Origin of the sequence: Tsukamurella soli (assembly GCF_039541155.1) — a bacterium.
GTDB lineage: Bacteria > Actinomycetota > Actinomycetes > Mycobacteriales > Mycobacteriaceae > Tsukamurella > Tsukamurella soli.
The window spans coordinates 1-55,863 of record NZ_BAABFR010000017.1; the positions used below are offsets into that span (position 1 = coordinate 1).

Sequence of the window (55,863 nt, forward strand, 5' to 3'; positions counted from 1 at the left end):
CTGCGCCTGCATCGCCAGCATGCCCCGCGCCACGTCGGCCGCGGACCGCCAGTCGCGCACGCCGGGCACCAGCCCCTGCGCCCGGAGCCGGAGCGCGCGGATGCGCCGGACCTCGGGGTTCGCCAACCTCGCCATGCCGCCCGATTGTGCCAGGGCCCTACGACAGCTCGGCGGGCGTCAACCGGCCAGCGCCTCCGCCTCCCGGACGAGGCGGCCCCGCAGCGCGTCGAGCACGGCCGTCGACCGCTGCGCCCGGCAGATCGCGACGGCGCCCTCGGACGCCGCCAGCAGGTCGGCGGCGAACTCGGCGGCCGCGTCGGCGGGGGCACCCCCCACCGTCAACGCCCGCGTCAGCGCGCCCATCCAGTCGCCGAACAGCCGCCCCGCGGTCGCCTGCAGGGCCGGGCCGGCGGACGTGGCGACGGCGAGCAGTGAACACCCCGCCGCGAAGTCGGCGCCGATCAGCGTCCGGTGCCACGCCTCGAGGAAGCGCTCGGCCACCTGCCGGGGCGGGATACCGTGCATCGCCTCGAGCATTGCGATCACGCGTGCCGTCTGGAGTTCCAGAGCCGCCTCGACCAGCTCGTCCTTGCCGCCGGGGAAGTGGTGGTAGATCGACCCGCGGGGCGCGCCCGACTCGGTGAGCACCGCGCTGAACGAGGCACCCTGGTAGCCGGAGCGCGCGAGCACGACGACGGCCGCCTCGACCATCTTCGTGCGTGCGTCGCCACGGGCTTCCGGCATGCCGCTCAGTGTGCCTGCGGCCGGGCGATCTCGGCGCGCGCGGCGGCCACCAACTCGTCGTTCGTGTTCGCGTGCCCCGCCAGGCCCCAGCCGCCGGGCACGGCCTCGGTGAGCAGGACCCACACCCGTCCGCCCCAGCCCGCGGCCGCGGCCGCGGTGACCAGCGCCGTCAGCTGCTCGACGGTCGCGAGCTGCTTGTCGCGATCCAGCGCGCCGGCGTTGGTGAGCACCTGGACTCGGATGTTCGCCGACTCGCCGGAGACGGTGCTGACGGCGTCCGCCGGCAGCTCGTGCACGAAGGCGGCGGTGTTGTCGCGGAACATCGGGATGTCGGGGACCTGCTCGATCCGCATCAACGTCGCCGCGGCGGCCTGCGCGAGGGCGCGGGTATCGGCGAACGTGCTGGTAGGGGCGTAGATGTCGATCATGGGCATGGGGTGTCTCCTGACGATCGCGCGGTTATGACGATCATCATATGATGGTCGTCATAGCGGTGTCGAGCCGAGGCGATCGGGACGCGGCGTAGCGTGATCGCCGTGCTCACCACCTGGTTCACCCGGACGTTCGGAGTCGATGCGCCGATCCTCGGCGCGCCCATGGCGAACCGCGCCGGCGGGGCCCTCGCCGCGGCCGTGACCGCGGGCGGCGGGGTCGGCCTGATCGGCGTCGGGCACGCGCAGACGCCGGAGTTCGACGCCCGCCCGGCCGCCGTCGCCCGCGCGACCGGGCCGTTCGGCGCCGGCCTGATGTGCTGGGCGCTGGATAAGAACCGCGCGACCTTCGACGCCGTCGTCGCCGAGCGACCCGACGTGATGCTGCTGTCGTTCGGCGACCCCGCCGCGTACGTGCTCGAGGCGAAGGCCGCGGGAGCCGTGGTCGGCTCGCAGGTCAACACCCTCGACGACCTGCGCATCGTCGAGGCGGCAGGCGTCGACTTCGTGATCGCGCAGGGCTCGGAGGCCGGTGGGCACACCGGGCACATCGCGACGCTGTCGATCGCCCAGCAGGTGCTCGACGCCACGCAACTCCCGGTGCTGGTCGCCGGCGGCATCGCGACCGGGCGCGGGGTGGCGGCGGCGCTCGCCGCGGGTGCGGCCGGTGTGATGGTGGGGACCGCGCTGCTCGCCAGCGGCGAGGCCGACGCCCCCGACTGGGTCCGTGAGCGGATTCTCGGCGCGCGCGCCGAGGACACGCTGTACACGGACCTGTTCGACCGCGCGCAGGGCTTCGACTGGCCGGCTCGCTGGGGCGGCCGGCTGATCCGCAACGAGTTCGCCGACACCTATGCCGATGCCACGAACAAGAAGCTACGCGCCGTCTACGACAAGACCGACCCCACGCACGCCTCCGTGTACGCCGGCGAGGCGGTCGAGCTGATCACCGAACTCCGCCCCGCCGCGACCGTCGTCGCCACGCTGGCTGCCGACGCCGAACGGCAGCTGCGCTCCGTCGCGGGCCTGCTGGGCGGCTGACGGCGGGAATAACCGCGTCGCCCGGGTGTTCGACTAGGAGTGTCTGAAGGCAGGGTGCCCGGCACGCGAGGAGGCCATGGTGACCGTCGACGTCGAGATCTGGACCGACATCAACTGCCCGTTCTGCTACCTGGGTAAGGCCCGGTTCGAGCAGGCGCTGGAGGGGTTCGCCCACCGCGGTGACGTCCGGGTGGTGCATCGCTCGTTCGAGCTGGACCCGACGGTGCCCGCCGACGCCTCGGGGCCCGTGGTCGAGAAGATCGCCGCCAAGTACGGCATCTCGGCGGCGCAGGCCGAGGCGAACGAGCGTGGGTTGGGCGCGCAGGCGGAGGCCGCGGGGCTGAAGTACCAGACCTCCGGCCGCGACTACGGCAACAGCTTCGACATGCACCGCATCCTGCACCTCGCGCTCGACAAGGGACTGCAGGAGCCGGTGCTGGACGCGCTGTACGCGGCGAACTTCGCCGACCCCGCGCCGCTGTTCGGAAGCCGCGACCGGCTGGTCGCCGTCGCCGTCGGCGCGGGACTCGACGAGGCCGACGTGCGGCGAGTGCTCGACTCCGACGCGTACGCCGACGCCGTACGCGCCGACGAGGAGCAGGCCGCGGAACTCGGCGTCTCGGGCGTCCCGTTCTTCGTCTTCGATCGGCGCTACGCGGTGTCCGGCGCGCAGCCGGCTGCGGTGTTCTCCGACGCGCTCGACCGGGCATGGGGCGACAAGGCGCCGTCGCTGCAGGTAGTGGCCGACAGTGACGTCTGTGGCCCGGACGGCTGCGCGGTGCCGCAGGCCTGACGTCGGTGCGCTGATGAGAGTCAAGACGCGTCGTGCCCGAGAGCGGAGGCGCGCCGTCGGCTAGCGTCGGACGGGTGACCGTCGACGCCGCACTCGCGCCCAGCACCCTGCCCTACCAGTTTCCCGATTTCGCGGCGTTCGCCGGCCTCGACTGGGCTGCTGCGTTCGACGAGGCGTTCGCGCGGCATCGCGCCGAGGTCGAGGAGATCGCTGCGTCGGACGAGCCCGCGACGTTCGCCAACACCGTCGAGGCGCTCGAACGGGCGGGTCGCGAGTTGGCCCGCGTGACGGCGGTGTTCGCCAGCCTGACGTCCACCGACACCACCGACGAGCTGGAGAAGGCGCAGACCCGGATCTGGCCGCGGTACTCCGCGCACGAGGACGCGATCCACCTCGACGCCCGACTGTTCGCGCGCATCGATGCGGTGTATGCCGCTCGCGAGAATGTCGACCCGGAGGCGCGGCGGTTGGTGGAGCGATACCACCTGCGCTTCACCCGCTCGGGCGCTGGACTCGACGCCGCCGGCCAGGCCCGGCTCACCGAGCTCAACACCGAGCTGTCCACGCTGGTCACCCGGTTCCAGCAGTACGCCCTTGCCGAGACCAACGGATCCGCGGTGTGGTTCGACGATGCCGCGGATCTCGCCGGACTGGGCGACGACGCCCTCGCCGCCGCCCGCGCGGCGGCCGAGGCGGACGGTCGCACCGGATACAAGCTCGCGCTCGGTTACCCGACCGATCAGCCGCTGATCGCTCGGCTCGCGGTTCGCGAGTCCCGTCGTCGCCTGCTCGAGGCGGCTCTGGCGCGCGGCTCCCGCGGCGGCGACACCGACACCCGCGCGTTGATCGCCCGGATCGCCGCTCTGCGTGCGGAGCGGGCCGCGCTGTTCGGGTACCCGAACCACGCCGCCTACGCCATCGCCGACCAGACCGCAGGCACCGCCGAGGCGGCATCCGCCATGCTCACCCGGCTCGCCGCGCCGGCCGTCGCCAACGCGCGCGCCGAGCTCGCGGAGCTCGAGGAGATCGCGGGGCACCCGATCGAGACGTGGGATTGGGCGTACTACGCCCGGATCGCCGCCGCGCGCGCTGAGGCAGGCGGCGACGGTGTCGTTCTGGACCCGAGCGAGTACCTCGAGCTCGACGCCGTCGTCACCCGCGGGGCGTTCCATGCCGCGCACCTGCTGTACGGGCTCGCGTTCGCCGAGCGAACCGACCTTCCACTGCACCACCCCGACGCCCGCGCGTGGGAGGTCCGCGGCGAGGACGGGACGACGATCGGGCTGTTCGTCGGCGACTACTTCGCCCGCCCCAGCAAGCGCGGCGGGGCGTGGATGACCAGCTTCGTCGACCAGTCGGAGCTACTCGGCACCCTGCCGGTGGTGATCAACGTCTGCAACTTCGTCAAGCCGGTGGGCGACAAGCCGTCGCTGCTGAGTGTCGACGAGGCCACCACGGTGTTCCACGAGTTCGGGCACGCCCTGCACGGGCTGCTGTCGCGCGTGCGGTACCCGTTCTTCTCTGGCACCGCGGTGCCACGGGACTTCGTCGAGTTCCCCTCGCAGTTCAACGAGATGTGGCTGACCTGGCCGGATGTGCTCGACAACTTCGCCCGCCACCATGAGACCGGAGCACAGCTGCCGCTGGAGCTGCGCGCGCGACTCACCAGCCACGACACCCGCGGCGAGGGCTTCGCCACTGTCGAATACCTCGCCGCGGCGGTGATCGATCTGGCCTGGCACACCATCGCGCCCGGCACGACCGTCGACGATGTCGACGCGTTCGAGCGCGCTGCCCTCGACGCCGCGGGTCTGTACCTGCCGCAGCTGCCGTCCCGCTACCGCGGCCCCTACTTCTCGCACATCTTCTCGGGCGGCTACGGCGCCGGTTACTACAGCTACATCTGGTCCGAGGTGCTCGACGCCGACGCGGCCTCGTGGTTCGCGGCAAACGGGGGCGCCACCCGCGCGAACGGGGAGCGCCTGCGCGCCACCGTCCTGTCGCGGGGCGGCAGCGTCGACGCACAGGAGGCGTATCGCGCTTTCCGCGGCGCCGACCCGGACATCGCGCCGCTGCTTGCGAGGCGCGGGTTGGGGTAGCGCCGCTGCTTGCGAGGCGCGGGTTGGGGTAGCGCCGCTGCTTGCGAGGCGCGGGTTGGGGTAGCGCCGCTGCTTGCGAGGCGCGGGTTGGGGTAGCGCCGCTGCTTGCGAGGCGCGGGCTCGTATGGTCCGCCGGACGCCGTCCAGCGGCCCGACCCGCGGACCGACGGAACGGTGCACATGTTGGGTCAGCGAAGACAGCGAGACGCCCGGATCATGCTGTCGTGACTATCACCGCCGGCGCCGGCGTCCCGCCCTGCTCCGTCTACGGCGATGGATGTGCCGGCAGGAAGCTCGATGCGTGGTGCGTGCCCTCGGCGCGGATCACGTGCACCACGGCGTTGATCAGCGCCAGGTGGGTGAACGCCTGTGGGAAGTTGCCCAGGTGCGCGCCGGTCTTCGGGTCGATCTCCTCCGCGTACAGCTTGAGCGGGCTCGAGAACGAGAGCAGGCGCTCGCACAGCGCCCGCGCTCGCGGCACCTCGCCGATCTCCACCAGCGCCGACACCAGCCAGAACGAGCAGATCGTGAACGATCCCTCCTCGCCCGCCAGCCCGTCGTCGGTCTCCTCCACGCGGTACCGCAGCACCAGGCCGTCCTCAGTGAGCTCGTCCGCGATGGCGAGGACGGTGGCCCGCACCCGCGGGTCGTCCGACGGTAGGAACCGCAGCAGCGGCACCAGCAGCAGCGACGCGTCCAGCGCGTCGCTCCCGTACCGCTGCGTGAACACGCCGCGGTCGTCGACGCCGTGCTCGAGGATGTCGGCCTTGATCGTGTCGGCCTCGGCCGACCACTTCTCGGCGTAGTCCGCCTCGCCGTGCATGATGGCGAGCTTGGCGCCGCGGTCCAGGGCGACCCAGCACATCACCTTCGACGACGTGAAGTGCTGTGGGTCGCCGCGCACCTCCCAGATGCCGCGATCGGGCTGGCGCCAGTGCTTGAGCGTCTCCTCGACCTGCTCCTTGAGCACCGGCCACAGCGTCTCCGGGATCCGCTCGCTGGATTTGGTGTTCAAGTAGAACGAGTCCAGGATCGTGCCCCAGATGTCGTGCTGGCGCTGGTTGTACGCCCCGTTACCGATCCGGACCGGCCGGGCACCGTCGTACCCGGTGAGGTGCGTCAGCTCCTCCTCGATCAACGTGCGCTCGCCGCCCACCCCGTACATCACCTGCAGCGGGTGCCGTTCGCCGTTGTTGGCGCCGGACACGTCGGCGATGAACGAGAAGAAGTCCTCGGCCTCGCGGTCGAGGCCCAGGGTGTACAGGCCCCACAGGGCGAACGTCGAGTCGCGGACCCAGGCGTACCGGTAATCCCAGTTGCGGATGCCCTTCGGGGTCTCGGGGAGCGAGGTGGTCGAGGCGGCGAGCAGCGCGCCGGTCGGCGAATAGGTCAGCCCTTTCAGGGTGAGCGCCGAACGCTGCAGGTACGAGCGCCACGGGTGGTCGGGGAAGTGGCCGACGTTGATCCACTGCCGCCACGACTCCGCGGTGGCCCACATCTTCTTCGAGGCCTCGGCGAAGGTCTGGGGAACGGGGTGCTTACTCCACGACAGGGCGACATACACCTCGTCGCCCTCCCGCATCCGGGTGTGTGCGCGAGCCTCGCGCCCCTCCAAGCCGAGGCGCATGTCGGTGGTCAGCTTGAGCTCCGGGAAATCGTCCGTGTCCCCCGTGCGGGGCCGCGCGACCGCCTCGCTGTAGCCCTCGGCGGAGTACTCCCAGCGTGCGCCGGCGCGGTTGTAGTCGAACGCGGGCTCGCAGTTCACCTGCAGTTCGACGGTGCCGGACACGCACCGCGCGGTGCGCAGCAGGATGTGCTCGGCGTCCCAATCGGTGGGGGTACGACGGTGCGTGCGCGAGCGGGTGTCGGTGTCGTGCCAGGGGCCCATGACCAGTGCGTCCCGCACGATCAGCCAGCCGGTCGACGTCTGCCAGGTGGTCTCCAGCATCAGGCTGCCGGGCAGGTATCGACGATCCGACGGCACCCGCACGCCGTACGGGGCGAGCCGGAACGAACCGGCGCCCCGGTCGAGGATCGCGCCGAACACACTGGGGGAGTCGGGGCGGGGGATACACATCCACTCGACCGTGCCGTCCCTGGCGATCAGGCACGTGTTCTCGCAGTCGGACAGGAACGCGTAGTCATGGATCGGCGGGAACGCGCTGTCGGTGTGCCCGTCGGCGCCGCGCGGAGCGGCCGGCAGCGGCTCGTGCTCGGCGACCGTCGTCGGGCCGGGTGCGGGCGGCGTCGAGGAGGGTGCTGCGGTGGGCGTCGCGCCGTTGGTGGTCACCGTCTCGGAAGCCGAGGTGTCGGCGTTCTTGGCTGGCATGGATCCCATGATGCGCCACCGCCGATCAACGCGGGAACCCAAGCGCGTTACTCTCGACGTCGATGCACGCGATAGCCCATTGGTGGGACACCGTCGAGTTGTGGCTGTCGAGCCTCCCGTACGTTCCGCAGGTGCTGATCATGCTGATTGCGCTCTTGCTGATCGCAATCTTGATCGTGCGGGTGCTCACCGCCTTGATCGATCGGTTGGCCGATGCACTGCACGGGCCGACGCGGGTGAGCGAACCGGATGTCCAGGAAGAAACCACAGGTGATAGCCCTGGAGAGGGGATATGAAGGCTAGTGCCATCGACTCACGGCGGGCGCCGACTCAAGCTTCCGCGTTCCAAGGTCACCTGGATGCTCATCGCCCTGCTGGTGCTGCTGGTCGTAGCCTGGGCGGTGGCCCACTGACGGGACCTTAAGATTCTCGCCGTGCCCGATTCGTCGGGCCGCACCAGTCCAGCGACGAACGGCGAGACACCATGCCCTCAAGACCCGGACGACGCGCGGTCGCGAGTCTCCTCGCGGCGGCGGCGTTGTTCCTCACGGCCGCGTGTGGCGGCTCCACCGACACCCCCGGCGGGATCGACATCTCGAGCGGTTCACACCACCTGAATCTGGTGGCGTTCTCCGCCGGTAAGCCGGCGTTCGACGTCGAGATCCCGCTGTTCCGCAAGACGCATCCCGATATCGGCTTCTCTCAGTCGTACGGCGCCTCGGGCGACCAGTCGCGCAAGGTCGTGCGACACGTCCCGGTGGACGTCGTCAACTTCTCGGTGCAACCGGACGTGACCCGCGACGTGTCGGCTGGCCTGATCGACAAGAACTGGGAGAGCGCGCGGCCCAACAAGAGTGTGCCGTTCACGTCTCTGGTCGTGATCGTGGTGCGGCAGGGCAATCCGAAGGGCATCCACGACTGGGCCGACCTGCTCAAGCCGGGCGTCGACGTGATCACGCCGAATCCCGCGAGCTCGGGTTCCGCCAAGTGGAACCTGATGGCCCCGTACGCGGCGGCGTCCGACGGTGGCAGGAACCCGAAGGCGGGGCAGGCGTTCCTCAAGGAGCTGATCGGTAAGCACATCCACATCAGCCCCAGCTCGGGTCGGGATGCGACCACGGCGTTCGAGGCAGGGCAGGGCGACGTCCTGCTCAGCTACGAGAGTGAGGCCGTGATGCTGCAGAAGCAGAACAAGAAGGCCGGGCTGGCGCCCGTCGAGTACCTCATCCCGCCGCAGTCGATCCGGATCGACCTCCCCGTCACCGTCGTCAACAGCAGTAGGGACCTCGCCGCCGCGAACACGTTCGTCGACTTCCTGTACACGGCCCAGGCGCAGCGGGCGCTGCCCGCAGGCGGCTTCCGCCCGGTCGACCCCGCGATCATCGCGCAGACACGGGACGAGTTCGCCGCGCAGCCCCAGTTCCTGTGGACGGTGGAGCAGCTCGGGGCCGAGCTGGGCAAGGGCACGGCGGGCAAGACGGTGTCCGGCAAGAGGCTCACCAAGGACCTCACCGGTTGGCCGGCCGTCGACAACGCGCTGTTCAGCGCCAACGGTGTCGTCACGAAGTTGTACCAGGCTGGAGGTCAGTGATGAGTACCGCCACGCAGGCTCGCCCCGAGCCGGGCGCGAGCCCCGCGCGATCGACGGGTCCGCGCCGCGGGCGCCTCCCGGTCGACCCGCTGCGGATCGGCGTCGCGTGGATCTGGATCTCGGTGATCGTGCTGCTGCCGATCGCCGCGATCGTCGGCAAGTCGTTCGACGACGGGCTCGGCGGCTTCTGGTCCGCGCTGACCACCAAGGGCGCGCTGGAGGCGCTCGGGATCACGGTGTGGGTGTCGCTCGTGGTCGCTCTGATCAACGTCGTGCTGGGGACCCTGATCGCGTGGGTGCTGGTTCGTGACGACTTCCCGGGCAAGGGACTCGTCAACGCGATCATCGACCTGCCGTTCGCGCTGCCGACCATCGTCGCGTCGATCGTGCTGCTGTCGCTCTACGGCCCGGACAGCCCCGTCGGCCTGAAGCTGAACGCCACGCAGCCGGCGCTCGTGATCGCGCTCGCGTTCGTGACGCTGCCGTTCGTGGTCCGCCAGGTGCAGCCCGTCCTGCTCGAGCTCGACCACGAGGTGGAGGAGGCCGCGGCCTCGCTCGGCGCGAGCAACGCCGTGATCCTGCGGCGCGTGATCCTGCCGACCCTGGCGCCGGCGATCCTGTCGGGTGCGGGCCTGGCGTTCACCCGCGCGATCGGCGAGTTCGGCTCGGTCGTTCTGGTCGGCGGCAACATCCCCGGTAAGACGCAGGTGGCGTCGCAGTACATCCAGCAGCAGATCGAGGCCGACGACAACACGTCCGCGTCCGTGGTGTCGGTGGCGCTGCTGCTGATCGCCTTCGTGATGCTGTTCGTGATGCGGTACTTCGGCTCGCGGGCCGCCAAGCGGGAGGAGAACGCCGCATGAAGCTGAGCAGGAAGACGGTTCTGACCCTGCGCTCGGTAGCGCTGCTGTACCTGTTCGTGCTGCTGGTCCTGCCCATCGCCATCATCCTGTACCGCTCGTTCCAGCACGGCCTCGTACAGTTCTGGGAGTGGATCACCACGCCCGCGGCGATCGCGGCGCTCGAGCTGTCGCTGCTGATCCTGGTCATCGTCGTCCCGCTGAACGTGATCTTCGGGATCGTTGTGGCCATCGCGCTCGCACGGGGTCGCTTCCGCGGTAAGGGGCTGCTGCAGGCGGCGGTGGACCTACCGTTCGCGGTCTCTCCGGTCGTGGTCGGCGTGGCCCTGATCATGCTGTGGGGTGTCGGTGGCTGGTTCGGGGGCGTCGACTCCCTCGGCTTCCGCGTCATCTTCGGCCTCCCGGGAATGGTGCTGGCGACGATATTCGTGACCCTTCCGTTCGTGGTCCGCGAGGTCGAGCCCGTCCTGCACGAGATCGGGACCGAGCAGGAGGAGGCCGCTGCAACGCTGGGGGCGAACGGCTGGCAGACGTTCTGGCGGATCACCCTCCCGGCCATCCGCTGGGGCCTGACCTACGGGGTGGTGCTGACGATCGCCCGCGCGCTCGGCGAATACGGCGCCGTGACCATGGTGTCGTCCGGATTCCCCGGGACCTCACAGACCCTGACCCTGCTCGTGTCGTCGCGGTTCACCGACGACTACAACACCTTCGGCGCGTACGCGGCAGCGACGCTGCTGATGTTCCTGGCGATCATCGCCCTGGCAGTCATGACCATTCTGGAAGCCGGCAGAAAGAAGCGGAACGATGACGAGTGAAGCGCAGACCAACGAGGCCGCTCCGGTGAGCGCGCCCGCCCGGTCCGCCGACCCGGCCGACGGTCCCGTGACCATCCGCGTCGTCGGCGCCAACAAGCGGTACGGGGACTTCGCGGCCCTCGACAACGTGTCACTGGACATCCCCGACGGTTCGCTGACCGCCCTGCTCGGCCCCTCCGGCTCGGGAAAGTCGACGCTGCTGCGGTCGATCGCCGGCCTCGACCATCTCGACAGCGGCGAGGTGTTCATCAACGGCGACAACGTCAGCCGGGCCACGCCGCAGCAGCGGGACATCGGCTTCGTGTTCCAGCACTACGCGGCGTTCAAGCACATGACCGTTCGAGAGAACGTCGCGTTCGGTCTCAAGATCCGCAAGCGCCCCGCAGCAGAGGTCACGTCGAAGGTCGACGAGTTGCTGGAGGTCGTGGGCCTGGCCGGATTCCAGACCCGCTACCCGGCGCAGCTGTCGGGCGGCCAGCGGCAGCGCATGGCCCTGGCGCGCGCGCTGGCGGTCGACCCCCAGGTGCTGCTGCTCGACGAGCCGTTCGGCGCCCTGGACGCGAAGGTCCGCGAGGAGCTCCGGTCGTGGTTGCGTCGGCTGCACGAGGAGGTCCACGTGACGACGGTGATCGTCACGCACGACCAGGAGGAGGCCCTCGACATCGCCGATCGGATCGCCGTGCTCAACAAGGGCCGGATCGAGCAGGTCGGTACGCCCGAGGACGTGTACGACCGCCCGGCGACACCGTTCGTGATGTCGTTCCTGGGTTCCGTGGCCAAGCTCAACGGGGTGCTCGTGCGCCCGCACGACATCCGCGTCGGCCTCACCCCGGACATGGCGCTCGCCGGGGGGCCCACGGCCGACGAGGCCGGCGTCACGCGGGCCGAGGTGCAGCGCGTCGTGTATCTGGGGTTCGAGGTCCGCGTGGAGCTGAAGAACGCGGCGACCGGCGAGACGTTCCACGCCCAGATCACCCGCGGCGACGCCGCCGCACTCGGGCTGCAGGAGGGCGACGACGTGTACGTGCGTGCCACTCACGTGCCGGAGATCGCCGTTCCCTGACCCGGGCCTGGACGCGACGCCGCCGCCGCGGAAGATGGAACGGTGGTGAACGTGAGCATGTGGGCCGGAATCGGCCAGGGTTGGCGACAGCTCTGTGAGCTGCTGTTGGCGTTCGGCCTGTCGACGGTCATCGGGCTCGAGCGCCAGTACCGCGGTAAGAGTGCGGGTCTGCGCACGCAGGCCATCGTCGGCACCACGTCCGCACTGATCCTGCTCGTCAGCAAGTACGGCTTCGGCGACGTACTCGCCCCGGGGACGGTGGTGTTGGACCCGTCGCGTGTCGCGGCGCAGATCGTGTCAGGGATCGGCTTCCTCGGCGCCGGCCTGATCATCACCCGGCGGGGCACCATCCGCGGTCTCACGACCGCCGCGGCGGTGTGGGAGACCGCGGCCATCGGCATGGCCGCCGGCGCCGGCCTGGAACTGCTCGCCGTCGCCGTCGCCGTCCTGCATTTCGTGGCGGTGCTGTGTTTCACCCCGCTGGGCCGGATCGTGTCCGAACGGGGTGTCGCGGAGCGGGGCTTCACCGTGACGTACGAGGACGGCCGGGGTGTTCTCCGTGACCTCCTCGAGGCGTGCTCCCGCCGGGTGTGGACGGTGGCCGCGCTCGCGGTGGTCGACGGCAGGGGTGGGCGCGACGGTGACGAGCCCCGCTTGGTGACGGTGACGATGACCCTGTTCGGCCGCGGGGTGGCCGACGCGGCCGCCGAGCTGGCGAGTATCGCCGGCGTGGTCCGCGTCGACCGGGGCGCCGACGAGGAGGAGTAGTCCGATCTCGGCCGACGGTAGCGTTCACATCGTGACGTCGGATAACGGAATCGGGAACGAATCGGCGGAGAGCGTCGACCGCGGGTCGGGGAGCTACCGCCCGGCGTTGCCGCCTGCGCAGACCTGATGCTGTTCCGCCCGCGCCGCCCTTGGGCGGATGCCTGCCGTCCGCTCCACGTTCTGCGACGCCGAGTTCACGCCCGACCAGTCGATCGCCGTTCTCGACCGGCACGCGGCTCACACCGTCTCCCCGACGTGGCCGGCGCCGTGGTCACCACGGGACCGGGCGTTCGGGCCGGATCCCCTCGTGCGCGGCAGCTAGACCAGGTGCGACAGCGCGTCGCCGACCAGCCCGGCGGCCAGGGTGTTGCCCGACTGCGGATCGATCAGCAGGAACGAGCCCATCTCGCGGTTCACGTCGTAGTCGTCCGCCACGATGGGCTCCGCGGTGGTCACTGCAATGGTCCCGATCTGGTTGAGCTCGAGGGTCGAGCCCTCGGTCACCGTCAGTTCCTGCTCGTCGAAGACGCTCTCCACCGAGCCCACGATGGCCTGGGTGGTCCGCGTGCCGTGCTTGAGCAGCAGCCGCGAGCCGGTGCGCAGCTGCTTGTCGGCCAGCCAGCAGACGGTGGCCGTGAACTGCTGGCGCGGCTCGGGGGCGCCGTCTACGGCCACGATGACGTCGCCACGGGACGCGTCCACCTCGTCGGCGAGGATCAGCGTGACGCTGCGCCCGGTGTGGGCCGACTCGAGCTCTCCGTCGGCGGTGTCGATCCGGGCGATGGTGGTGCTCGTCCCGGACGGCAGAACCAGTACCTCGTCGCCGACGGTGACGGTGCCCGCCGCGACCTGCCCGGCATAGCCGCGATAGTCGGGGTGCTCGGCGGTGCGCGGCCGGATCACGTACTGCACCGGGAAGCGGAAGCCGATCGGCGCGGTGTCGGGGTCGGTGGGTACCGCCTCGAGGTGCTCGAGCAGCGACGGGCCGTCGTAGTACGGCGTGTTCGCCGAGCGCGAGGCCACGTTGTCGCCGTGCAGCGCGGAGACGGGGATCGCGTGCACGCATCCCTCGGGCCAGCCGAGCGAGTTCATCAGGGAGTGGAACTCGGCCGAGATCTCGGCGAACACCGAGGCCGGGTCGCCGACCAGGTCGATCTTGTTCACGGCGAGCACCACATGCGGTACGCCCAGCAGGCGGATCACCGCGGCGTGCCGGCGGGTCTGCTCGATGACCCCCTTGCGGGCGTCGGTGAGCAACACGACGATCTGCGCCGTCGACGCGCCGGACACCGTGTTGCGGGTGTACTGCACGTGCCCGGGGGTATCGGCCAGCACGAACGACCGGTTGGGAGTCGCGAAGTAGCGGTAGGCCACGTCGATGGTGATGCCCTGCTCGCGCTCGGCGCGCAGGCCGTCCACCAGCAGCGACAGGTCGGGCGTGTCGAGGCCCTTGTCGACCGACGCGCGGGTCACGGCGTCGATCTGGTCGGCGAGCACCGACTTGGTGTCGTATAGCAGCCGTCCCACCAGCGTGGACTTGCCGTCGTCGACGGAGCCCGCGGTCGCGAGGCGCAGCAGATCGGGGGCGCGCATCAGAAGTACCCTTCCTTCTTCCGGTCTTCCATGGCGGCCTCGGAGACGCGGTCGTCGCCGCGGGTCGCGCCACGCTCGGTCAGCCGCGACGCGGCGACCTCGGCGAGGATGGCCTCGTTGTCGGCCGCCTCGGACAGGACCGCTCCGGTGGTCGAGCCGTCACCGACGGTGCGGTAGCGCACCGACAGCCGCAGCAACTCCTCGCTCTCGGTGGGACCGCCCCACACGCCGGGCGTCATCCACATGCCGTCGCGCTGGTACACGTCGCGCTGGTGGGCGTAGTAGATGGAGGCCAACGGGATGTCCTCGCGGGCGATGTAGCGCCAGATGTCCAGCTCGGTGAAGTTGCTCAGCGGGAACACGCGCACGTGCTCGCCCGGCGCGTGCCGGCCGTTGTACAGGTTCCACAGTTCTGGCCGCTGCCGCTTCGGATCCCACTGGCCGAACGCGTTGCGCAGGCTGAAGATGCGCTCCTTGGCGCGGGCGCGCTCCTCATCGCGGCGGCCGCCCCCGAACACGGCGTCGAACCTGTTCTCGGTGATGGCGTCCAGCAGTGGCACCGTCTGCAGGGGGTTGCGGATGCCGTCGGCGCGCTCGGTGAGGCGGCCGTCGGCCAGGTATTCCTCGACGGAGGCCACGTGCAGCCGCAGGTTGTGGCGCTCCACGATCTCGTCGCGGAAGGCCAGCACCTCCGGCAGGTTGTGCCCGGTGTCCACGTGCAGCAGCGCGAACGGCAGCGGCGCAGGCCAGAACGCCTTCAGTGCGAGGTGCAGCAGCACCGTCGAGTCCTTGCCACCCGAGAACAGGATCACGGGACGCTCGAACTCGCCGGCCACCTCCCGGAAGATGTGGATCGCCTCGGACTCCAGCGCGTCGAGCGTCGTGAAGGCGGCGTTCCCGGGCGTTCGGGTCGGAGTCTCTGTCATGAGGTGTGAAGTCCGCATTCTGTCTTGGCGCGCCCGGCCCAGCGGCCACTGCGCGGATCGGAGCCCGGCGCGGGCTTGGCGGTGCACGGGGCGCAGCCGATCGAGGGGTAGCCCTCGTCGACCAGCGGGTTCACCAGGATCCCGTGCTCATCGATGTAGTCCTGCATCTGCTCGTCGGACCAGGCCACGATCGGGTTGATCTTGACCAGGCCGAAACCCTCGTCGAACGAGATCGCGGGCGCCTTCGCGCGGGTGGGCGCCTCGACGCGGCGGATGCCGGTGACCCATGCAGGGTATCCGGCCAGCGTGGCGCGCAGCGGAACCACCTTGCGCAGGTTGCAGCACTCGCCCGGGTCGCGGGCGAACAGGTCCTTGCCCATCGCCGAGTCCTGCTCGGCGACCGTCCGTTCGGGCGTGACGTTGAGGATGTCCACCTCGTACACGGCCTCGACGGCGTCGCGCATGCCGATGGTCTCGGGGAAGTGGTAGCCGGTGTCGAGGAACAGCACCTTCGGCCGGGACTGCACCTGCTTGGCGAGGTGCACGAGCACGCCGTCCTGCATGTTCGACGCGACCAGGTAGTCGTCACCGAACGTCGCGGCCGTCCAGCGCAGCAGCGTGAGCGCATCGGCGTCGCCGAGCTCGGCGGCGCCCCGCTGTGCGATCGCCCGCAGTTCCTCAGCCGACGCGTTGCGGGATGCGGTGGGTGCGCTCATCTCAGGTCCTCTTCCGCGGCGCGGACCGCCCACTGCGCGAAGCGCTCGTCGCCCTCGCGCTGCGCCGCGAACTTGCGCACCACTCGCTCGATGTAGTCCCCGAGCTCGGTCGACAGAACCTTGTGCTGGCGCAGCTTGCGACCGAACCCGCTGTCGAGCCCGAGGCTTCCACCAAGGTGAACCTGGAAGCCCTCGACTTGATTCCCCTCGTGGTCGTCCACGAGCTGGCCCTTGAAGCCGATGTCGGCGATCTGCGAGCGGGCGCAGCTGTTGGGGCAGCCGTTGATGTTGATCGTGATCTGCAGATCCAACTCGCCGTTGAGATCGGCCAGCCGCTGCTCGATCTCGGGCACCAGCACCTGCGACCGCTTGCGGGTCTCGACGAAGCTGAGCTTGCAGAACTCGATGCCGGAGCACGCCATCAGGTTGCGTCGCCAGATGGACGGACGCGCCTGCAGCCCGAGCGGCTCGAGCTCCGCGATCAGCGATTCGACGGTGTCCTCGGGCACGCCCACCACGATCAGCTTCTGGTACGGCGTGAACCGCACCCCGCGCGCTCGGGCGCGCTCGGCACCGTCGGCCACCGAGGTGAGGATGGTGCCGGACACGCGTCCGGCGATCGGGCTGAAGCCCACCGAGAACGTGCCGTCCTTGAGCTTCTGGACGCCCACGTGGTCGCGCTGGCTGGTGAGCGGCTCGGGCGCCGGGCCGTCGATCAGCGTGCGACCGAGGTACTCGTCCTCGAGAACCTGCCGGAACTTCTCGATGCCCCAGTCCTTGACCAGGAACTTCAGCCGGGCCTTCGCCCGCAGCCGCCGGTAGCCGTAGTCGCGGAAGATCGAGACCACGCCCTCCCACACGTCGGGCACCTCGTCGAGCGGGATCCACGCGCCCACCCGCTGCGCGAGCATCGGGTTGGTGGACAGGCCGCCGCCGACCCACAGGTCGAGTCCGGGGCCGTGCTCGGGGTGCACGACGCCGATGAAGGCGATGTCGTTGATCTCGTGGGCCACGTCCTGCAGGCCCGAGATGGCGGTCTTGAACTTGCGCGGCAGGTTCGAGTACCGCTTGTCGCCGATGTAGCGGCGCACGATCTCGTCGATCGCGGGGGTGGGGTCGAGGACCTCGTCGGGGGCGAGACCGGCCAGCGGGGAGCCGAGCACCACGCGCGGGCAGTCGCCGCACGCCTCGGTGGTCTTCAGGCCGACCGACTCGATGCGGTTCCAGATCTCCGGGACGTCCTCGACGCGGATCCAGTGGAACTGCACGTTCTCGCGGTCGGACAGGTCGGCGGTGTCGCGGCCGAACTCCGTCGAGATCCCACCCAGTACGCGCACCTGCTCGGTGGTGAGCGCGCCGGCGTCGCACCGGATGCGCATCATGAAGTGGTCGTCCTCGAGCAGGTCGATGTTCTCGTCACCCGTGAAGGTGCCGTCGTACCCCGCTCGCCGCTGCGTGTACAGGCCCCACCAGCGGAACCGGCCGCGCAGATCCGCCTTGTCGATCGAGTCGAATCCCTGCTTGCTGTAGATGTTCTCGATCCGAGCGCGGACGTTGAGCGGGTTGTCGTCCTTCTTGCTCTGCTCGTTGGGGTTCAGCGGCTCGCGGTAGCCGAGCTTCCACTGGCCCTCGGACTTGCGCTTGACGGGCCGTGCGCGGCGAGCGGGCGTGCGTTCCGCAGCCGATGCGGCGACATCGGGGGCGGCGTCGGCTGTCGACGTCATACGGGTGTGCTCCTGGAATCGAGATGAGGGAAAGCGTGGCGCGGGGCGAAGGTGCGCGGGCACGCTGGATCGGCGGGACCCCTAACAGCCGCAGCTGCAGACCCGCAGAAAATCGATGTGCCGACGCGAAGCCAGCAGGGCACCCTGTCCGTTCATCGCTTGACATTCTGCCACCTGCGGTACCGGATACAGGAATCGGGCTGCGAGACTATTGCCGTGACCTCGGTGGATGCTGATACGGACGACGCGGCGGCGGTACGCGCCGCGGGACCCGCGACGGCGCCGTTCGGGCTGTACATACATGTCCCGTTCTGTGCGACACGCTGCGGCTACTGCGACTTCAATACGTACACAGCCGGTGAGTTGGGTGAGTCGTCGTCGCCGCATGCGTGGGCCCAGGCCCTCGACGGTGAGCTGGCCGCCGCGGCCGAGGTGGTGGGCGGCGTCGATGTGTCCACCGTGTTCGTCGGCGGCGGAACGCCGTCGCTGCTCGGTGGCGAGGGGCTGGGCGGGGTGCTCGGCACCGTGCGCAGGCATTTCCGGCTCGCCGACGGCGCCGAGGTGACCACCGAGTCGAACCCCGAGTCCACGTCGCCGGAGTTCTTCGAGACCCTGCTGGCTGCGGGGTTCACCCGGATCTCGCTGGGGATGCAGTCGGCCGCGCCGCACGTGCTGCGGGTGCTGGACCGTACCCACACGCCGGGCCGCGCGGTCGCGGCGGCGCTCGAGGCCCGCGCCGCCGGGTTCGCGCACGTCAATCTCGATCTGATCTACGGCACGCCGGGGGAGTCCGACGGTGACCTGCGTGCCTCGGTGGACGCGGTGCTGGCCGCGGGGGTGGACCACGTCTCGGCGTACGCCCTGATCGTCGAGGACGGGACTGCCCTGGCCCGCCGGATCCGGCGCGGCGAGGTCCCGCCCGTCGACGACGACGTCCTCGCCGACCGGTACGTTCTGGTCGACGAGGCTCTGCGCGACGCCGGATTCGACTGGTACGAGGTGTCCAACTGGGCCCGGGGTGAGGACGCCCGGTGCCGACACAACGAGTTGTACTGGGACGGCGCCGACTGGTGGGGCGCGGGCCCGGGCGCGCACAGCCACCTGCGCGGCACGCGGTTCTGGAACATCAAGCACCCGGCCCGGTATGCGGCCGCGGTGGCCGCGGGGGAGCTGCCGGTCGCGGGACACGAGGTGTTGGGCGACGCGGACAGGCACCTCGAGGACGTGATGTTGCGGGTGCGCATGCGGTCCGGCCTACCCGCCGCGACGCTGCGCCCCGACGAGTTGGCGCGCGCCGCGGACGAGGTTGCGTCGGGGAACCTGGTGGCCGGTCGCGACGCCTACGTCCTCACCGACGCCGGGCGCCTGCTGGCCGACGGTGTGGTGCGCCGCATCCTCGCGTAGGGCGTGGTCAGGATCTCGGTGTATCCGGCCCGGCGGTTCAATGGCGAGGACGCCCGACCTGTCCGACCGAGAAGCTGGCCAGCGAGCATCCGGCCAAGCGCCGACCCCGGTGATCGCCGCGGCGGATCATCGCCAGAATCCGGGCCTCGATGACTGGCCAGCGGAATGTCACGTCCTCCCACGTCACACGGATGGGGTCGTATCCGGCGGCCCGAGCGATCTGGTCTCGCGTGCGATCGTTCTGATAGTCGGCCCCGTGGTGCTCGCGGCTGTCCGCCTCGATGATCAACGACCGACCGACCAGCATGTCCACCCGACCGACATCCGGGATGTACACCTGGATGTCGAGCCTGATGTTCCGATGTCGGAGCCGGACGCGTACCAGAGACTCGGTGCCCGACTCCGCGCGGCGATCCACCTGGTCGAGCAACCGCAGCACGCGCTCGGGGGCGCCGGTCAGGACGTCTCGGAGGTCGGCGAGCTCGAGTTCGGGATGTCGGTGCAGAACGGAGTCGCAGATCGCGACGAACTCCTCCCCGCTCACGCAGCGTGCCGCGCACGCCACCGCGACCAGCAGCGGGTCCACCGCCGCCCGTGGAGTCGGCAGTTCGCGGTACGCGGTGCAGTAGTCGCCGGTGCCGACCCGGTGCCGATGTTCCGCCGCGCGCAGGTGGGTCCGCTTGTCCCCGAACGGGATCCATATCCCGTGACGGGCGAGCGCGGAGATGCAGCCGACTGCGGCGCCCGCGCGGACCGCGGACACGACCTCCGGGTCGGCCGTCGGTGTCGCGAACCAACCCGGCCGGATGCGGGCCAGCTGTCTCTTCCGGATCGCCGACCGGATCTGGGCCTGCTCCCACCCGCAGCGCAGCAGCTCCCGCTTGGTCACCACGCCCCCGGACACGTCCCTCGGCGTGGTCGAATCCCCCCACATGGATCGATCATCGGGCACGCGGGCGCGGGCAGAACCCCCGAACGGTCTGCTGCCCCGGCTCGACCGGAACTGCGGCGCCGGCTCGGGGCGCGAACGTCTTGGGTGTGGTGGCAGAACCGCTGGGCTGCTCCGACACCGACAGCACCTCACCCAGCTTCGCTCCGGCGAGCCGTGCGTACTGGTCGGCGCGGGACCTGGCGTCCGCGAACGCCCTGTCGCGGGCGGAGGCCTGCAGCTTCGGGTCGTCTATCGGGTCGAAGCCGACAGAGGACACGCGCGTGGCGTCCCCGCCGGCCGTGGTCGCGTCTCCGAGCACCTTCGACGCCTTGGTCAGGTCCTGCACCCGCACCGTCAGCGACTCGGTGGCCTCGTAGCCCGAGATGGTCGAGGTGCCGCCGCCGATGCCGGGGCTCGCGTATTGCGGCGTCACCTGCAGGTCGGAGGTGGCGACATCGGTCTTGGTCACGCCTGCCGCAACCACCGCGTCGATCACCTTGCGCGCGGCGTCGCCCGCCTGTGTCAGCGCGGAGCTGACGTCGGCCGCCTGCGCCTGCACCGCCAGCCGGGCGGTGAGCGCCGACGGTGTGCCCGCCGCATCCCCGACCCCCACGGTGACCACCTGCCGGCCGCTGCCGCCACCGTCGGACGAGCAGCCGCAGGCCAGCAGGGGGACCGCCGTCAGCAGGGCCACCGTCGCGCGCAGTCGGCTTCGCGTCACCTCATGGTGCCAGCAGTCGGCTCGCTGATACCTCGGGTCCGGTCAGTATCGGCGGAGCGGGCGGATGGGGCGTGAACCCGGCCGGACCGCATGCCGGCCGTACGACTCCGCGCCGGAGGCGGGGCCGGGGTTCGGTCCCGGCGCGTCCGCGCGCGGCGGCAGGGTGAGGTTGGCGAGCGGGGACCGGCCCGCCGGCGGCCTGCCGCCCGGGGACGTGTCACCGAACGTGCCGTCGCCGGGTACCGCGGTGCCGAATTCGAAGACGCGGCAGTGCAGGACGGTGCGGTTCCGCAGTGCCGATCGCACGGCGCGGTGCAGGCCGTCCTCGAGGTACGTATCGCCGTTCCAGGTGACCGCGTGTGGGAACAGGTCGCCGAAGAATGTGGAGTCCTCGGACAGCAGACGGTCGAGAGCGAGCACAGTGGTTGTGGTGATCAGCTCGGCGAGGCGGACCTGGCGCGGCGGGATGCGCGACCACTCGCGCGGCGTCAGGCCGTGATCGGGGTACGGCTTACCCTCCAACACGCCCTTGAAGATCACTCGGCCACTCTATCCCGCGTAAGCTGGACTTTCGAGAACGGCCGCCGCGGCAGGGCGGATCCAGAGGGCGTTGGAGGTGACTGGCTCGATGTCGAGCACCGACGATCGTAGGTTCGAGGTGCTGCGCGCGATCGTCGCAGACTACGTGTCGACGCACGAGCCGGTGGGGTCGAAGGCGCTCGTCGACCGGCACCAGCTCGGGGTGTCGTCGGCCACCGTCCGCAACGACATGGCGGTTCTCGAGGCCGAGGGCTACATCGCCCAGCCCCACACCAGCTCGGGTCGTATCCCCACCGACAAGGGCTACCGACAGTTCGTCGACCGGATCGCCGCGGTCAAGCCGCTGTCGGCGGCGGAGCGCCGCGCGATCATGCAGTTCCTCGACTCGGGTGTCGACCTGGACGACGTCCTCCAGCGGTCGGTCAGGCTGCTCGCGCAGCTCACGCGTCAGGTAGCCGTCATCCAGTACCCCGTGCTCACGTCGGCCCGCGTCCGGCATCTCGAGGTCGTCGCACTGTCGCCCTCGCGGCTCCTACTGGTCCTGATCGTCGACACCGGCCGGGTCGAGCAGCGGATCGTCGAGCTGGGCGGGGCCCTGGGTGACGACGACGTGTCCCGCATCCGTGACGTGTTCGCCGCGGCCGTGCACGGCCAGCGGATCCCGGACGCCGCGGTGGCGGTCGCCGACCTCGGACCGCTCGCACCGACGGACCTGCGGGACGCCGTGATCCGCTGCGGCGCGGTGCTGGTCGAGACGCTGGTCGAACGCCGCGACGACCGCCTCGTGCTGGGCGGTACCGCCAATCTCACCCGCAACGCCGCCGACTTCGAGGGCCTGTCGGGCTCCCTGCGCAGCGTCCTCGAGACCCTGGAGGAGCAGGTGGTGGTGCTCAAGCTGCTCGCCGCCACCCAGGATCCGGGGACGGTGACGGTGGCCATCGGCGCGGAGACGCAGGACGTGAACCTGCGCGGCGCGTCGGTGGTGTCCACGGGCTACGGCTCGGCGGGCACCGTCTTCGGCGGCCTCGGCGTCCTGGGGCCGACGCGCATGGACTACCCGGGCACGATCTCGGCCGTCGCGGCGGTTGCGCGGTACGTGGGAGAGGTGCTCGGCGGGCGCTGATTCGTAACTGCGCGCTTTCACGCCATAATGGAGTTTCAGGCACGATCTCCCGGCACCCGGTCGGGCGGATGATCGTAAGCTCTAGTAAGGATAACCGCTCACAGTGGCCCGTGACTATTACCGGATCCTCGGGGTCGACTCCAAGGCGACCGACCAGGAGATCAAGCGCGCATACCGCAGGCTCGCCCGCGAGCTGCACCCCGACGTCAATCCCGACGACTCGGCACAAGAGAGGTTCCGGGACGTCTCGGATGCATACGAGGTGCTCAGCGACCCCGAGAAGCGCCGCGTCGTCGACATGGGCGGTGACCCACTGGACAGCTCGCCGAGCGGGTTCGGCGGGTTCGGTGGCGGCGCCGGATTCAGCGGTGGCCTCGGCGACGTGTTCGAGGCGTTCTTCGGTGCGGCGGCAGGCGGCGGCTCGGGGCGCGGTCCGCGTAGCCGGGTCCGGCCGGGCAACGACGCCCTGATCCGGATGCAGCTCGATCTCGAGGAGTGCGCGGCCGGGACCAGCCGCGAGATCACCGTCGACACGGCCGTGCTGTGTGACAAGTGCCACGGATCGGGTGCCAACGGCGACACGAAGCCGGAGACGTGCCCCACCTGCCGCGGTGTCGGTGAGGTGCAGTCGGTGCAGCGGTCGTTCCTGGGTCAGGTGATGACGTCGCGGCCGTGCCCCACCTGTGGCGGGGTCGGCGAGATCATCGCCGACCCGTGTACCAAGTGTGGCGGCGACGGCCGCGTCCAGAAGCGCCGCACCATGACCGTCAAGATCCCCGCCGGCGTCGGCGACGGGATGCGCGTGCGGCTCACCGGGCAGGGCGAGGTCGGTCCGGGCGGTGGCCCGGCCGGTGACCTGTACGTCGAGGTCGTCGAGGCGCCGCACGAGTTCCTGGTCCGCGACGGCTCGACGCTGCACGCCACCGTCGCCGTCCCGATGTTCGACGCCGCGCTGGGCGGCACTGTCTCCGTGCCCACGGTGCTCGACGGCGAGATCGAGGTCGAGATCCCTGCGGGTACCCAGCCGGGTGACACGAGGACGGTGCGCGGGCACGGTATGCCGCAGGTCAACGCCGGCGCGCGCGGCAACCTCGTCGTGCACTTCGACGTGCAGGTGCCGGCCAAGCTGGACAAGCGGCAGACGGAGAAGCTGCGGGCCTTCAAGGCGCTGTTCCCCGACGCGGTCCCCGTGGTGGCGCGGCGTGGCGGCGAGCACCACGAAAGCGTCTTCTCGCGCCTGCGCAACACCTTCGCCGGCCGGTAGGCGGCGTGGCCGCCACCGTCTTCCTGGTCCCCGCGGTCCCGGCGCCCGGCGCGACGTTCGTGCTCGACGGTGACGAGGGCCGGCACGCGGCGGCCGTGCGGCGCATCCGGGTGGGTGAGCGCCTGGTGCTGTCCGACGGTGCCGGGCACCTCGCGGGGTGCACCGCATCCGCCGTCGGGCGGGCCGACGTCACCCTCGTCTGCGACGAGGCGTGGGAGGTCCCGCAGCCGCGCCCCCGGGTCACCGTGGTGCAGGCGATCCCGAAGGCGGACCGCGCCGACCTGGCCGTCGAACTGGCCACCGAGGCGGGTGCCGACGCCATCGTGCCGTGGCAGGCGAGCAGGTGCGTCGCGCGCTGGGACGGCAAGGCGGACAAGGCTGTAGCGCGTTGGCGGGCCGTCGCTCGGGCGGCGGCCAAGCAGGCCCGCCGTGCCTGGGTGCCGACGGTGTCGGAGCTGCACGACACTGTCCGGCTCGTGCGCCTACTCACCAGTATGGATGCCAAAGTATTTGTCTTACATGAGGGTTCGACGGGATCGCTGCGCACTCATGACTTCTCGGTAACCTCCGACGTCGTTATCGTGGTGGGGCCGGAGGGCGGCATCAGCCCCGAGGAACTCGACGCCCTGGCGGCGGTCGGTGCACAGCCCGTGCTGCTCGGTCCCACCGTGTTGCGGACCTCCACGGCGGCGGCTGTCGCGCTGGGCGCACTGGGCGTCATCACCGATCGGTGGGCGCATACGCCCCCTGGCTGAGGAGGATGCGGATGCCGCGACGGTTGTTCTACGGCAGCGAGGAGTCGCAGCACGGCCACTGGTACCCGGGTGATGCCGACAAGCCGGTCGTCACGGTGGTCCACGGCGGTTACTGGCGCAACCTCTACACCATGACCATGGAGTCGGCGGTCGCCAAGGACCTCAACAGGCGCGGCTACCCGGTGTGGAACATCGAGTACCGGCGCGTCGGCGAGCCCGGCGTCCACTGGCCGATCCTGGGGCAGGACGTGCTCGCCGCCATCGACTACGCGGACGCGAACCTCGTCAAGGCGGGCCAGATCGTGGTCGCGCACAGCGCCGGCGCGACGCTCGGCGTGTGGGCTGCGGCGCAGCGCGAGCACCTACTCGGCGCGGTGTCCCGGGCCGGGGTGCTGGACCTCATCGAGCGGGGCGACGGTGACCAGTCGATGCGGCTGCTGTTCGACCTCGCGCCCAACGCCAACCTGCGCCTGGTCAAGCGCGTGTTCGCGGAGGCCAGCCCGGTGTCGAGGATGCCGTTCAAGACGCCGGTCCGGGTGCTGCACGGTCGTAACGACCAGACGGTGCCCTACCAGCTGTCCGAGTGGTTCATCGACAACGCGAGGAAGAACGGCATGGACGCGACGCTGCAGATCATCGAGACCGAGGGACACGACGAATTCCTCGACCCCGCCTCGAAATCGCATGCCGCCACCGTCGCCGCGATCGAGGAGCTCGCCGCACGCAGCCCCGCCGACCGGAACGCCCCGAGCGCCGCGGGCGGGCGTTCGGACTAAACTGGGCGTCGAGCGGGTGGCCGTGGCGGCCGCCCACCGCGAGCGAAGGATCCGATCCGCCCTTGAGTGAACCCGACCAGGCCCGTTCCACCATCGAGATCCCCATCGAGTCGACGTTCGGGCTGCTGGGACCCGCAGATGTGAATCTGCGCGCGTTGGAGTCGGCATTGGCAGCCGACATCCACGCCCGCGGCAACGTCCTCACGCTGAGTGGTTCCCCGGCCGACGTCGCGCTTGCCGAGCGGGTCGTGGCGGAGTTGCTGGGTGCCGTGCGCGGCGGCGTCAGCGTCAGCCCGGAGGAGATCCGCCGGTCGGTCACGATGATGACCGACGGTTCCGGCGAGTCCCCGGCCGAGGTACTGAGCCTGGACATCATCTCGCGGCGCGGCAAGACGGTGCGGCCCAAGACGGTCAACCAGAAGAAGTACGTCGACGCCATCGACCGGTTCACGATCGTGTTCGGTGTGGGTCCCGCCGGCACCGGCAAGACGTACCTCGCGATGGCGAAGGCCGTGCAGGCGCTGCAGTCCAAGCAGGTCAGCCGCATAATCCTCACCCGCCCGGCGGTCGAGGCGGGGGAGCGGCTCGGGTTTCTGCCGGGCACCCTCAGTGAGAAGATCGACCCGTATCTGCGGCCGCTGCACGACGCGCTGCACGACATGATGGACCCCGAGGCCATCCCGAAGCTCATGGCGGCGGGCGTCATAGAGGTGGCGCCGCTGGCGTATATGCGAGGCAGGTCGTTGAACGACGCTTTCATCATCCTCGACGAGGCACAGAACACCACCGCCGAGCAGATGAAGATGTTCCTCACCCGGCTCGGCTTCGGTAGCAAGATCGTGGTGACCGGCGACGTGTCCCAGGTCGACCTTCCCGGGGGTGCGACCAGTGGGCTCAAGGCTGCGACATCCATTCTCGGCGGCATCGACGACATCCACGTCGCCGAGCTGACCAGCGCCGATGTGGTCCGGCACCGCCTGGTGGCCGAGATCGTGGACGCATACGCAGACTTCGAGGCACGGCTCGCGCGCAACCGCCCGCAGCCGCTCAGCGATCGACGGAGCCGCCGATGAGCATCGAGTTCTCCAACGAGTCCGGGTTCGAGATCGACGAGGCCCAGCTGGTCGCCGTCGCGGGGTTCGCGTGCCAGGAGATGGACGTGCACCCCGCCGCCGAGCTCAACCTGCTCGCCGTCGACCTCGACACGATGGCCGACCTGCACGTCAAGTGGATGGACCTGCCCGGTCCCACCGACGTGATGAGCTTCCCGATGGACGAGCTCACCCCCGGCGGCCGCCCGGACGCCCCCGAGCCGGGCCCCGCGATGCTGGGCGACATCGTGCTGTGCCCGCAGTTCGCCGCGGAGCAGGCCGCCCAGGCCGGGCACGCGACGGAGCACGAGCTCAACGTGCTCACGGTGCACGGTGTACTGCACCTGCTGGGTTACGACCATGCGGAGCCCGCGGAGGAGCGCGAGATGTTCGCGCTCCAGGACCGCATCGTCGCGGATTTCTATGCGGCGCGCGCCGACAAGGCCCGCCGCGACCGGCAGGCCGCGCGGGACGAGCGGCTGCTGGGACGCACCGGGTTCATCGGACGTCGGGACTGAGCGCCGTGCCAGGGTCCGTCCTCCTGGTCGCCGGCGTCGTGCTGGTGGTCCTGGTGGGCGGCCTGTTCGCAGCGGTCGACGCCGCGTTGCTGACGGTGTCGGCCGCACGCGTCGACGATCTCGTCGAGGACGGCCGCGCCGGTGCCCGTCGGTTGCGGCGGCTGCTCGTCAACCGTCCCCTGTACGTCAACCTGGCGGTCCTGCTCCGCACGGTGTGCGAGATCGTCGCCACCGTCGCCGTGTTCGTGGCGATACAGCGGTACCTGTCGACGGGCGTGACGGCCGCGATCACCGCGGTCTCGATGATCGTCATCAGTTACGTCCTGATCGGCGTCGGTCCCCGCACGCTCGGCCGGCAGCACGCGTACTCCATCGGCTGCGCCACGGCGCTGATCATGCAGGCCGTGTCGGTCCTGCTCGGCCCGGTCACCCGCCTGCTGATCCTGCTCGGCAACGCGGTCACACCCGGCCGCGGCTTCCGCAACGGTCCGTTCGCCAGTGAGGTCGAACTCCGCGAGGTCGTCGACCTCGCGCAGGAGCGCGGGGTGGTCGACGTCGACGAGGGCCGGATGATCCAGTCCGTCTTCGAGCTCGGCGACACCGCGGCCCGCGAGGTGATGGTGCCGCGCCCCGAGATGGTGTGGATCGAGGAGGATAAGTCGGTGGCACAGGCGGTGAAGCTCGCCGTCCGCTCCGGTCACTCCCGCATCCCGGTGATCGGCGAGAATGCCGACGACGTGCTCGGCGTGGTCTATCTCAAGGATCTCGTCGCGCTCCCCGAGTCCGCCGACCGGGCCGCGATCACCGCGGGGCAGACGGCCCGACCGCCCGTGTTCGTCCCCGACTCCAAGCCCGTCGACGCCCTGCTCCGCGAGATGCAGCGCACCAACAACCACATGGCCATCCTGGTCAACGAATACGGTTCCATCGCCGGCCTGGTGACCATCGAGGACGTGCTCGAGGAGATCGTCGGCGAGATCACCGACGAGTACGACGGTGCCGAGATCGCCCCCGTCGAGGACCTCGGCGACGGCGTGTACCGTGTCTCGGCGCGCCTCGACCTCGAGGACCTCGGCGAGTTGTTCGGCATCGACATCGACGAGGAGGAGGTCGATACCGTCGGTGGCCTGCTCGGGCTGGCGCTCGAGCGCGTGCCGCTGCCGGGCGCGCAGGTGGTCAGCCACGGGCTGCACCTGACCGCGGAGGGCGGCACCGACCGCCGCGGCCGCATGCGGCTCACGACGGTGCTCGCGCGCCGCGAGTCCGAGCCCGACGGTGCCGACACCGATGAGGATCCAGCCAAGATCGCCGATCGCGAGGCGGCGAAGGCCGCCGAGCGCCAAGAGGAGAACGCCTGAGTGAGCGCCACCGACCCGTTCGACCCGTCCGCCGAGGACGCGAAGCTCGTCACCCTCGCCCGTGGGGCCATGGCCCGCGCGGGAGCCGCGCAGGGAGCCGCCGTCCGTGACCTCGACGGCCGCACGTACGCCGGCGCGCCGGTAGCCCTCACCAGCCTCACGCTGTCGGGACTGCAGGTCGCCGTCGCGACCGCGATCAGCTCCGGCGCCGAGGGCTTCGAGGCCGTCGTCGTGGTGGGCGCTGACGTGGTGGGCGCTGCCGGGTTGGGCGCCGACGGTGCCGAGCCTGGCCTGGCGGCCGCGCGCGAGGTGAGCCCGACGGTCACTGTGCACCTGCTGGACCGTTCGGGCACCGTCGTCGTGGGCGACGGCGTGGGCGACGGCGTGGTCGGCGGATGAGCGACGAGGAGTTCCGGTCCGGCTTCGTGTGTTTCGTCGGCCGGCCGAACACCGGCAAGTCGACGTTGACCAATGCCCTCGTCGGCACCAAGGTGGCGATCACCAGCTCGCGGCCGCAGACGACCAGGTCCACGATCCGCGGGATCGTCAACCGCGACGACTGCCAGCTCGTGCTGGTCGACACGCCCGGTCTGCACCGGCCACGCACGCTGCTGGGACAGCGGCTCAACGACCTCGTGCGCGACACCTACTCCGAGGTCGACGCGATCTGCCTCACCATCCCCGTCGACGAGAAGATCGGACCGGGCGACAAGTACATCCTCGACCAGGTGACGCACATGGCGCCGCGGACACCCCTGATCGGGGTCGTCACCAAGATCGACAAGGTCGGTAAGCAGCGGGTGGCCGAGCAGCTCGTCGCGGTGTCGAAGTTCCTGGGCGGCGAGCGGGACGTGATCCCGGTGTCGGCCGAGTCGGGGGAGCAGGTCGAGGCTCTCGTGGGGCTGCTCGCGTCGATGATGAAGCCGGGTCCCGCCTTCTACCCCGAGGGCGAGATCACCGACACCGACGACGACACGATGATGGCCGAGCTGATCCGCGAGGCCGCGCTCGAGGGCGTCCGCGACGAGCTGCCGCACTCACTGGCGGTGGTGATCGAGGAGGCGGTCGAGCGTGAGCAGACCGAGGCCCAGGAGAAGTCCGGCAAGCCCCCGCTGCTCGAGGTGCATGCTCTGCTGTATGTGGAACGTTCGTCCCAGAAGGCCATCATCATCGGCAAGGGTGGCGCCCGCCTCAAGGAAGTCGGCACCGCCGCCCGGGCCGAGATCGAGAAGCTGTTGGGCCGCAGGGTGTTCCTGAGCCTGCACGTGAAGATCGCCAAGGACTGGCAGCGCGACCCGAAGCAGCTGGGCAGGCTGGGCTTCTAGGACACACCTGTCAGGGGAGCACGGCCAAGGTGAGGCACGCGAGCCGGGCGGGATCGGCGATCAGTTCGTAGCCGGTGATCCTGTGGTCGGCGAACTCGAACGTCAGCACCAGTTCCGGGCGTGCACGCGAAGCGACCACGAGTCCCACGTCACCGTCGACGAGGAGTGGGGCGGCGAACCGTGCCCGCCGACCGAACACGGCGATCTCGTCGGCCACCTTCCGCGCGCCCCGAACCTCGGCCGGGCGGTCCGCGGGGATCGCGGCGCGGTCCGCGCGGCGGACGACATCAGGTGCCAGAACCGCCGTCACGGCGTCGATATCGCCTGCCCGGGCGGCGGCGAGGAACGCCTCGACCACGCGCCGCCGCTCGGCGAGTTCGGTGGCGGAGACCGCGGTGTCTCCCCGCACCTTCCGCCGGGCACGGCTGGCGAGCTTCTTGGTGGTGGACGGGGATCGCCCCACGACGGGGGCGAGTCGGTCGAACGGAACGCCGAACGCGTCGTGCAGGACGAATGCGACGCGCTCCTCGGGGCTCAGCCGGTCCAGCACGACGAGCAGCGCACGACCCACCGAATCGACCAGGAGTGCTTCATGTTCGGGATCGCCAGTGGTTGCCGGGTCGACCACGTCGGGCAGCGGGTGTCCGATCAGCTCCCGGGGACGTGACCGCTGCGCACGCAGCATGTCCAGGCATATCCGTGACACCGCGGTGGTCAACCACCCGGGCAGGTTCGCTATCGCGTCCGCATCGCTGGACGCGAGTCGAATCCAGGTCTCCTGAACGGCGTCCTCGGCCGACTCGAGCGAGCCCAGCACGCGAAAGGCGACCATCCGGACATGGTCGCGATGTTCCTCGAACCGCCGCACGAGCGCATCGTCCACTGCGGTCACCTCTTCCCCTCGTCGTACGTCAACACGGTAGGGAGCCGATACGACCGACGACGAGGACCGGAGGAGAAGCATAGGTGATGGACGTGTACGAGGCGGTGACGAGCCGCCGGGCGGTGCGTGCGTTCAGTTCGGAGGCCGTCCCCATGCGGACGCTGGAGCGGGTGTTGACGGCGGCGGCCCGGGCGCCGTCGGGCGCGAACCTGCAACCCTGGAACGTCTACGTCGTCACGGGCGGAGCGTTGGCCGGATTGAAGAAGCGGGTCCGTGCGCGGGTGGTCACGGGCGATGCCGGCGACCCGCCCGAGTACCGGATGTACCCCGCCGATCTGCCCACGTCGTATCGGGAGCGGCGCGACGCGGCCGCGGCCGTCCGCTACGGCGCACTCGGCATCGGCCGTGGCGACATCGGCGCCCGCTCGGCACACGTCGCCGGGAACTGGGACTGCTTCGGCGCGTCGGCGGCCCTCTTCTGCTACGTCGACTCGTCGATGGGGCCACCGCAATGGGCGGATCTGGGCATGTACCTGCAGACGGTCATGCTGCTGCTGCGCGCCGAGGGGCTGCACAGCTGCCCACAGATGGCCTGGTCGGTGTACCACCGCACTGTCGCCAACGCGGTGGGGGCGCCGGAGAGCTCGATCCTGTTCTGTGGCATGTCGATCGGGTTCGAGGCCGGTGCAGTGCCGCACGCTGTCACGGACCGGGCGCCACTCACCGAGACGGTCACGTTCATCACGGATGAATCGATGTCGGGCTGCGGTCGGTGACCTGTGGCCGCGAACGGTGCCGGTGACGTCGAGCGACGCACACCCGCCCCTGCAAACTACAGCTCAGCGGCGCACCTCCTACTGGATCGGACCTCTGCGCCGCTCACGAGTCGATATCAGGGGGGCTCGCCAGGGCTGGGTGGCCGCAGCCTCCCGGTGTCGCCCGCCAGGAGGTTGTCGACGTACCGGTTAGGTGGGCTCCCGGGTTCGGCGCGAGGTCGCTACGGGGCAGTGCGGCCGCGGTTCGTGATCAGCTCTTCGATTCGATCGCCGTAGCGTTGCGATAGGCGGGCGAACGTGGCCTGGTCGGCGGCGCTCCAGTCGTGGAAGACGTCGGCGAGCAGTCGTCGACGGCCTCGATCGATCCGGTCGACGATCTGTCTCCCGGCCGTGGTGGTTGTCGCAGTGCGGATTCGTTGGTCGGCCCCGCGCGAGCGGCCGACCAGGCCGAGGGCCTCGAGTCGGGCAAGGGTCCGGCTGGCCTTGGGATGGTTCTGGCCCGACAGGTCCGCGAGGGCGAGTACGCCGATCGGTTCGTGCAGGCTCACGAGGACCAACGATCGCGCCAGCTCGATGTCGAACTCGACCTCTGCATACTCGAGCAGCAGCGCCCGGAAGTCGTTCTCGCGATCTGTCCGCCCCAGGACCGACATCCAGACATCGTAGTAATCGAGTTCGCCCTCCATATCCGTTCAGTATGCATGGATTCTGATAAAATATATCCGTTCATCTGTACTGCGCCGACCACGGGCCGGGACGACTCCCAGGCGGCGCTCCAGCCGAGGCCCCGCAGCACGACCCGCCAGACCTGCTCGCCCTGCCCCGACGTCACCGGACCGCCTGCGGGTTTCCGCGACGGCATGGATCTCGCTGACCGCCTCGTGGTCGCTGTCGCCGACCTCGGCCTCGACGAAGGTCAGGTGATAGGAGCCCACGGATCCGACTGCCGGTGGTTGCGCGCCGTCCTCGATGACGACCGTCGGGATGCGGACCCGGATCGTGTTCGCCGACGCCAAGTCAGCGCCGCAGTCCGCACCTCACCAGCAGCCCCCGCCACCGCGAAGACGTGCCCGTCGGTAGTGGGCCGGGGTCGTCGGTCTTGCCGTCGGCGAAGTCGAGTAGCTGTTGTGGCACGGGTTCTTTGAGGCGTCGTGTGGCTTCGATCGATACGCGTGCGGCCATGCGCCGGATGGTCATCGCGTGCGTGTCCGCGGTCGTCTGTTGTGAGGTCGTCATCGTCTGCCTCCGATCAGCCCTGCTGTCCAGTATGCACGGCTGCCCACCGGTGGCGACGTACCGCACGAGCATGGATTCGCTACTGGTTGCGAGTGGCGACCGAGTCAGGTCCAGCGCGACCGTCCATCCATCGATCTGTTCCAGCGGACGGTCACTGTGCGTCGCAGCGATCGCCCACTGGAATCGAGCCCACCGTTCTCGTCTGTTGTCGGCGCGGTGCTTCTGCGTGAGCGTGACCGCTGCGATCAAGGCCACGCCTGCCGCCGCGACGAGCGTGACCCATACCTGTGCCGTCATCTGTCTCTCCCCCCGGAGTGGTCGTGACGCCCATCATGCACCCGACCACCGACGAGTTTCGGGCGCGCGATCGCCCGCTGGGCTCCGAGAAGCCCCGACCTCCGCGCGGATGCCTCTCGCCGGGCGCGGCGCGGACACCCCTGTCGGTGGCGGGTGGGACAATCTGACGTTATGAGGTCGTACCGGGACAGCGCTGTTGTGCTGCGCCAGCACAAGCTGGGCGAGGCCGACTACATCCTCACACTGCTGACCCGCGAGAACGGCCTGGTCCGTGCGGTGGCGAAGGGGATCCGGCGGCCGCGTTCGCGGTTCGGTGCCAGCCTCGAGCTGTTCGCGCACGTGGACCTACAGCTGTATCCCGGGCGCAGCCTCGACACCGTCACCCAGGTGCACTCGATCGCCGCATATTCGGGTGATCTCGCCGCCGACTACGGGCGCTACACCACAGCCTGCGCGGTGATCGAGACCGCCGAGCGGCTGGCCGGCGAGGAGCGCGCGCCCGTGCCGGAGCTGCACCGGCTCACCGTCGGCGCCCTCCGCGAGGTGGCCCGCGGGACCCGCGACCGCGAGTTGATCCTGGTGTCGTACCTGCTGCGTGCCATGGACATCGCGGGCTGGGCACCCACCCTGACGCTGTGCGCGCGGTGCGGCGGCGACGGTGGCGAGCGCCGCGACGGCACTCCCGCGCTGCGGGCGTTCCACGTCGCCGCCGGCGGGGCGGTGTGTGTGCACTGTCGGCCGCCGGGCTCGGCGATACCGGCGCCCGGGGTCCTGGACCTGATGGTGGCGCTGCACCGCGGCGACTGGGCGTTCGCGGACACCGCCTCCGACCGGGTGCGCAGCCAGGCCGCGGGCCTCGCGGCCGCACACCTACAGTGGCACGTGGGACGGCAGCTGCGGTCGCTGCCCCTGATCGAGCGGCACGCGCCGCACAGCCGGGTCCAGCCCGGGCGGAACGAGGAGGTCGACGGTGCCGGGACTGCGGCGGGGTAGAGCTGACCGGGTCGAGAATGCGGTCCCCACCGTCCGGCCGCCCGACCCTCATCCCTCGGGCGCGACGCCCCCGGACATCCCCGCCGAGCTGGTACCGAACCACGTCGCCCTCGTCATGGACGGCAACGGCCGCTGGGCGCAGGAGCGGGGGCTGCCCCGCACGGCGGGCCACGAGCGCGGCGAGGCGGTACTCATGGACACCGTGTGCGGCTGCATCGAACTCGGCGTGAAGAACCTCTCCGCATACGCCTTCTCGACGGAGAACTGGTCGCGCAGCCCCGAGGAGGTCCGCTTCCTCATGGGCTTCAACCGTGACGTGATCCGGCGGCGCCGCGACGAGATGAACGAGATGGGCGTGCGAGTCCGCTGGGCCGGCCGGCGACCGCGGTTGTGGCGCAGCGTGATCAAAGAGCTCGAGATCGCCGAGGAACTCACGAGGGGCAACACCGTCATGACGCTCACGATGTGCGTCAACTACGGCGGGCGCGCCGAGATCGCCGATGCCGCAAGGGAGATCGCGCGGCTCGCCGCCGCAGGGCAGCTCGATCCCGAGAAGATCACCGAGAAGACCTTCGCGCATTACCTCGACGAGCCCGACATGCCCGATGTCGACCTCTTCCTGCGCCCGTCCGGCGAACTCCGCAGCTCCAACTTCCTCATCTGGCAGAGTGCGTACGCCGAGTACGTCTACCAGCACACCCTGTTCCCCGACTTCGACCGCCGCGACCTGTGGGCCGCATGCCTCGAATATGCCAAGCGGGACAGGCGATTCGGCGGGGTCAAGAAGTGACCGGCAAGAAGCGCCCGGAAGGCCGGGGGAGCGGCCGCCCGTCCCGTCCCGACGGTGCCCGGCTGAACGGCTCCGGTGCGCGGTCGCCGGAGGAACGCATCGAGTCACTGCGGCTGCGGGTGGTCGACGCACTCGAACAGCAGATCCCTGTGCGCCGCGACGCGCAGCACGCCGTCCTCATCGACTTCGGTGAGACCCCCGGGTCGGTGCAGGTCTTCGAGCTCGCGCCGGGTGTCGACGTCTACTCGCTGACCCAGGTGGTCGCCTGGGACCTGCCGCTCGGCGACGAGCTGCGTGCCGATGTCCGCACGACCGCCGAGCACATCCAGTTCGGCTCGCTCCGTCTGATCGAGCGCGACGTGTCTGCGGATCTGGTGCTGCACTACTCGTTCCCTGCGGGAACTCTCGACGGTGAGCCGTTGCGCGAGTTCATCCTGGTCGTGCTCGCGCAGGGCCTCGATGCCCGTACCCGCCTCGTCGGCTGACTGTGGCTACCCGACGCGCAATCCCAGTCTGCCGAGAGAGTCGAGCACCAGTCGCTGCGCGGTGCCACGTCGATCGAGGCGCCCGGCGGACACCGTTTCCAATAATGGGCCGCGTGCAGTTCTCGTTCGATCGACGAGGAGTAGGCACGGCTCCGAGCTCAGGTGGCGAGACATGTACTTGATTCCATCTGCCCCGGACGTCACCATTATCTGGGTCGCTGCGAGCCGCGTTTCGCCGTAGTCACGCCACGTCGAAGCATGGAAGGAGCCAGACAGTCCCATCTTCAACAGCCGGGGGCCCGTGTCTGCGAGGGCGACCGTGAACGTGATGCCGGGGGCGACCGACAATTCGGTGAGTTCCATGTTCGCGAGGATCGCGCGGGGCAGGATGGCGTCGTTGTTCACAGGATCGAGTCGGCCCTGTCGTGGCCGATCAAGCGGTGCCAGCATCCCCGCGTCGATCCACGGTGCGATGTTCGTGCTGTTGAAGGCATTCGGCGCGTAGCGGTCTGAGATCTGTCGGATCCGCCACAGTCGAGTGCCTCCGACAACGTGCGTGTGCTCGGGCGGGGAGCCGTTGTAGGCGATCACCCGAAGGCGGCCGTGAGGTCGACGTTGGGGTATTCGCTGGTCAGGATCTTCGCTGCCGCTGCGCTGGTGAGTTCGCCCCGCTCCAGCAGCTCGAGTGGGCTCTGCTCGAAGGTGGTGGAGGTTGTGGTCCACCAGGACAGCGTGCCCCAGGGGTCGGCTTCGGCGTGGAGTGCCTTATTCACCTGCCGTACAACGGGAATCAGGTCGAATTCATCGAACTGGAAGGCTGGGTACACGTACGCGCGTCCCTTGGGAAGGCCGATGATGTCACCGACGCGGCGGCGGTAGGCGACCGAACTCCGGCTGGCTCCAGACGTGGGGTAGAGGATCCGTCCGACCGCAGTCGAGTCGAGCGAGGGGATTCGTGCTGCCAGCGCGCGCCGTCGGCTGTCCCATGCATGCCGGGTCTCGACGGTGTCGTCGAGGACCTCTCGACGGAGGAGTTCCTCGGCGGCGCTCGCTGTGACAGCACCCGAAGCGTGAGTGGCCGCGACGGGAGCGGCGTCCCGCGTGCCCTGCTTCCACACCATCCGGTGCGACGTCGCCATTGATGGGACCCACACCGATGTCACGCGGTGGTCGATCGTGTCGCAGACGAGGAACACGGTGGTGCTGCGCTGCCTGTGAATCGTTCGTCGGGCGCGCGCAGTCTGTAGGGGGGTCGCTCGCATCGGTTCGGAGGCGCGTGAGGAGGACATGTACTAATAGTACTAAATCCCGACTCTATTGCGCTTCATGTCCGCGACCATCGCGCATGGCGCTGGATGCTCGTCGGCTCGACATCGGAGTGCGTCCGATTGCCGGGACCGCGGTACAGTCGTATCGTGAGGCGATGGCTAAGGTTAGGCTAACCACTATTCTTCCGCTGCCGCCGGAGCGCGCCCGCGAGCTGGCCGCGCAGCCGGAGACGATGCGCTACGTCCTCGCGCCCTACGTGACGCTCGCGCCGGGGCAGGAGTTGCCCGACGCCGTCGAGGAGGGGCTCGAGGCGTCCGCGCGCATGCGGCTCCTCGGTATCCCGGCCTGGCGACACACCATTCGGGTCGTCCGCCTGACGCCCGACGAGATCTACACGAACGAGCACGGCGGACCCGTCCGGACCTGGAACCACCGCCTGACGTTCGAGCCGCTGCCCGGCGGCCGGTGCGTGTACACGGACGAGATCGAGGTGGAGGACGGTCCGCGCGGATGGCCCGTCCGTTTGTTCGTGGAGCTGATGTTCCGGCACCGGCACCGACGGTGGCAGACGTTCGTGCGCGCCGTGGCCTGAGGGGCTAGCGCCACGGTCGGAAGTGTTCGCTACGCCGGGATGCCGCCCCCGCACCCGCATGATTCGCCGGCGCGCAGCGTCACCGCGTACGAGCGGTCCGGGGTGTCGCCCCCGAGCAGTCGGTCCAGCGCGCCACCGACGATGGTGTCGATCGGCTGCTGCACGGTGGCGAGGCTGATCTGTCCGTAGTCCCGCCTGACGTCGGCGTCGAACGCCACGATCCGGAGGTCGCCCGGCACGCGTAGTCCCGAGTCGGTGACGGCGCGCATCGCGGCTGCCGCCTGCCCGAACGTCCCCACCACCAGGCCCTGCGGCGGAATCGTCTGCTCCTGTAGGTACTCTCGCACCGCGCGGTAGGCGCCGGTGCCGGTCAGGTCGGTGCGGATCACATCTCCGTCCGCGACGGATGCGAAGCCCGCGAGTCGCTGGGCGACGGTCTCCCGGTCGCCGTGCTGCACGTCGTCGTCCGTGGACCCACCCACGAAGGCGATCCGCTCGCAGGCGTGGGTGTCGACGAGGTGGCGCGCCGCGAGGCGGCCGGCCTCGTAGTGGTCCGCGCCGACTATGGGGGCCTCGATCCGGCCGCGGCTGTTGTGCACCCACACGACGGGGATCCGGGAGCGCGCACACAGTTCCGCCGTCGCGACGGCGTCGACGGCGCCCACCACGATGAGGCCGTCGATCCCGACATCCGCGAAGGCCGTGGCGAATTCGAGTTCCCGCTCGGGGTCGAAGCCGGTGTTGCCGATCATCGTCAGGTGGTCTCGGGCGCGCGCCTCGACCTCGAACCGCCCCACGAAGGTTCCGAACAGCGGCATCGTGAGATCGGGTACCAGTAGCCCGATCTGGCGCCACCGGCGCGGGCGTCGGAGCGCCCGTGCGTGCCGGTCCGGGCGGTAGTCGAGCTGCTCGAGGGCGTCGAGCACCTTGGCGCGCAGCGACTCGGAGACGGGTCGGGGCCCGTTGTTGAGGACGTAGCTGACCACCGCGGTGGATGTTCCCGCGCGGCTGGCCACGTCCGCCAGGGTCGGCCGTTTCGTCGTCACTATCGCTCCAGTCTGCCCGGCGCCGGCCGGGCGGCGACGCGCTTGAATCACGTTGATTCTGACATCGCCCGAGGCGGACCGCGACCGTACGCTAATCGATTAGAACAGTTACTCGGACGACCCGGGAACGTAACAACCGGCTGGTGAGGTGTGAGCATGGCATTCGTAAGACACAGCGGCGTCACCGTCCTCGATCGGGAGACCGCCTATCCGAGCTACATCCTGTTCACCGGCGCGGACGGGATCACCCGCCTGATCGACCTGGACGGCGACGTCGTCCGACAATGGGAGTACGCGGGCGTGCCGCCGCGCCTCATCGACCCGGCGCTCAACGGCGGCCGACTCGGCGACGTCGGCGTCCAGCTGTCCGACAGTGGCGACCCGCGTGGCGGGATCTACGCGAACGGCACGGTGGGACAGGTCGACTGGGCAGGCGAACCGGTCTGGGAGTGGGGCCGGGAGGCGCCCGGCGGTGCCGCCCGCCAGAACCACGACTGGGAGCTGCTGCCGAACGGCAACCGCCTGCTATTGGTCACGGTCCCGCGCGTGGTGGCCGACCTGGGCGACGCCACGGTCGGGGACCAGGGGCTCTACGAGGTCGCCCCGGACGGCCGTATCGTGTGGCAGTGGCTCGCTGGCGACCACCTGGACGAACTGGGCTTCTCCGAGGAGGGCTGGCGCGCGCTGCGTCGCACCGCGGAGCGCGACCCCGGCGACCCCTGGGGCTACCTCGAGATGAACAGCGCGAAGTCCTTGGGTCCCAACCGATGGCACGACCACGAGCCCGACGGGGTGTTCCATCCCGACAACATCCTGGTCGGGTTCCGCAAGGCCAATATCGTGGCCCTCATCGACAAGCGGTCCGGGGGCGTGGTGTGGCGCCTCGGCCCCTACTTCGATGAGGACGACGGGGCACAGCACCAGCGGATCAACGTGCACAAGGTGCCTCGGCCGCTGGATCAGATCTCGGGCCAGCACAATCCGCACATGATCCCCGTCGGCCTGCCCGGTGCGGGCGACATCCTCCTGTTCGACAACCAGGGCGGTGCCGGTTATCCGCCTGCGGCGCTGGGGATCTACGCCGGCTCCCGGGTGCTCGAGATCGACCCGTCCAGCCGGGAGATCGTGTGGCAGTACACGGCCGAGGATTCGGGGCTACCGCCGTGGACGTTCTTCAGCTCCTTCGTCAGCAACGCGCAGCGCCTGCCGAACGGAAACACTCTGATCACGGAGGGCATGCAGGGCAGGCTGTTTCAGGTGACACCCGACGGTGACGTGGTGTGGGAGTACCACAGCCCGTACCTGGGTTACGGCGTGGCCGGCGAGCCCGAGGTCCGCGAGACCCGCGTGCCCGGCGTCGACCGCCTCACCCGCACGGCACTGGTCTATCGGGCGCAGGCGGTGCCGTTCGAGTGGGTGCCGGTCGAGGCGCCGGACCCTCAGGGGGAGCTGTGACCAGCAGCACGGCGGCCCCGGCATCCCGCGCGGTGCACGTCCGATACCGGCACGTGTCACTCGCGGTGTGGCGCAGGGGACCGGCGACGATCGCCGCGCGGTCCGGGGCACTGGGATGGACACTCGCCGGCATCGCCGTGGCGGCCGTCGTCTGGTCGCTGCTGGTCGCGTCCGGGAGGTTCCCGCGCGAGCTGTTCCCCAGTGTGCCGCAGATCCTGCGGGCGGGCTACGGTCTGTGGTCCGACGGTCTCCTGGTAGGCGACATCGAGGCGAGCCTGCGTCGCGCGTTCGTCGGCTTCGCAGTAGGCGCCGCGGTGGGGCTCGGCGCGGCGCTGATCACCGCGAGCACACGGCTGGGAAGGCGCCTGCTGCAACCCGTTCTGCGGTTGCTCACGCCGATCCCCACGATCGGCATCGTCCCGCTCGCGATCCTCTGGTTCGGCCTGGGGGAGTCGAGTAAGGAGTTCGTCATCGCGCTCGGCGTGTTCGTCCCCGTCTGGATGAACAGTCATGCCGGACTGTCGACGACGCCCGTCGACTATCTGGAGGCGGCCCGCTGCCTCGGTGCGCGGCGCACGCAGGTCCTGTTCGGGATCGTCCTCCCCGAGGCCGTCCCGGACATCGCGTCGGGCCTGCGGATCGGTGCGGCGATGTCGTTCGTCCTGATCGTCGTCGCCGAGATGACCGGCACCACCGCAGGTATCGGCTACCGGATCTATCAGGCGCAGCTGTACTCGCAGGCCGATCGGCTGATCTTCTGCCTGATCGTGCTGGGCGTCCTCGGTGCGCTGTGCGACCTGGTGATCTCCTCCGCCACCCGGCCGTTCACGCGCTGGGCGATCGAGGAGCGGTGACATGACCATCGAGACACGTGACCTGGTGGTCCACTTCCCGGGCAAGGCCGAACCCACACTCGACCACATCGACATCACGATCCCGGACGGCGGCTTCACGGTGCTGGTCGGGGCGTCCGGTAGCGGCAAATCGACTCTGCTGCACTGCCTCGCGGGACTCACAGCCCCGAACGCCGGCACCGTCACCGTCGACGGCGACCCCGTGACGGGGCCGTCGTCCCGGCTCGGGATGGCGTTCCAGCGCGACGTCCTGTTCCCGTGGATGACGGTGGCGGGCAACATCGACTTCGCGCTCAAGGCGCGTCGCGTCCCGGCCGGGCAGCGCAGGGCGCGGATCGCGGAGCTGCTCGACACCGTCGGTCTCGCGCCGGAGGTCGCGGGCCAGGCCCCGAGCCGCCTGTCCGGCGGCATGCGCCAGCGCGCCGGCATCGCCCGGGTCCTCGCCGGCGAACCGTCGGTGCTGCTCATGGACGAGCCGTTCGCGGCTCTCGACGCGTTGACCCGGCTGCGGATGCAGGACCTGCTCATCGACCTGTGGACCCGGCTCGATCGCACGATCGTGTTCGTCACCCACGACATCGACGAGGCCATCCGCCTCGCAGACACGATCAGCGTCCTGCGCGGCGGGCGCATCGCGGAGCAGTTCGTCAACCCCATCGCTCGCCCCCGGCCCGCCGACTCGCTCGGCGACCGCGCCGGCTACAGCGCCCTGCGCAAGTCCCTCCACCACGAACTCGGCATCGACCGATCCGCTGCATGATCCGGCCTGCGGGCCACGAACAATCAAGGACCACTGATGAAATCACCTCTGCGCGGCCTCATCGCCGCCGTCGCGACGGTCGGCATCGCCGCGTCCGCGGCCGCATGCGGCAATGCCGGATCCAGCGCGCCCACCGCACTCACCGTGGGTTTCGTCGTAGACCCGTCGTGGGCTCAGATCCCCGTCGCGGTCGCCGGCGGCGACTTCCAGAAGCACAAGATCGACGTCAAGGTCGTCGACTTCTCGTCCGGGGTCGAGGCGCTGCAGGCCGTCGCGGCCGGGCAGGTCGACGTGACCACCGCGGCCGACGTCCCGGTCGCCGCCACCCTCACCCGGTCGCCGTCGCTCCGCGTGGTCGCGGACGGGTCGCGCTGGAACGGGTCACGCGTCGTGGGCCGCCGCAGCGCGGGCATCACGGACGTGCGGAGTCTGGCCGGCAAGTCCATCGGCACCCCGCTGGGCACATCCGCCGACTACTACGCAGCGAATGTGCTGCAGCAGAACAACATCACCGCGAAGCTGGTACAGGTCGCGCCGTCCGCCGCCGTCACCGCCGCCAGTAAGCGGGACGTCGACGCGGTCGCGATATTCCAGCCGTACCAGGAGCAGGTCGTGGCGGCGCTCGGCTCCGACGCGGTGCAGCTGGCGGGCTCGAACTACTCGCAGCACAGCCTGTACGTCGCCACCAAGGACGCGGTGTCTCGGAAGGCCGCGACCCTCACGGCGTTCTTCGCGGCGCTCCGGGACGCCGGCGCGCGCCTGACCGCCGGCTCGGCTCCGGCGATCACCGCCGTCGCCACCGCGACCCAGCTGAAGCCCGATCTGGTCCGCACGATCCTTCCGCAGTTCGACTACACGATCGAGCTGAAACCCGATCTCGCGAGCGATCTCTCGTCCCTGGGTGCCTGGGCCAAGCAGGGCGGCTCCATCGACGCGTCCCAGCAGTTGCCCGACTACAGCACGTTCCTCGACGCGCAATTCCTGCCCGGCTCCGGCAGCTGACGGTGACGGATCCGACCGCCGAGGCCCGCACACTCGTGGCGGGCGCCGAGCCCGACATCCGGTTCTCGTTGGCGAACGAGCGCACCGCGCTCGCGTGGGCCCGGACGTCGCTGGGTTTCGCGGCCGCAGCCGCGGCGGTGGCCCGCCTGGTGCCCGACGACTCGCCCCGCTGGGTCACGGTCGGCGCGGTCCTCTTGCTCGCCGGGACCGCGTGCTGCTGCGGCGTCGCTGCGACGGGCCGGTTCCGCCGGGTCGACGCGGCGATCCGGCAGGGCAGCCCTTATCCACCTCCCCGCGGCCTGCGATACCTGTCGCTTGCGCTCGTGTTGGGCGCCGCACTGGTCGGGATGGCGGTGGTCGGCTGAGACCGCCGCTCGCGCGGTGACGTCAGGTGGCCGGCCCGATGTGGCGGGGATTTCGGCCCGACGGGGCCCGATACGTGAGCACGGCGAGCGCGCTGTCGGCGATCACCGGTGCGATTCCTTCGACATCGGCATTGTCGCTGCGCATCCCGATCACCGACTCGACCAGCCGGGCCGGTAGGTGCCGCCGCGGGTCGGCGCCGTCGCCCAGCACCGCTGCGCTCAGGGACTCGTAGAGCCCGAACAGCTCCCGCCGCTTGGCGATGAACTCGGCGAACCGCGGTTGGTCGAGTTCGGGTAGGTGATACAGCCGGCCCAGGTTCCACCGACCGCTCAGCAGCTGCAGGCAGTCGTACAGGGCCAGGGCGTGCAGGCGCTCCGTCGGTGTCCCGGCGAGCGACTGTGCGTACTCGAGGGTGGGCACCACGGTGCCGGACAGCAACTCGGCGAGGATGTCCTCCTTGCTCGCGAAGTAGTGGTACAGCGCGGGCTGCCGCACCCCGACCGCCTCGGCGATCCGGCGCGTGGAGGTCGCGGCGAATCCGCTCGTGACGAACAGTTCGGCTGCGGCGTCGAGGATCTCGTCCCTGGGGGTCTTCCCCGGCCTACGCTGCGCATCGATGCGCGGGCGGCCCACTGCTGGCATGAGTCGAGCGTACGTTGCGTGCGCGGCGGCCGCCGTCCGCCCGTCCGGGACCACGGACCGGCCGGGCCGATCGTTCGGGTTCGACGGTGCCGTAACGCGACGTTCACACCCGCAACGCCGTGTTCACGTCGCCGGAAACTGTTCGAGACAGGCGCGGATCAGTATTTCTGTCACCCGATAAAAACGCTGATCCGAGTTGGAGACACCGTGACACACACCGACATCGCCACCCGGCCACCCGCCGACGGCCCGGACGGGCCCGGCGCCGACGTCGACGACCTCGCCGAACTCGGCTACCGGCAGGAGCTACACCGCGGGCTGGGCGGCTACGCCTCCTTCGCGTCCGGGTTCTCGTTCGTCTCGATCCTCACCACCGTGTTCGCCCTGTTCGCCCTCGGCTACGGGCTCGGCGGCCCCGCATTCTTCTGGACGTGGCCTGTCGTCTTCGTCTGTCAGTTCTGCGTGTGCCTCGTGTTCGCCGAGCTGTCCGGCCGATTCCCGGTGGCGGGCGCCATCTATCAATGGTCGCGCCGGCTCGCGGGTGAGGGGGTCGGCTGGTTCGCCGGCTGGTTCATGCTGGTCGGCTACATAGTGAGCGTCGCAGCCCTCGCGATCGCTATGCAGACGGTGCTCCCGATGATCTGGTCCGGCTTCCAGCTGGTGGGTCACGACAGCTCGCTCACCTCGGTCAGCGGCGCCACCAACGCGATCATCCTGGGCAGCATCACGATCGCCGCCTGCGCGGTGATCGGTGGCGTCGGTGTGGCCTTCATGGGCCGCATCACCGTGATCGGCGTGACCGTCGAGATCGTCGGTGTCGTCCTGATGGTGGCGCTGATGTTCCTGCACGCCCACCGCACCCCGATGCAGGCGGTCGCCGGCACCGCCGGCCACGGCCACGGACTCGGATATGTGCCGGCATTCCTCGCGTCGATGGTGATGGCCGCCTACGTCATGTACGGATTCGACAGCGCCGCAGAGCTGTCCGAGGAGACCCGGGATCCGCGCCGCACTGCTCCCCGGGCCATCGTCGGTGCGCTACTGCTGTCCGCGGTCGGCGGCGGACTGATGATCCTCGCGACCCTCATGGCCGCACCCTCCCTGGGCGCCCCGGAGCTCTCCGGGGAGGGCATCGCCTGGGTCATCACCAGCCAGCTCGACACCGCCATGGGCAAGGTCCTGCTCGGCATCGTGGCCATCGCGATCTTCTCGGCGACGCTCGCCATCCAGGCGTCGGCGTCACGGGTGATGTTCTCCATGGCCCGCGATGATCGACTCCCGTTCGGCGCCTTCCTGTCCCACGTCAACAAGCGGACGGGCACGCCGATCAACACCGGTATCGCCGTCGCGGTCCTGGCGATCGCGGTCCTGCTGGTCAACCTCGGTCAGGCGAGCGTCTTCGCGGCCATCACCAGCGTGTCGGTGGTGATCGTCTACCTCGCCTACCTGATGGTGACCCTCCCCGCACTGATCCAGCGGGTGCGCCGCTCCGCACCGCCCGGCGACGGGCCGGGGCTGCGGCTCGGCCGCTGGGGCCTACCCGTCAACCTCGTCGCGGTCGTGATGGGCGCCGCGTTGCTGGTGGACATCGCCTGGCCGCGCGCCGAGGTGTACGACCCCGACGGCGGCAGCACCGTCCTGCAGTACTTCTCGATCCTGTTCGTCGCAGGCACCGCGGTCCTGGGCGTGATCGTCCACGCCTACGTCCGCCGGCTACCCCGAAACCGATACTGACAGAGGAATCCTCATGACCACCGCAGACACCCACGGGGCGCGCAGCCACGCCCGGTCCCAGGGCGGCACCGTCGTCGACGGCATGCCCTTCGTCCCGGCCACGTCGTATCCCGACCCGCCCGCCGACGCACCGCCGCGCTCCCTCGTCTGGGCCGAGCATGTTCCCGCCGGCCGCTACACCACCAAGGTCCTCGCCCGGGGCACCCGCCTTCGCATGATCGACCGCGACGGCACGGCCTGCGCGCACCTCATGCTGTGGCGCGCCGGCAGCCCCTGGGAACGGCTCAACGTCGCCGACACCGTCAAGGTGCCGTGGCAGGCATACCTCGGCACCGGACATCCTCTGCTGTCCGACCAGGGGCGCGTGCTCGCCACCATCGTCGCCGACACGAGCGGGCGGCACGACGCGATCTGCGGCGCGAGCACGCTGGCGGACAACCAGGCCCGGTACGGCGCAGGCGAGCCCGAGTCACTGTCGCCGGCCGCCCGCGCCCTGCTCGTGCTCGCGGCGCAGAAGAACGGCCTCGGGCCGCGGGATGTGCCGCCCACGCCGTCGTTCTTCCACGGCGTCACCGTCGACGGTGACGGCGGGCTGCGTTCGACAGGCTCGGCAGGACCCGGTGCGTACGTCGATATCGTGCTGCACCTGCCCACCATCGTCGCCGTCGCCAACGCAGCGCATCCCCTCGACCCCGCGGACGCCTACCCGGACGGGACCCTGCAGCTCTTCGCGTGGCCCGATCCCGGCGAACTCACCGGCCGCGCAAGCCGTATCGCCGATCTCGAACCCGAGTACCAGCGCGCCTTCCAGAACACCGAGGACGCGTGGAACAGCCTGAACTGGAGCCTGGCATGACCACCACCGAGAGCGGATGCGACACCGCCACGACGATCCTCGACCAGACCGCGCCCGCCCGCGGCTCCTGGTCTACAGTCCTGCGCCGCGGCGACGTCCTCACGATGATCGACGTGGCCGGCAACCAGGCGGTCGACACGCTGTTCTACGGCGCGCACGACACGTCGATCCGGTACAGCGCGGCGACGACGGTGGCCGCGCAGCGCAACATCTTCCTCACCACGGGAACCGTGCTGCGCGACCAGGAGTCGGCGCCGATGCTCACCATCATCGACGACGAGGTGGGCAACCACGACACCCTGGGCGGCGCCTGCAGCCAGGAGTCCAACACGCTGCGCTACGGCCAGCACACGCGGCATCAGCACGCGTGCGTCGAGAACTTCCTCGCCGAGGGCGCCCGCTACGGCCTGGGGAAGCGGGACCTGGTGTCCAACATCAACTTCTTCATGAACGTCCCGGTCGAGGCCGACGGCACGCTCGGCATCGTCGACGGCCGCAGCGCACCGGGAAAGCGGATCGTGCTGCGTGCCGAGGCCGACGTGCTGGTGCTCGTGTCCAACTGCCCGCAGATCAACAACCCGTGCAACGGATTCGACCCCACCCCGGTCCGGATATCGGTGCAGCGGCCGGCGGCGGCCCGATGACGGCCACCGTCCTGGCGGTGGGCGCGCTCGCGACCGTGCAGGACTGGCCCGGCCGCCTCGGCTACTGGCAGGTGGGGCTGCCGCCGTCGGGTCCCATGGACGACCTGTCGTTCCGGCTCGCCAACGTGTGCGTCGGAAATCCCGAGGGCGCACCGGGAGTCGAGATCACACTCGGCGGCATCACGATCCGCTTCGACGCCGATGCGACCGTCGCGGTCACCGGCGCCCCGGTACCCGTCGACGTCGACGGCCTGCCCGCACCGCAGTGGTGCCCGATCGCCGTCCGGGCCGGCCAGACCCTGCGGATCGGCGCCGTGGCCGGGCCGGGGATGCGCAGCTACCTGGCGATCGCGGGCGGGCTCGCGGGCGAGACCTACCTGGGCTCCGTCGCGACGTTCATGCTAGCCGCGCTCGGCGCGGGCGCGCTCCGAACGGGAGACGAGATCAGCTGGGGTGACGCGGGATCCGGCAAGCCCCGGCGGATCCTCGCCGACGAGCAGCCGAGCATCGGCACGCGCTGGGAGCTCGCCGTCGCCGAGGGCCCGCACGCGGCCCCCGAGTTCCTCACCGATGTCGACATGGCCACGGTGTACGCGAGCGAGTACCGGGTGCACTTCAATTCCGACCGCACCGGCGTGCGGCTCGAGGGCCCCAAGCCGCGGTGGGCCCGCCCCGACGGCGGCGAGGCCGGCCTGCACCCGTCCAACATCCACGACACGCCCTACTCCGTGGGTGCCCTCGACTTCACCGGCGACACACCGATCCTGCTCGGACCCGACGGCCCGTCGCTCGGCGGCTTCGTGTGCCCGGTCACCGTGGTGTCGGGCGACCGCTGGAAACTGGGACAGCTGGGGCCCGGTGACGCGGTGCGGTTCGTGCCGGTGCGGACCTCGGCGTCGCCGTCGCTCGCGGCCCTCGGCTCCGCGCGCCGCGGCGCACTCGGGTACGTGCCGCGCGGCCGCGCGGACAGCGACGGTGGCGTGCTGGGCCGCGGCACCACGGCCGACGGAGCCACATCCTTGACCTACCGTCGCAGCGGCGACGACAACGTCCTCGTCGAGTACGGGCCGATGGCGCTCGACCTGGCGCTGCGGGCCCGAGTGCACGCCCTGCAGCATGCGCTGCGGGGTGCCGCCGGCCCCGCAGTGGTCGACCTCACCCCCGGGATCCGCAGCCTCCAGGTGAAATTCGACCCGCGCCGCACCTCGACGCGGGCCGTCGTCGACCTGCTCCGGGAGGTCGAGGCGCAGCTCCCACCCGCCGCCGAGCTGAACGTGCCCAGCCGCACCGTCCGGCTGCCGCTGTCCTGGGACGACCCGTCGACCCGCGAGGCGATCCAGCGGTACATGCACGGCGTCCGGGCCGACGCGCCGTGGTGCCCGTGGAACATCGAGTTCATCCGGCGGATGAACGGCCTGGAGTCGGTCGACGACGTGCAGCGCATCGTGTTCGACGCGTCGTACCTCGTACTCGGGCTCGGCGACGTGTACCTCGGTGCACCGGTCGCCACCCCGCTCGACCCGCGACACCGGCTGGTAACCACCAAGTACAACCCCGCCCGCACCTGGACGCCCGAGAACGCCGTCGGCATCGGCGGCGCCTACCTGTGCGTCTACGGGATGGAGGGCCCCGGCGGATACCAGTTCGTGGGCCGCACCACCCAGGTCTGGAACCACCGGCACCCGCTCGGCGCCGACGGGTTCGAGCCCGACAGCCCGTGGCTGCTGCGGTTCTTCGACCGGATCAGCTGGTATCCGGTGAGCAGCGCGGAACTCGCCGACCTGCGGGCTGACATGGCCGCCGGCCGCGGGAACGTCGACATCAGCGATGGGACGTTCTCGCTTGCCGACCACGACGCGTTCCTCGCCTGCGAGGCCGCCGATATCGCCGCGGTCCGCGGCCGGATGGAGGAGGCGCGCGCCGAGGAGCGCCGCCGCTGGTCGCTGGTGGGGGAGGTGGCCTGATGGACCCGATCCTGAAGGCGCCTGCCGCCGGGTTCGGCGAGGCGCTCGCCGCCGGGTTCGGCGAGGCGCTCGCCGCCGGGTTTCATGAGCGGCTCGCCGCTGTCGCCCGTCCGGAGATATTCGTCTCTACCCGCCCGCAGACCGATATCGACGCCGATCTCGCCGCGGCGCAGGGCCCGTTGGCGGGACTCACGCTGGCGGTGAAGGACAACGTCGACGCGGCCGGCCTCCCGACGACCGCCGGATGCCCGTCGTACTCCTACCGTCCCCGTGACGACGCGGCCGCCGTCGCGGCGCTGCGGGCCGCCGGCGCGGTGGTCGTCGGCAAGACGAACCTCGATCAGTTCGCCACCGGCCTGGTGGGCACCCGCAGCCCGTACGGCCCGGTCCGGGACGCCCGGCGGCCGGACCGGATCTCGGGCGGCTCGTCGTCGGGATCCGCGGTGGCGGTCGCGCTCGGCCTCGCCGACCTGGCGGTCGGGACCGACACCGCGGGATCCGGCCGGGTGCCCGCGGGGCTGCAGGGCATCGTCGGGATCAAGCCGACCCGCGGCGTGGTACCCACGGACGGTGTCGTCCCGGCGTGTGCGTCGTACGACTGCGTGACCATCCTGGCCCGCGACCTCGACACCGCCGGCCGCGCGATGACGGAGATGGCACGCGGCGGGCGGGCCTGGCCCGCAGACGTGCGGTTCGGCGCCCCGCCCCGCGCGCGGGTCGCGTACCCGGACCGGCTGCTCGCATGCGACGACGAGGTCGCCGCCGCCTTCGCGGCCGTGATCGCGTCCGGCACCGAGCACGTGCACCCGTCCGGCACCGAGCGCGTGTTCGCCTTCGGCGAGGTGGATTTCGTACCCATCGACATGACCGATTTCCTCGCCGCCGCGAAGCTGCTGTACGAGGGCGCGCTGGTCGCCGAGCGCTACGACGCGGTCGGCGCGTTCGTCGAGCAGGGATCGGTGGACCTCGACCCCACGGTCGCGGCGATCGTCCGCAGTGCGGGACGGTTCGGCGCCGTCGACCTGCTGCGGGACCGCGCCGAGGTGGAGCGGCTGCGGACGGCGGCGATGGCGCGGCTGGACGGCTGCGACGCGCTGGTCGTGCCCACCGCGCCGACGCACCCCACTCTCGCCGAGGTGGAGGCCGATCCCGTCGGCGTGAACTCCCGGATGGGTACGTACACCAACTTCTGCAACCTGTTCGACATGTGCGCCGCGTCGGCACCGGTGGGGATCGACGCGGGTGGCGCGCAGTTCGGGATCACGGTGCTGGCCCGGGCGTTCGACGATGCGGTGGCCGCGGACATCGCCGGCCGGCTCACGCATCAGGCCGTGTCGCCCTGGGTGCCGGCGGCGCACGTCGACCTCGCGGTGTTCGGTGCCCACCTCCCGGGTCAGCCGCTCGCACACCAGCTCACGGACCGCGGCGCGGCCTGGCTCGGGGACGTGCGCACGGCACGGTCGTACCGGCTCATGGCGTTGGATACGCAGCCACCGAAGCCCGGCCTGGTGCGGGTCGGGCCCGGCGGAGCGTCGATCCGGGGTGGGCTGTGGCGGCTGTCGCCCGCCGCGCTCGGCGCGTTCCTCGCCGAGTTGCCCAGGCCGATGCTGCTCGGCCGGGTGGAACTCGACGACGGGCGAGAGGTGGTGGGGTTCGGCTGCGAGGCGGAGGCCGCCGATCGCGGCGTCGACATCACCGCCCGCGGCGGGTGGCTCTGACCCCGGGTCCGACGGGGCCGATCTACGCGCCGGCGGCGTGACGTTGTGGTCGTCTGCCCGCGGAAGCGAGCAGACGACCACAGGATTCAGCGCGTCGTCTCCGCCCCGATCGCCGCGATGAACGCATCGACGTCGTCCGCTGTGGTGTCGAAGCTGCACATCCACCGCACCTCGCCGAGCGCGGCGTCCCAGTCGTAGAACCGGAACCGCTGCCGCAGCCGGTCGGCGACCCCGGCGGGCACCGTCGCGAACACCGCGTTGACCTGGGTCGGCTGGGTGAACCCGACTCCGGTGATCGAGCCGTCGGCGAGGCCCGCCGCGATCCCGGCGCGCAGGCGCGCCGCCATCGCGTTGGCATGGGAGGCGTTGCGCAGGAACAGATCACCGTCGAACAGTGCGAGCAGCTGCGCCGAGACGAAGCGCATCTTGGACGCCAGCTGCATGTTCATCTTGCGAAGATATGGGAGCCCCTGTGTCGCAGCCGGATCCAGCACCACCACGGCCTCGCCCAGCATCGCGCCGTTCTTGGTGCCGCCCAGGCTCAGCACGTCGACGCCCGCGTCGCGGGTGAATGCCCGGAGCGGGAGCCCGAGCGCCGCAGCGGCATTGGACAGCCGGGCGCCGTCGGCGTGCACGCGCATGCCCAGGTCGTGCGCGTGCGCACACACCGCCCCGATCTCGTCCGGTGTGTACAGCGTGCCCAGTTCGGTGGACTGGGTGATCGACACGACCAGCGGCTGCGCCCGATGGACGTCGCCCCAGCCCCACGCCTCGCGGTCGATCAGCTCGGGGGTGAGCTTGCCGTCCGGCGCCGGCACCGTCAGCAGCTTGATGCCACCGATCCGCTCGGGCGCGCCCTGCTCGTCGACGGCGATGTGCGCGCTCGCCGCCGCCACCACGGCACCCCAACGAGGCAGCATCGACTGCAGCGCAGTCACATTGGCACCGGTCCCGTTGAATACCGGGAACACCTCCACCGGGTCGTCGAAGTGGCCGGTGAGCACCTCCCGCAGCCGCGCGGTGTACGCGTCCTCGCCGTAGGCGACCTGGTGGCCCCCATCGGCGGCCGCGATCGCCGCGAGCACCTCGGGGTGGATACCCGAGTAGTTGTCGGACGCGAAGCCACGGACGTCGGGCTCGTGCAGCCGGCTCACGCGGCGTTCCCGCGGATCCCGGCGGTGGAGGCGATCACGGGACGCATCTTCCGCTCCAAGGCCTCGTAGAACATCGACAGCGGGAACTCGTCGTCGAGGACCGCGTCGACATATCCGCGGGGCGGACCTGCCAGCACGTCGTCGGGAAGTCCACGCGCCCACCGGGATGCGGGGTGCGGAGTGAGCACCGAGCGAACCAGCTCGTAGGCGGCGAGCCAGTGTGCGGTCTTGGGTCGGTCGATCGACGTCCAGTACAGCTCGTCGATCGCGGAGCCCAACGCGGACACCGCGTCCGGCACGCCGTCCCAGTCGAACCGCAGCGCGGTGTCGGTCCAGTGCAACACGCCGTGCCGGTGCAGCCACGCGAACACCAGCTGCCCGCCGAGCGCGTCGTAGTTGCGGACCCGCCCGCCGGTGATCGCGAACCGGAAGATGCGGTCGAAAATCACCGCGTACTGGACCATCAGCGCGTGCTCCGCGGTCGCGCGGTCGACGGTGTCGGGTGCCGGCAGCGCAGTCAGGCGCAGTCGGATCGCGACGGCCTCGCGGAACGCCGTGAGGTCGCAGCGCAGCTCCTCGAGCGCGTACAGGAAGTAGGGCATCCGCTGCCGGATCATGAACGGGTCGAACGGCAGATCGCCGCGCATGTGCGTGCGGTCGTGGATGATGTCCCACATCGCGAAGGTCCGCTCGGTGAGCGCCTGGTCGTCGAGCATGCGCTCCGCGTCGGCGGGCAGCGTGAGCCGCGTGATCCTCGCCGCGGCCCGCACCACGCGGCGATATCGCGCCGCCTCCCGGTCGGAGAAGATCGCGCCCCAGGTGAATTCGGGTGCCTCTCGCACGGACACCGTCTCCGGGAACAATACTGCCGAGTTGGACTCGTACCCGGGTGTGAAGTCCACCAGGCGCATGCTGACGAACTGACGGTTGGTGTACTCGGTCTCCAACCGGGCCACGAACTCCGGCCAGATCACCTCGACCAGCAGCGATTCCAGACGCCGATCGGGAGAGCCGTTCTGCGTGTACATCGGGAACACCACGAGATGCCGCAGCCCGTCCACGCGGTGACGTTGCGGGGCGAACGCCGCGAGCGATGCACCGAAATCGGGCACGCCCAGGCCGTCGCCGGCCCATCTCGCCAGGTCGGCGTCCAGGGCGGCCAGGTAGTCGGCGTCGTGGGGGAACGACGGTGCCAGGCGGCGTACGGCTCGGCGCACCCGGTCGAGCTGCCGGAGCGCCGGTTCCCTGTGTTCCGCATCGGGAATCGACCCATCGGGGGCTTGCGCCAGCTGGACCGCCATCGTCGCCGTCTTGAGTTCGAGCCACCCGTCCTCGACGACCTCGGGCTCACCGATGACCGATTTCAGGATGCGGACGTCGTCGCTGGACATTGGGGAACCTCCTTGACCGAGGCTCGGGCCGCCGGCGCGGCGGCAGGCGTGGGCCGGAGCTTGCCTCCGGTGTGTCGAGGCTACGCCCGATTCGCCCTGACCGCTGCGCGGTCGCGACACGTCCGGTCGGACACGCGGGACGTCCGCCGGACGGCGTTTACGCAGCGCGTATTGACACATGTGGCTGGGATGTACAAAAAGTGCTTGACGCATCGGCTTCATGTGTCCAATACTGGGGTCATGCACGTGGCGGTCGTCACACCGATACACAGACAAGGGAGTTCATCGTGAAGGGACTGCAATACATCGACGCGGACGGCAAGCCTGCCGTCTGGGCCGACCACAAGAAGCGGATGTGGTTGTGGGGCTTGTTCGTTCCCACCGCCCTCTTCTACTCCATCGGCATCATGTGGCTGCTCGGCCTCGGCGACACGCCGCTGAAGTACCTGGCGCCGGTGTTCTGGTGGATCGGACCGATCCTGCTGTACGTGCTCCTGCCGATCATCGACGTCGCGCTGGGTGACGACGGCGAGAACGCGCCCGACGAGGTCATGGAGGCGCTCGAGCACTCCACGTACTACAAGTGGCTCACCATCGCCTTCTTCCCCTGCCACATCGCGTCTCTCATCGCGATGTGCTACTTCCTCACCGCGCATGACCTGACCTGGCTGGGTGGCGTCTACGGCCACGGCGGCGGCTTGGGCATCGTCTCGCAGATCGGCGTCATGCTGTCGCTGGGCGTGGTCACCGGCATCGGGATCAACACCGCCCACGAACTCGGGCACAAGAAGGAGAACGACGAGCGCTGGATCGCCAAGATCACCCTGGCGCCGGCGATGTACGGCCACTTCTACATCGAGCACAACCGCGGCCACCACGTGCGCGTCGCCACGCCCGAGGATCCCGCGAGTGGCCGGTTCGGCGAGACGTTCTGGGAGTTCCTGCCGCGCAGCGTGTGGGGCAGCCTCCGCTCGTCCTGGGAGCTGGAGAAGACCCGCCTGCACCGGCTCGGCAAGAGCCCCTGGACCATGAAGAACGACCTGCTCAACGCATGGCTGATGACCGTCGTGCTGTTCGGTGTGCTCACCGCGGTATTCGGCTGGTACGTGCTGCCCTTCCTGATCGTCCAGGGCATCTTCGGTTTCTCGCTGCTGGAGTCGGTCAACTACCTCGAGCACTACGGCCTGCTGCGGCAGAAGACGGCCTCCGGCCGGTACGAGCGTTGCGCCCCCAAGCACTCCTGGAACTCGGATCGCCTGACCACCAATGTGTTCCTGTACCACCTGCAGCGCCACAGCGACCACCATGCCAACCCCACCCGCCGCTACCAGACGCTGCGCAGCTTCGAGGAGTCCCCGATCCTGCCCGCCGGCTACGCGGCGCTGATCCCGCTCACCTACTTCCCCTACGGTTGGCGGAAGCTGATGGACCATCGCGTGCTCGAGCACTACGACGGCGACATCACCAAGGTCAACATCCATCCGCGAGTGCGCGACAAGGTGCTCGCGAAGTACGGCCCCGCCGCCGGTGCGGCCGCGTCCGAGGGGACTTCGTCGGAGGGGAGCAGCGCAGCATGAGCTCGTTCAAGTGCCCTGTGTGCGACTACATCTACGACGAGTCCCGGGGCGCGCCCCGCGAGGGCTGGCGGGCCGGCACCGCGTGGTCGGACATCCCCGACGACTGGAACTGCCCCGACTGCGGCGTCCGCGACAAGATCGACTTCGAGCAGGTCCGGGCGAACGCCTGACCACCCGAGAACAGAAAGAGAGACAGCGATGTCCGACACCACCACCGCCTACAAGCTGTACCGCTGCCTGCAGTGCGGATTCGAGTACGACGAGGAGCAGGGCTGGCCCGAGGACGGGATCGCGCCCGGCACCCGCTGGGACGACATCCCCGACGACTGGTCGTGCCCCGACTGTGGCGCCGCCAAGGCCGATTTCGAGATGGCCGAGGTCGAGCGCTGATGACCGCCGGCGTCGTGATCGTGGGGACTGGGGTGGCCGGCGCCGGGGCTGCGCTCGCACTGCGGGCGCAGGGCTACGACGGTGGCGTCACCGTCATCGGCCGTGAACCGCACCTCCCGTACCGCCGGCCGGCGCTGTCGAAGGAGATGCTGACCGCCGGACTGCCGATCGAGAAGGCGTTCTTGAGGTCCGACGCCGTATGGACCGAGAAGGACGTCGTGCTCCGGACGTCGGTCACCGTCGACGGTGGCGACACCGGCGCCCGGGTCCTCGACCTGTCCGACGGCTCGACGCTCGCGTACGAGTCGCTGCTCCTGGCCACCGGCAGCAGCTCCCGGCACCTTCCGGGCCTCGCCCCCGGAGACCGGGTCGCCTACCTGCGCGACCACGACGACGCGGTGGCGCTGCGCGAGCGGCTCACCGGTGCGAAGGCCGTCACCGTGATCGGCTCGGGTCTCATCGGGTCCGAGATCGCTTCGGCCGCCGAGAAGCTCGGTGTCGCGACCACGATCGTCGAGGCGGCGCCGCTGCCGCTGGCGCGCGTGGTCCCGCCCGTCATCGGCGAGCGGCTCGCGCGCCTGCAGCGCGACCACGGCGTGGAGCTGCTGCTCGGTCATGCGCCCGATGCCGTCACCCCCGACGCCGACGGGGTCACCGTCGCCGTCGGCGGGCGCGAGATCCGCTCGGACCTGCTGGTCGTCGCCGTCGGCACTGTGCCCGACACGGCGCTCGCCGAGAGGCTCGGGGCGCAGGTCGACAACGGTATCGTGGTCGACTCCCGCTTCCGGACCAGCGTGCCCGGTGTGTTCGCGGCGGGCGACGCCGCGTCGCTGCCGCATCCGCTGCTGGACGGCCATTATCGCGCCGAGAACTGGAACGCCGCACAGGATCAGGGCACGGCGGCGGCGAAGGCGATCCTCGGCGACAGCCCGGCCGCGAGTGTGCCGTGGGGCTGGTCCAACCAGTTCGGCGTGCTGATCCAATTCGCCGGCTGGCCATCGGCCGATTGCGATATCGAGGTCGAGGGATCGATCGACGACGGGAAGTTCGTCGCCCGGTGCAGCAGGGGCGGCGAGCTGGTCGGCGCGGTCGCGATGGACAGCCCGCGAGAGCTGACCGCCGCGCGAGGGCTTCTCACCGCTCGTCTCGTTCCGCAGGCGGTGTCGTGAGCGCGCCGGCCTTCAACAGGTCCGGGGAGGGCGTGCGGCCGGCCCGCCTGCGGACCGCACGCTCCGCGAGTGCCGATGCCGCACTCGACGCCGTGGCGGCGTTCCTCGCCGACCACGACTGGCCGCAGGTCACGATGGCCGCCGTGGCGCGCCGCGCCGGGCTGAGTCGGCAGACCCTCTACAACGAGTTCGGCAACCGCCAGGGCCTCGTGATCGCGTACGTCAGCCGGTTCATCGACGGGCTGCTGGCCGTCGTCGAACAGCGGCTGGCGGAGCATCCCGGCGACGTGTCCGCCGCGGTCGAGGCCGCCCTCACCGACGTGTTCACCCTCGGCTTCGGCGACCCTATGGTGCGAGGCATCGTCGGGCCGAACCCGCATCGGGATCTGCTCGCCACCGTCACCGTCGACGGCACCCCGGCATTGCATGCGGCTGCCGACGAACTCGCCGATGTGCTCAGTCGCAGCTGGGCGATGTTCGAGCGGGCCGACGCCGCGATCGCGGCGACGGCACTGGTG

General features: G+C 70.3%; 58 protein-coding genes and 1 pseudogene (1 of these 59 only partly in view). 40 read left to right on the forward strand and 19 right to left on the reverse strand.

From position 1 onward, the window contains the following. Positions 1-177: 177 nt before the first annotated feature. Both ABD908_RS07420 and ABD908_RS07425 read right to left on the reverse strand, forming a co-directional pair. Complete coding sequence (locus ABD908_RS07420; RefSeq protein ID WP_344993111.1) at positions 178-744, reverse strand: TetR/AcrR family transcriptional regulator; 567 nt, start codon at positions 742-744, stop codon at positions 178-180. 5 nt (positions 745-749) lie between these two features. Continuing rightward, positions 750-1,178: a hypothetical protein gene (locus ABD908_RS07425; RefSeq protein ID WP_344993113.1), complete on the reverse strand. Its 429-nt coding sequence runs from the start codon at positions 1,176-1,178 to the stop codon at positions 750-752. A gap of 102 nt (positions 1,179-1,280) precedes the next feature. Between ABD908_RS07425 and ABD908_RS07430 the strand changes: the two genes are divergently transcribed. From ABD908_RS07430 to ABD908_RS07440, 3 genes are all read left to right on the forward strand, one after another. Then, entirely contained in the window at positions 1,281-2,216 is a 936-nt protein-coding gene (locus ABD908_RS07430) for an NAD(P)H-dependent flavin oxidoreductase (protein ID WP_344993116.1), read from the forward strand. Between the two features lie 79 nt (positions 2,217-2,295). Then, complete coding sequence (locus ABD908_RS07435; protein WP_425584359.1) at positions 2,296-3,009, forward strand: DsbA family oxidoreductase; 714 nt, start codon at positions 2,296-2,298, stop codon at positions 3,007-3,009. A 74-nt stretch (positions 3,010-3,083) separates the two neighbouring features. Then, positions 3,084-5,108 (forward strand): M3 family metallopeptidase, encoded by a 2,025-nt coding sequence (locus ABD908_RS07440; protein WP_344993122.1) that lies wholly within the window; start codon positions 3,084-3,086, stop codon positions 5,106-5,108. Between the two features lie 265 nt (positions 5,109-5,373). Here the strand turns inward: ABD908_RS07440 and ABD908_RS07445 are convergent, their stop codons facing one another. Further along, complete coding sequence (locus ABD908_RS07445) at positions 5,374-7,437, reverse strand: glycoside hydrolase family 15 protein (protein ID WP_344993125.1); 2,064 nt, start codon at positions 7,435-7,437, stop codon at positions 5,374-5,376. Positions 7,438-7,499: 62 nt separating this feature from the next. On the opposite strand from ABD908_RS07445, the gene ABD908_RS07450 reads away from it, so the two are divergent. The 7 genes from ABD908_RS07450 (at position 7,500) to ABD908_RS07480 (ending at position 12,859) form a co-directional block, all read left to right on the forward strand. Beyond that, positions 7,500-7,733: a hypothetical protein gene (locus tag ABD908_RS07450; RefSeq protein WP_344993127.1), complete on the forward strand. Its 234-nt coding sequence runs from the start codon at positions 7,500-7,502 to the stop codon at positions 7,731-7,733. Positions 7,734-7,921: 188 nt separating this feature from the next. Then, a complete protein-coding gene (locus tag ABD908_RS07455) occupies positions 7,922-9,028 on the forward strand; it encodes a sulfate ABC transporter substrate-binding protein (protein WP_344993130.1) in 1,107 nt (368 codons plus the stop codon). Then, positions 9,028-9,891: a sulfate ABC transporter permease subunit CysT gene (gene cysT, locus ABD908_RS07460; RefSeq protein WP_344993134.1), complete on the forward strand. Its 864-nt coding sequence runs from the start codon at positions 9,028-9,030 to the stop codon at positions 9,889-9,891. Before ABD908_RS07455 ends, cysT begins: the two co-directional genes overlap by 1 nt. Next, on the forward strand, positions 9,888-10,706 hold the full coding sequence (gene cysW / locus ABD908_RS07465; RefSeq protein WP_344993137.1) for a sulfate ABC transporter permease subunit CysW: 819 nt from the start codon (positions 9,888-9,890) through the stop codon (positions 10,704-10,706). Before cysT ends, cysW begins: the two co-directional genes overlap by 4 nt. 67 nt (positions 10,707-10,773) lie before the next feature. Further along, positions 10,774-11,769: a sulfate/molybdate ABC transporter ATP-binding protein gene (locus ABD908_RS07470; protein WP_344993274.1), complete on the forward strand. Its 996-nt coding sequence runs from the start codon at positions 10,774-10,776 to the stop codon at positions 11,767-11,769. Between the two features lie 57 nt (positions 11,770-11,826). Further along, positions 11,827-12,537: an MgtC/SapB family protein gene (locus ABD908_RS07475; protein WP_344993277.1), complete on the forward strand. Its 711-nt coding sequence runs from the start codon at positions 11,827-11,829 to the stop codon at positions 12,535-12,537. A 157-nt stretch (positions 12,538-12,694) separates the two neighbouring features. Continuing rightward, positions 12,695-12,859 carry a hypothetical protein gene (locus ABD908_RS07480; RefSeq protein ID WP_344993140.1) on the forward strand — a complete coding sequence of 55 codons (165 nt, stop codon included), beginning with the start codon at positions 12,695-12,697 and terminating at the stop codon, positions 12,857-12,859. Here the strand turns inward: ABD908_RS07480 and ABD908_RS07485 are convergent. The 4 genes from ABD908_RS07485 to ABD908_RS07500 are packed head-to-tail and all read right to left on the reverse strand — an operon-like array spanning position 12,856 to position 17,496. Then, positions 12,856-14,133 carry a sulfate adenylyltransferase subunit 1 gene (locus ABD908_RS07485; RefSeq protein WP_344993280.1) on the reverse strand — a complete coding sequence of 426 codons (1,278 nt, stop codon included), beginning with the start codon at positions 14,131-14,133 and terminating at the stop codon, positions 12,856-12,858. The two genes, ABD908_RS07480 and ABD908_RS07485, sit on opposite strands and share 4 nt — an antisense overlap. Beyond that, positions 14,130-15,056, reverse strand: a complete 927-nt coding sequence (cysD, locus tag ABD908_RS07490; RefSeq protein ID WP_344993143.1) for a sulfate adenylyltransferase subunit CysD — start codon at positions 15,054-15,056, stop codon at positions 14,130-14,132. Before cysD ends, ABD908_RS07485 begins: the two co-directional genes overlap by 4 nt. Beyond that, a complete protein-coding gene (locus ABD908_RS07495) occupies positions 15,053-15,772 on the reverse strand; it encodes a phosphoadenylyl-sulfate reductase (RefSeq protein ID WP_344993147.1) in 720 nt (239 codons plus the stop codon). The genes cysD and ABD908_RS07495 overlap by 4 nt, the downstream gene beginning before the upstream one ends. Further along, positions 15,769-17,496 carry a nitrite/sulfite reductase gene (locus ABD908_RS07500; RefSeq protein ID WP_344993151.1) on the reverse strand — a complete coding sequence of 576 codons (1,728 nt, stop codon included), beginning with the start codon at positions 17,494-17,496 and terminating at the stop codon, positions 15,769-15,771. The genes ABD908_RS07495 and ABD908_RS07500 overlap by 4 nt, the downstream gene beginning before the upstream one ends. Positions 17,497-17,721: 225 nt before the next feature. Here ABD908_RS07500 and hemW point away from each other — a divergent pair, with 225 nt between their 5' ends. After that, a complete protein-coding gene (hemW, locus tag ABD908_RS07505) occupies positions 17,722-18,900 on the forward strand; it encodes a radical SAM family heme chaperone HemW (RefSeq protein ID WP_344993284.1) in 1,179 nt (392 codons plus the stop codon). A 37-nt stretch (positions 18,901-18,937) separates the two neighbouring features. Here hemW and ABD908_RS07510 read toward each other — a convergent pair whose 3' ends face one another. From ABD908_RS07510 to ABD908_RS07520, 3 genes and pseudogenes are all read right to left on the reverse strand, one after another. After that, entirely contained in the window at positions 18,938-19,834 is an 897-nt protein-coding gene (locus tag ABD908_RS07510) for an endonuclease domain-containing protein (RefSeq protein WP_344993154.1), read from the reverse strand. 7 nt (positions 19,835-19,841) lie between these two features. Next, entirely contained in the window at positions 19,842-20,552 is a 711-nt protein-coding gene (locus tag ABD908_RS07515; RefSeq protein ID WP_344993157.1) for an SIMPL domain-containing protein, read from the reverse strand. Positions 20,553-20,750: 198 nt separating this feature from the next. Further along, positions 20,751-21,092, reverse strand: a pseudogene (locus tag ABD908_RS07520) (type II toxin-antitoxin system VapB family antitoxin); the annotation flags it as partial. 88 nt (positions 21,093-21,180) lie between these two features. Between ABD908_RS07520 and hrcA the strand changes: the two are divergent. The 9 genes from hrcA (at position 21,181) to era (ending at position 29,302) form a co-directional block, all read left to right on the forward strand. Further along, positions 21,181-22,215 (forward strand): heat-inducible transcriptional repressor HrcA, encoded by a 1,035-nt coding sequence (hrcA, locus tag ABD908_RS07525; RefSeq protein ID WP_344993160.1) that lies wholly within the window; start codon positions 21,181-21,183, stop codon positions 22,213-22,215. A gap of 103 nt (positions 22,216-22,318) precedes the next feature. Beyond that, positions 22,319-23,479 carry a molecular chaperone DnaJ gene (dnaJ, locus tag ABD908_RS07530; protein WP_344993163.1) on the forward strand — a complete coding sequence of 387 codons (1,161 nt, stop codon included), beginning with the start codon at positions 22,319-22,321 and terminating at the stop codon, positions 23,477-23,479. A 5-nt stretch (positions 23,480-23,484) separates the two neighbouring features. Beyond that, positions 23,485-24,234: a 16S rRNA (uracil(1498)-N(3))-methyltransferase gene (locus tag ABD908_RS07535; RefSeq protein ID WP_344993165.1), complete on the forward strand. Its 750-nt coding sequence runs from the start codon at positions 23,485-23,487 to the stop codon at positions 24,232-24,234. A gap of 11 nt (positions 24,235-24,245) precedes the next feature. Then, positions 24,246-25,010, forward strand: a complete 765-nt coding sequence (locus ABD908_RS07540; protein WP_344993167.1) for an alpha/beta hydrolase family protein — start codon at positions 24,246-24,248, stop codon at positions 25,008-25,010. A 62-nt stretch (positions 25,011-25,072) separates the two neighbouring features. Further along, positions 25,073-26,083: a PhoH family protein gene (locus ABD908_RS07545; RefSeq protein ID WP_344993170.1), complete on the forward strand. Its 1,011-nt coding sequence runs from the start codon at positions 25,073-25,075 to the stop codon at positions 26,081-26,083. Next, positions 26,080-26,619, forward strand: coding sequence for an rRNA maturation RNase YbeY (gene ybeY, locus ABD908_RS07550; RefSeq protein WP_344993173.1), 540 nt, complete (start codon positions 26,080-26,082; stop codon positions 26,617-26,619). Before ABD908_RS07545 ends, ybeY begins: the two co-directional genes overlap by 4 nt. A gap of 5 nt (positions 26,620-26,624) precedes the next feature. After that, complete coding sequence (locus ABD908_RS07555; RefSeq protein ID WP_344993177.1) at positions 26,625-27,977, forward strand: hemolysin family protein; 1,353 nt, start codon at positions 26,625-26,627, stop codon at positions 27,975-27,977. 69 nt (positions 27,978-28,046) lie between these two features. Further along, a complete protein-coding gene (locus ABD908_RS07560; RefSeq protein ID WP_344993287.1) occupies positions 28,047-28,376 on the forward strand; it encodes a cytidine deaminase in 330 nt (109 codons plus the stop codon). Continuing rightward, positions 28,373-29,302, forward strand: a complete 930-nt coding sequence (era, locus tag ABD908_RS07565) for a GTPase Era (RefSeq protein ID WP_344993180.1) — start codon at positions 28,373-28,375, stop codon at positions 29,300-29,302. Before ABD908_RS07560 ends, era begins: the two co-directional genes overlap by 4 nt. Positions 29,303-29,312: 10 nt before the next feature. Here the strand turns inward: era and ABD908_RS07570 are convergent, their stop codons facing one another. Further along, on the reverse strand, positions 29,313-30,185 hold the full coding sequence (locus ABD908_RS07570; RefSeq protein WP_344993290.1) for a sigma-70 family RNA polymerase sigma factor: 873 nt from the start codon (positions 30,183-30,185) through the stop codon (positions 29,313-29,315). 86 nt (positions 30,186-30,271) lie between these two features. Here ABD908_RS07570 and ABD908_RS07575 point away from each other — a divergent pair, with 86 nt between their 5' ends. Next, positions 30,272-30,961, forward strand: a complete 690-nt coding sequence (locus tag ABD908_RS07575) for a nitroreductase (protein WP_344993293.1) — start codon at positions 30,272-30,274, stop codon at positions 30,959-30,961. Between the two features lie 221 nt (positions 30,962-31,182). On the opposite strand, the gene ABD908_RS07580 is transcribed toward ABD908_RS07575, so the two are convergent. Next, entirely contained in the window at positions 31,183-31,614 is a 432-nt protein-coding gene (locus tag ABD908_RS07580) for a MarR family winged helix-turn-helix transcriptional regulator (protein ID WP_344993183.1), read from the reverse strand. A 364-nt stretch (positions 31,615-31,978) separates the two neighbouring features. After that, on the reverse strand, positions 31,979-32,494 hold the full coding sequence (locus ABD908_RS07585; RefSeq protein ID WP_344993185.1) for a hypothetical protein: 516 nt from the start codon (positions 32,492-32,494) through the stop codon (positions 31,979-31,981). Between the two features lie 171 nt (positions 32,495-32,665). Here ABD908_RS07585 and recO point away from each other — a divergent pair, with 171 nt between their 5' ends. From recO to ABD908_RS07600, 3 genes are read left to right on the forward strand one after another with little or no spacing between them, the layout of a single operon-like run. Beyond that, positions 32,666-33,487, forward strand: coding sequence for a DNA repair protein RecO (gene recO / locus ABD908_RS07590; protein WP_344993187.1), 822 nt, complete (start codon positions 32,666-32,668; stop codon positions 33,485-33,487). Next, a complete protein-coding gene (locus ABD908_RS07595) occupies positions 33,465-34,277 on the forward strand; it encodes an isoprenyl transferase (protein WP_344993190.1) in 813 nt (270 codons plus the stop codon). Before recO ends, ABD908_RS07595 begins: the two co-directional genes overlap by 23 nt. Beyond that, entirely contained in the window at positions 34,274-34,762 is a 489-nt protein-coding gene (locus tag ABD908_RS07600; protein ID WP_344993193.1) for a hypothetical protein, read from the forward strand. The genes ABD908_RS07595 and ABD908_RS07600 overlap by 4 nt, the downstream gene beginning before the upstream one ends. A 6-nt stretch (positions 34,763-34,768) precedes the next feature. Here ABD908_RS07600 and ABD908_RS07605 read toward each other — a convergent pair whose 3' ends face one another. Then, positions 34,769-35,353 carry a hypothetical protein gene (locus ABD908_RS07605; RefSeq protein WP_344993196.1) on the reverse strand — a complete coding sequence of 195 codons (585 nt, stop codon included), beginning with the start codon at positions 35,351-35,353 and terminating at the stop codon, positions 34,769-34,771. Then, positions 35,350-35,901 (reverse strand): hypothetical protein, encoded by a 552-nt coding sequence (locus ABD908_RS07610; RefSeq protein WP_344993199.1) that lies wholly within the window; start codon positions 35,899-35,901, stop codon positions 35,350-35,352. The genes ABD908_RS07605 and ABD908_RS07610 overlap by 4 nt, the downstream gene beginning before the upstream one ends. Before the next feature lie 284 nt (positions 35,902-36,185). Between ABD908_RS07610 and ABD908_RS07615 the strand changes: the two genes are divergently transcribed. Further along, entirely contained in the window at positions 36,186-36,623 is a 438-nt protein-coding gene (locus ABD908_RS07615; RefSeq protein WP_344993202.1) for an SRPBCC family protein, read from the forward strand. Positions 36,624-36,652: 29 nt separating this feature from the next. On the opposite strand, the gene ABD908_RS07620 is transcribed toward ABD908_RS07615, so the two are convergent. Beyond that, positions 36,653-37,669: a LacI family DNA-binding transcriptional regulator gene (locus ABD908_RS07620; protein WP_344993205.1), complete on the reverse strand. Its 1,017-nt coding sequence runs from the start codon at positions 37,667-37,669 to the stop codon at positions 36,653-36,655. Positions 37,670-37,825: 156 nt separating this feature from the next. Here ABD908_RS07620 and ABD908_RS07625 point away from each other — a divergent pair, with 156 nt between their 5' ends. From ABD908_RS07625 to ABD908_RS07645, 5 genes are read left to right on the forward strand one after another with little or no spacing between them, the layout of a single operon-like run. Then, on the forward strand, positions 37,826-39,124 hold the full coding sequence (locus ABD908_RS07625; RefSeq protein WP_344993207.1) for an aryl-sulfate sulfotransferase: 1,299 nt from the start codon (positions 37,826-37,828) through the stop codon (positions 39,122-39,124). After that, a complete protein-coding gene (locus ABD908_RS07630) occupies positions 39,121-39,978 on the forward strand; it encodes an ABC transporter permease (protein ID WP_344993210.1) in 858 nt (285 codons plus the stop codon). Before ABD908_RS07625 ends, ABD908_RS07630 begins: the two co-directional genes overlap by 4 nt. A 1-nt stretch (position 39,979) precedes the next feature. Then, complete coding sequence (locus tag ABD908_RS07635) at positions 39,980-40,738, forward strand: ABC transporter ATP-binding protein (RefSeq protein ID WP_344993213.1); 759 nt, start codon at positions 39,980-39,982, stop codon at positions 40,736-40,738. A gap of 36 nt (positions 40,739-40,774) precedes the next feature. After that, a complete protein-coding gene (locus ABD908_RS07640; RefSeq protein ID WP_344993216.1) occupies positions 40,775-41,740 on the forward strand; it encodes an ABC transporter substrate-binding protein in 966 nt (321 codons plus the stop codon). A gap of 2 nt (positions 41,741-41,742) precedes the next feature. Further along, positions 41,743-42,105, forward strand: coding sequence for a YidH family protein (locus ABD908_RS07645; RefSeq protein WP_344993219.1), 363 nt, complete (start codon positions 41,743-41,745; stop codon positions 42,103-42,105). A gap of 22 nt (positions 42,106-42,127) precedes the next feature. On the opposite strand, the gene ABD908_RS07650 is transcribed toward ABD908_RS07645, so the two are convergent. Next, positions 42,128-42,748 carry a TetR/AcrR family transcriptional regulator gene (locus ABD908_RS07650; protein ID WP_344993222.1) on the reverse strand — a complete coding sequence of 207 codons (621 nt, stop codon included), beginning with the start codon at positions 42,746-42,748 and terminating at the stop codon, positions 42,128-42,130. A gap of 207 nt (positions 42,749-42,955) precedes the next feature. On the opposite strand from ABD908_RS07650, the gene ABD908_RS07655 reads away from it, so the two are divergent. Genes ABD908_RS07655 through atzF form a run of 5 tightly spaced genes read left to right on the forward strand, consistent with a single transcriptional unit; the run spans position 42,956 to position 49,664 of the window. After that, positions 42,956-44,482, forward strand: coding sequence for an amino acid permease (locus ABD908_RS07655; RefSeq protein WP_344993225.1), 1,527 nt, complete (start codon positions 42,956-42,958; stop codon positions 44,480-44,482). 13 nt (positions 44,483-44,495) lie between these two features. Next, a complete protein-coding gene (locus ABD908_RS07660; protein WP_344993228.1) occupies positions 44,496-45,338 on the forward strand; it encodes an urea amidolyase associated protein UAAP1 in 843 nt (280 codons plus the stop codon). Continuing rightward, a complete protein-coding gene (locus tag ABD908_RS07665; protein WP_344993231.1) occupies positions 45,335-45,982 on the forward strand; it encodes an urea amidolyase associated protein UAAP2 in 648 nt (215 codons plus the stop codon). The genes ABD908_RS07660 and ABD908_RS07665 overlap by 4 nt, the downstream gene beginning before the upstream one ends. Beyond that, a complete protein-coding gene (locus ABD908_RS07670; RefSeq protein ID WP_344993234.1) occupies positions 45,979-47,946 on the forward strand; it encodes a 5-oxoprolinase/urea amidolyase family protein in 1,968 nt (655 codons plus the stop codon). The genes ABD908_RS07665 and ABD908_RS07670 overlap by 4 nt, the downstream gene beginning before the upstream one ends. After that, positions 47,946-49,664, forward strand: coding sequence for an allophanate hydrolase (gene atzF, locus ABD908_RS07675; protein WP_344993237.1), 1,719 nt, complete (start codon positions 47,946-47,948; stop codon positions 49,662-49,664). The genes ABD908_RS07670 and atzF overlap by 1 nt, the downstream gene beginning before the upstream one ends. A gap of 86 nt (positions 49,665-49,750) precedes the next feature. On the opposite strand, the gene ABD908_RS07680 is transcribed toward atzF, so the two are convergent. Together ABD908_RS07680 and ABD908_RS07685 are read right to left on the reverse strand one after the other, a co-directional pair. Beyond that, positions 49,751-50,818, reverse strand: a complete 1,068-nt coding sequence (locus ABD908_RS07680; RefSeq protein WP_344993239.1) for a threonine aldolase family protein — start codon at positions 50,816-50,818, stop codon at positions 49,751-49,753. Next, a complete protein-coding gene (locus ABD908_RS07685; RefSeq protein ID WP_344993241.1) occupies positions 50,815-52,209 on the reverse strand; it encodes a DUF6421 family protein in 1,395 nt (464 codons plus the stop codon). Before ABD908_RS07685 ends, ABD908_RS07680 begins: the two co-directional genes overlap by 4 nt. Positions 52,210-52,562: 353 nt before the next feature. Here ABD908_RS07685 and ABD908_RS07690 point away from each other — a divergent pair, with 353 nt between their 5' ends. The 5 genes in view from ABD908_RS07690 to ABD908_RS07710 are tightly spaced (at most 28 nt apart) and all read left to right on the forward strand, a layout consistent with a single transcriptional unit that may run on beyond the window. Next, on the forward strand, positions 52,563-53,786 hold the full coding sequence (locus ABD908_RS07690) for an alkane 1-monooxygenase (protein WP_344993296.1): 1,224 nt from the start codon (positions 52,563-52,565) through the stop codon (positions 53,784-53,786). Then, complete coding sequence (locus tag ABD908_RS07695; protein ID WP_344993243.1) at positions 53,783-53,956, forward strand: rubredoxin; 174 nt, start codon at positions 53,783-53,785, stop codon at positions 53,954-53,956. The genes ABD908_RS07690 and ABD908_RS07695 overlap by 4 nt, the downstream gene beginning before the upstream one ends. Before the next feature lie 28 nt (positions 53,957-53,984). Continuing rightward, the gene (locus tag ABD908_RS07700) at positions 53,985-54,176 is read left to right on the forward strand and encodes a rubredoxin (protein ID WP_344993246.1); all 192 of its coding nucleotides are present in this window, start codon (positions 53,985-53,987) and stop codon (positions 54,174-54,176) included. Further along, complete coding sequence (locus ABD908_RS07705) at positions 54,176-55,345, forward strand: NAD(P)/FAD-dependent oxidoreductase (protein WP_344993249.1); 1,170 nt, start codon at positions 54,176-54,178, stop codon at positions 55,343-55,345. The genes ABD908_RS07700 and ABD908_RS07705 overlap by 1 nt, the downstream gene beginning before the upstream one ends. Further along, positions 55,342-55,863, forward strand: partial view of a TetR/AcrR family transcriptional regulator gene (locus ABD908_RS07710; RefSeq protein WP_344993251.1) — the 5' portion only. 108 nt of this gene lie beyond the right edge of the window; the window shows 522 of its 630 coding nt (coding positions 1-522); it begins with the start codon at positions 55,342-55,344; its stop codon lies beyond the right edge, outside the window. Before ABD908_RS07705 ends, ABD908_RS07710 begins: the two co-directional genes overlap by 4 nt.

Excerpts from the sequence above, each read along its gene's own strand:
- ABD908_RS07420 (WP_344993111.1), bottom strand. The coding sequence starts at position 744 with ATGCCGGAAGCCCGTGGCGACGCACGCACGAAGATGGTCGAGGCGGCC.
- ABD908_RS07425 (WP_344993113.1), bottom strand. The coding sequence starts at position 1,178 with ATGCCCATGATCGACATCTACGCCCCTACCAGCACGTTCGCCGATACC.
- ABD908_RS07445 (WP_344993125.1), bottom strand. The coding sequence starts at position 7,437 with ATGCCAGCCAAGAACGCCGACACCTCGGCTTCCGAGACGGTGACCACC.
- ABD908_RS07450 (WP_344993127.1), top strand. The coding sequence starts at position 7,500 with ATGCACGCGATAGCCCATTGGTGGGACACCGTCGAGTTGTGGCTGTCG.
- ABD908_RS07455 (WP_344993130.1), top strand. The coding sequence starts at position 7,922 with ATGCCCTCAAGACCCGGACGACGCGCGGTCGCGAGTCTCCTCGCGGCG.
- cysT (WP_344993134.1), top strand. The coding sequence starts at position 9,028 with ATGAGTACCGCCACGCAGGCTCGCCCCGAGCCGGGCGCGAGCCCCGCG.
- cysW (WP_344993137.1), top strand. The coding sequence starts at position 9,888 with ATGAAGCTGAGCAGGAAGACGGTTCTGACCCTGCGCTCGGTAGCGCTG.
- ABD908_RS07475 (WP_344993277.1), top strand. The coding sequence starts at position 11,827 with ATGTGGGCCGGAATCGGCCAGGGTTGGCGACAGCTCTGTGAGCTGCTG.
- ABD908_RS07480 (WP_344993140.1), top strand. The coding sequence starts at position 12,695 with ATGCCTGCCGTCCGCTCCACGTTCTGCGACGCCGAGTTCACGCCCGAC.
- cysD (WP_344993143.1), bottom strand. The coding sequence starts at position 15,056 with ATGACAGAGACTCCGACCCGAACGCCCGGGAACGCCGCCTTCACGACG.
- ABD908_RS07495 (WP_344993147.1), bottom strand. The coding sequence starts at position 15,772 with ATGAGCGCACCCACCGCATCCCGCAACGCGTCGGCTGAGGAACTGCGG.
- ABD908_RS07500 (WP_344993151.1), bottom strand. The coding sequence starts at position 17,496 with ATGACGTCGACAGCCGACGCCGCCCCCGATGTCGCCGCATCGGCTGCG.
- ABD908_RS07510 (WP_344993154.1), bottom strand. The coding sequence starts at position 19,834 with ATGTGGGGGGATTCGACCACGCCGAGGGACGTGTCCGGGGGCGTGGTG.
- hrcA (WP_344993160.1), top strand. The coding sequence starts at position 21,181 with ATGTCGAGCACCGACGATCGTAGGTTCGAGGTGCTGCGCGCGATCGTC.
- ABD908_RS07540 (WP_344993167.1), top strand. The coding sequence starts at position 24,246 with ATGCCGCGACGGTTGTTCTACGGCAGCGAGGAGTCGCAGCACGGCCAC.
- ybeY (WP_344993173.1), top strand. The coding sequence starts at position 26,080 with ATGAGCATCGAGTTCTCCAACGAGTCCGGGTTCGAGATCGACGAGGCC.
- ABD908_RS07560 (WP_344993287.1), top strand. The coding sequence starts at position 28,047 with ATGGCCCGCGCGGGAGCCGCGCAGGGAGCCGCCGTCCGTGACCTCGAC.
- era (WP_344993180.1), top strand. The coding sequence starts at position 28,373 with ATGAGCGACGAGGAGTTCCGGTCCGGCTTCGTGTGTTTCGTCGGCCGG.
- ABD908_RS07575 (WP_344993293.1), top strand. The coding sequence starts at position 30,272 with ATGGACGTGTACGAGGCGGTGACGAGCCGCCGGGCGGTGCGTGCGTTC.
- ABD908_RS07580 (WP_344993183.1), bottom strand. The coding sequence starts at position 31,614 with ATGTCGGTCCTGGGGCGGACAGATCGCGAGAACGACTTCCGGGCGCTG.
- ABD908_RS07585 (WP_344993185.1), bottom strand. The coding sequence starts at position 32,494 with ATGACGGCACAGGTATGGGTCACGCTCGTCGCGGCGGCAGGCGTGGCC.
- recO (WP_344993187.1), top strand. The coding sequence starts at position 32,666 with ATGAGGTCGTACCGGGACAGCGCTGTTGTGCTGCGCCAGCACAAGCTG.
- ABD908_RS07610 (WP_344993199.1), bottom strand. The coding sequence starts at position 35,901 with ATGGCGACGTCGCACCGGATGGTGTGGAAGCAGGGCACGCGGGACGCC.
- ABD908_RS07615 (WP_344993202.1), top strand. The coding sequence starts at position 36,186 with ATGGCTAAGGTTAGGCTAACCACTATTCTTCCGCTGCCGCCGGAGCGC.
- ABD908_RS07625 (WP_344993207.1), top strand. The coding sequence starts at position 37,826 with ATGGCATTCGTAAGACACAGCGGCGTCACCGTCCTCGATCGGGAGACC.
- ABD908_RS07635 (WP_344993213.1), top strand. The coding sequence starts at position 39,980 with ATGACCATCGAGACACGTGACCTGGTGGTCCACTTCCCGGGCAAGGCC.
- ABD908_RS07640 (WP_344993216.1), top strand. The coding sequence starts at position 40,775 with ATGAAATCACCTCTGCGCGGCCTCATCGCCGCCGTCGCGACGGTCGGC.
- ABD908_RS07650 (WP_344993222.1), bottom strand. The coding sequence starts at position 42,748 with ATGCCAGCAGTGGGCCGCCCGCGCATCGATGCGCAGCGTAGGCCGGGG.
- ABD908_RS07660 (WP_344993228.1), top strand. The coding sequence starts at position 44,496 with ATGACCACCGCAGACACCCACGGGGCGCGCAGCCACGCCCGGTCCCAG.
- ABD908_RS07665 (WP_344993231.1), top strand. The coding sequence starts at position 45,335 with ATGACCACCACCGAGAGCGGATGCGACACCGCCACGACGATCCTCGAC.
- ABD908_RS07670 (WP_344993234.1), top strand. The coding sequence starts at position 45,979 with ATGACGGCCACCGTCCTGGCGGTGGGCGCGCTCGCGACCGTGCAGGAC.
- atzF (WP_344993237.1), top strand. The coding sequence starts at position 47,946 with ATGGACCCGATCCTGAAGGCGCCTGCCGCCGGGTTCGGCGAGGCGCTC.
- ABD908_RS07685 (WP_344993241.1), bottom strand. The coding sequence starts at position 52,209 with ATGTCCAGCGACGACGTCCGCATCCTGAAATCGGTCATCGGTGAGCCC.
- ABD908_RS07690 (WP_344993296.1), top strand. The coding sequence starts at position 52,563 with ATGTGGTTGTGGGGCTTGTTCGTTCCCACCGCCCTCTTCTACTCCATC.
- ABD908_RS07695 (WP_344993243.1), top strand. The coding sequence starts at position 53,783 with ATGAGCTCGTTCAAGTGCCCTGTGTGCGACTACATCTACGACGAGTCC.
- ABD908_RS07700 (WP_344993246.1), top strand. The coding sequence starts at position 53,985 with ATGTCCGACACCACCACCGCCTACAAGCTGTACCGCTGCCTGCAGTGC.
- ABD908_RS07705 (WP_344993249.1), top strand. The coding sequence starts at position 54,176 with ATGACCGCCGGCGTCGTGATCGTGGGGACTGGGGTGGCCGGCGCCGGG.